At 69.3% G+C, this 57,671-nt stretch carries 46 protein-coding genes and 1 pseudogene (1 of these 47 running past the window's edge); 30 read left to right on the forward strand and 17 right to left on the reverse strand.

All coding sequences use genetic code 11. The features are described 5' to 3' along the window. From ispG to IEJ02_RS40435, 4 genes are all read left to right on the forward strand, one after another. Nucleotides 1-1,005: flavodoxin-dependent (E)-4-hydroxy-3-methylbut-2-enyl-diphosphate synthase (gene ispG / locus IEJ02_RS40420; RefSeq protein ID WP_191069343.1), on the forward strand; the 1,005-nt coding region annotated here is incomplete at its 5' end. A 126-nt stretch (nucleotides 1,006-1,131) separates the two neighbouring features. Then, nucleotides 1,132-1,977, forward strand: coding sequence for a GNAT family N-acetyltransferase (locus IEJ02_RS40425; protein ID WP_191069344.1), 846 nt, complete (start codon nucleotides 1,132-1,134; stop codon nucleotides 1,975-1,977). A gap of 25 nt (nucleotides 1,978-2,002) precedes the next feature. Next, nucleotides 2,003-2,569 (forward strand): GNAT family N-acetyltransferase, encoded by a 567-nt coding sequence (locus tag IEJ02_RS40430; protein ID WP_191069345.1) that lies wholly within the window; start codon nucleotides 2,003-2,005, stop codon nucleotides 2,567-2,569. 189 nt (nucleotides 2,570-2,758) lie between these two features. Beyond that, nucleotides 2,759-4,477 (forward strand): proline--tRNA ligase, encoded by a 1,719-nt coding sequence (locus IEJ02_RS40435; RefSeq protein ID WP_191069346.1) that lies wholly within the window; start codon nucleotides 2,759-2,761, stop codon nucleotides 4,475-4,477. 240 nt (nucleotides 4,478-4,717) lie between these two features. Here IEJ02_RS40435 and IEJ02_RS40440 read toward each other — a convergent pair whose 3' ends face one another. From IEJ02_RS40440 to IEJ02_RS40450, 3 genes are read right to left on the reverse strand one after another with little or no spacing between them, the layout of a single operon-like run. After that, on the reverse strand, nucleotides 4,718-5,662 hold the full coding sequence (locus IEJ02_RS40440) for an aminoglycoside phosphotransferase family protein (protein ID WP_191069347.1): 945 nt from the start codon (nucleotides 5,660-5,662) through the stop codon (nucleotides 4,718-4,720). 31 nt (nucleotides 5,663-5,693) lie between these two features. Then, on the reverse strand, nucleotides 5,694-6,197 hold the full coding sequence (locus IEJ02_RS40445; RefSeq protein WP_191069348.1) for a ferritin-like domain-containing protein: 504 nt from the start codon (nucleotides 6,195-6,197) through the stop codon (nucleotides 5,694-5,696). Between the two features lie 33 nt (nucleotides 6,198-6,230). Continuing rightward, complete coding sequence (locus tag IEJ02_RS40450; RefSeq protein ID WP_191069349.1) at nucleotides 6,231-6,791, reverse strand: hypothetical protein; 561 nt, start codon at nucleotides 6,789-6,791, stop codon at nucleotides 6,231-6,233. A gap of 323 nt (nucleotides 6,792-7,114) precedes the next feature. Between IEJ02_RS40450 and rimP the strand changes: the two genes are divergently transcribed. The 8 genes from rimP to IEJ02_RS40490 all read left to right on the forward strand — a co-directional run bounded on the left by rimP (nucleotide 7,115) and on the right by IEJ02_RS40490 (nucleotide 15,467). Next, nucleotides 7,115-7,639 carry a ribosome maturation factor RimP gene (gene rimP / locus IEJ02_RS40455; RefSeq protein WP_191069350.1) on the forward strand — a complete coding sequence of 175 codons (525 nt, stop codon included), beginning with the start codon at nucleotides 7,115-7,117 and terminating at the stop codon, nucleotides 7,637-7,639. Between the two features lie 2 nt (nucleotides 7,640-7,641). After that, on the forward strand, nucleotides 7,642-8,634 hold the full coding sequence (nusA, locus tag IEJ02_RS40460) for a transcription termination factor NusA (RefSeq protein WP_137979803.1): 993 nt from the start codon (nucleotides 7,642-7,644) through the stop codon (nucleotides 8,632-8,634). A gap of 97 nt (nucleotides 8,635-8,731) precedes the next feature. After that, nucleotides 8,732-9,019, forward strand: coding sequence for a YlxR family protein (locus tag IEJ02_RS40465; protein WP_191069351.1), 288 nt, complete (start codon nucleotides 8,732-8,734; stop codon nucleotides 9,017-9,019). 152 nt (nucleotides 9,020-9,171) lie between these two features. Then, on the forward strand, nucleotides 9,172-12,285 hold the full coding sequence (gene infB / locus IEJ02_RS40470) for a translation initiation factor IF-2 (protein WP_191069352.1): 3,114 nt from the start codon (nucleotides 9,172-9,174) through the stop codon (nucleotides 12,283-12,285). Between the two features lie 122 nt (nucleotides 12,286-12,407). Further along, on the forward strand, nucleotides 12,408-12,704 hold the full coding sequence (locus IEJ02_RS40475) for a DUF503 domain-containing protein (protein WP_137979804.1): 297 nt from the start codon (nucleotides 12,408-12,410) through the stop codon (nucleotides 12,702-12,704). A 97-nt stretch (nucleotides 12,705-12,801) separates the two neighbouring features. Continuing rightward, nucleotides 12,802-13,272 (forward strand): 30S ribosome-binding factor RbfA, encoded by a 471-nt coding sequence (rbfA, locus tag IEJ02_RS40480; RefSeq protein ID WP_137979805.1) that lies wholly within the window; start codon nucleotides 12,802-12,804, stop codon nucleotides 13,270-13,272. Beyond that, nucleotides 13,269-14,204, forward strand: coding sequence for a tRNA pseudouridine(55) synthase TruB (truB, locus tag IEJ02_RS40485; RefSeq protein WP_191069353.1), 936 nt, complete (start codon nucleotides 13,269-13,271; stop codon nucleotides 14,202-14,204). Before rbfA ends, truB begins: the two co-directional genes overlap by 4 nt. 309 nt (nucleotides 14,205-14,513) lie before the next feature. Next, nucleotides 14,514-15,467, forward strand: a complete 954-nt coding sequence (locus IEJ02_RS40490) for a bifunctional riboflavin kinase/FAD synthetase (protein WP_137979807.1) — start codon at nucleotides 14,514-14,516, stop codon at nucleotides 15,465-15,467. 222 nt (nucleotides 15,468-15,689) lie between these two features. Here IEJ02_RS40490 and IEJ02_RS40495 read toward each other — a convergent pair whose 3' ends face one another. Together IEJ02_RS40495 and IEJ02_RS51475 are read right to left on the reverse strand one after the other, a co-directional pair. Then, nucleotides 15,690-18,101, reverse strand: a complete 2,412-nt coding sequence (locus IEJ02_RS40495; protein WP_317986045.1) for a nucleotide-binding protein — start codon at nucleotides 18,099-18,101, stop codon at nucleotides 15,690-15,692. Between the two features lie 855 nt (nucleotides 18,102-18,956). Further along, nucleotides 18,957-19,082: pseudogene (locus IEJ02_RS51475) on the reverse strand (SCO5717 family growth-regulating ATPase); the annotation flags it as partial. Between the two features lie 401 nt (nucleotides 19,083-19,483). Here IEJ02_RS51475 and IEJ02_RS40500 point away from each other — a divergent pair. After that, nucleotides 19,484-21,328 (forward strand): outer membrane protein assembly factor BamB family protein, encoded by a 1,845-nt coding sequence (locus tag IEJ02_RS40500; RefSeq protein WP_191069355.1) that lies wholly within the window; start codon nucleotides 19,484-19,486, stop codon nucleotides 21,326-21,328. Between the two features lie 72 nt (nucleotides 21,329-21,400). On the opposite strand, the gene IEJ02_RS40505 is transcribed toward IEJ02_RS40500, so the two are convergent. From IEJ02_RS40505 to eccE, 3 genes are all read right to left on the reverse strand, one after another. Next, nucleotides 21,401-21,631 (reverse strand): DUF397 domain-containing protein, encoded by a 231-nt coding sequence (locus tag IEJ02_RS40505; protein WP_037960661.1) that lies wholly within the window; start codon nucleotides 21,629-21,631, stop codon nucleotides 21,401-21,403. Between the two features lie 95 nt (nucleotides 21,632-21,726). Continuing rightward, entirely contained in the window at nucleotides 21,727-22,533 is an 807-nt protein-coding gene (locus IEJ02_RS40510) for a hypothetical protein (RefSeq protein ID WP_191069356.1), read from the reverse strand. Further along, complete coding sequence (eccE, locus tag IEJ02_RS40515) at nucleotides 22,533-23,876, reverse strand: type VII secretion protein EccE (protein ID WP_223865256.1); 1,344 nt, start codon at nucleotides 23,874-23,876, stop codon at nucleotides 22,533-22,535. The genes IEJ02_RS40510 and eccE overlap by 1 nt, the downstream gene beginning before the upstream one ends. Nucleotides 23,877-24,057: 181 nt before the next feature. On the opposite strand from eccE, the gene eccB reads away from it, so the two are divergent. From eccB to IEJ02_RS40560, 9 genes are all read left to right on the forward strand, one after another. Continuing rightward, entirely contained in the window at nucleotides 24,058-25,620 is a 1,563-nt protein-coding gene (gene eccB / locus IEJ02_RS40520) for a type VII secretion protein EccB (RefSeq protein ID WP_191069358.1), read from the forward strand. 3 nt (nucleotides 25,621-25,623) lie between these two features. Beyond that, nucleotides 25,624-26,901 (forward strand): type VII secretion-associated serine protease mycosin, encoded by a 1,278-nt coding sequence (gene mycP / locus IEJ02_RS40525; protein ID WP_223865257.1) that lies wholly within the window; start codon nucleotides 25,624-25,626, stop codon nucleotides 26,899-26,901. Between the two features lie 89 nt (nucleotides 26,902-26,990). Continuing rightward, complete coding sequence (locus tag IEJ02_RS40530) at nucleotides 26,991-27,455, forward strand: hypothetical protein (RefSeq protein WP_191069359.1); 465 nt, start codon at nucleotides 26,991-26,993, stop codon at nucleotides 27,453-27,455. Nucleotides 27,456-27,542: 87 nt separating this feature from the next. Further along, complete coding sequence (locus tag IEJ02_RS40535) at nucleotides 27,543-29,327, forward strand: alpha/beta hydrolase (protein ID WP_223865258.1); 1,785 nt, start codon at nucleotides 27,543-27,545, stop codon at nucleotides 29,325-29,327. Between the two features lie 91 nt (nucleotides 29,328-29,418). Further along, nucleotides 29,419-29,880, forward strand: coding sequence for a hypothetical protein (locus IEJ02_RS40540; RefSeq protein WP_191069361.1), 462 nt, complete (start codon nucleotides 29,419-29,421; stop codon nucleotides 29,878-29,880). A 450-nt stretch (nucleotides 29,881-30,330) separates the two neighbouring features. Continuing rightward, the gene (locus tag IEJ02_RS40545; protein ID WP_191069362.1) at nucleotides 30,331-30,792 is read left to right on the forward strand and encodes a DUF2563 family protein; all 462 of its coding nucleotides are present in this window, start codon (nucleotides 30,331-30,333) and stop codon (nucleotides 30,790-30,792) included. Nucleotides 30,793-32,419: 1,627 nt separating this feature from the next. Beyond that, nucleotides 32,420-33,670: a S8 family serine peptidase gene (locus tag IEJ02_RS40550; protein WP_191069363.1), complete on the forward strand. Its 1,251-nt coding sequence runs from the start codon at nucleotides 32,420-32,422 to the stop codon at nucleotides 33,668-33,670. A gap of 132 nt (nucleotides 33,671-33,802) precedes the next feature. Beyond that, on the forward strand, nucleotides 33,803-34,177 hold the full coding sequence (locus tag IEJ02_RS40555) for a WXG100 family type VII secretion target (RefSeq protein ID WP_137979817.1): 375 nt from the start codon (nucleotides 33,803-33,805) through the stop codon (nucleotides 34,175-34,177). Between the two features lie 82 nt (nucleotides 34,178-34,259). Beyond that, nucleotides 34,260-34,571 (forward strand): WXG100 family type VII secretion target, encoded by a 312-nt coding sequence (locus IEJ02_RS40560; RefSeq protein WP_037960684.1) that lies wholly within the window; start codon nucleotides 34,260-34,262, stop codon nucleotides 34,569-34,571. Nucleotides 34,572-34,638: 67 nt separating this feature from the next. Here the strand turns inward: IEJ02_RS40560 and IEJ02_RS40565 are convergent, their stop codons facing one another. The 4 genes from IEJ02_RS40565 to eccCa form a co-directional block, all read right to left on the reverse strand. Further along, entirely contained in the window at nucleotides 34,639-35,331 is a 693-nt protein-coding gene (locus tag IEJ02_RS40565) for a hypothetical protein (RefSeq protein WP_191069364.1), read from the reverse strand. Further along, nucleotides 35,331-37,640, reverse strand: a complete 2,310-nt coding sequence (locus IEJ02_RS40570; RefSeq protein ID WP_191069365.1) for a hypothetical protein — start codon at nucleotides 37,638-37,640, stop codon at nucleotides 35,331-35,333. Before IEJ02_RS40570 ends, IEJ02_RS40565 begins: the two co-directional genes overlap by 1 nt. Before the next feature lie 49 nt (nucleotides 37,641-37,689). Continuing rightward, nucleotides 37,690-38,139, reverse strand: coding sequence for a type VII secretion target (locus tag IEJ02_RS40575; RefSeq protein WP_191069366.1), 450 nt, complete (start codon nucleotides 38,137-38,139; stop codon nucleotides 37,690-37,692). Nucleotides 38,140-38,242: 103 nt separating this feature from the next. Further along, the gene (eccCa, locus tag IEJ02_RS40580) at nucleotides 38,243-42,193 is read right to left on the reverse strand and encodes a type VII secretion protein EccCa (protein WP_191069367.1); all 3,951 of its coding nucleotides are present in this window, start codon (nucleotides 42,191-42,193) and stop codon (nucleotides 38,243-38,245) included. A 174-nt stretch (nucleotides 42,194-42,367) separates the two neighbouring features. Here eccCa and eccD point away from each other — a divergent pair, with 174 nt between their 5' ends. After that, nucleotides 42,368-43,825, forward strand: coding sequence for a type VII secretion integral membrane protein EccD (eccD, locus tag IEJ02_RS40585; protein WP_191069368.1), 1,458 nt, complete (start codon nucleotides 42,368-42,370; stop codon nucleotides 43,823-43,825). 111 nt (nucleotides 43,826-43,936) lie between these two features. Here the strand turns inward: eccD and IEJ02_RS40590 are convergent, their stop codons facing one another. From IEJ02_RS40590 to IEJ02_RS40600, 3 genes are all read right to left on the reverse strand, one after another. Next, entirely contained in the window at nucleotides 43,937-44,440 is a 504-nt protein-coding gene (locus tag IEJ02_RS40590; RefSeq protein ID WP_191069369.1) for a hypothetical protein, read from the reverse strand. 155 nt (nucleotides 44,441-44,595) lie between these two features. Then, complete coding sequence (locus tag IEJ02_RS40595; RefSeq protein WP_317986044.1) at nucleotides 44,596-45,966, reverse strand: hypothetical protein; 1,371 nt, start codon at nucleotides 45,964-45,966, stop codon at nucleotides 44,596-44,598. 12 nt (nucleotides 45,967-45,978) lie between these two features. Further along, entirely contained in the window at nucleotides 45,979-46,398 is a 420-nt protein-coding gene (locus IEJ02_RS40600) for a hypothetical protein (protein ID WP_191069370.1), read from the reverse strand. Between the two features lie 636 nt (nucleotides 46,399-47,034). On the opposite strand from IEJ02_RS40600, the gene IEJ02_RS40605 reads away from it, so the two are divergent. From IEJ02_RS40605 to IEJ02_RS40635, 7 genes are all read left to right on the forward strand, one after another. Next, a complete protein-coding gene (locus IEJ02_RS40605) occupies nucleotides 47,035-48,921 on the forward strand; it encodes a protein kinase domain-containing protein (protein WP_223865260.1) in 1,887 nt (628 codons plus the stop codon). Between the two features lie 37 nt (nucleotides 48,922-48,958). Beyond that, the gene (locus IEJ02_RS40610) at nucleotides 48,959-51,016 is read left to right on the forward strand and encodes a serine/threonine-protein kinase (RefSeq protein WP_191069371.1); all 2,058 of its coding nucleotides are present in this window, start codon (nucleotides 48,959-48,961) and stop codon (nucleotides 51,014-51,016) included. Between the two features lie 244 nt (nucleotides 51,017-51,260). Continuing rightward, nucleotides 51,261-51,548, forward strand: coding sequence for a 30S ribosomal protein S15 (gene rpsO / locus IEJ02_RS40615; RefSeq protein WP_020868053.1), 288 nt, complete (start codon nucleotides 51,261-51,263; stop codon nucleotides 51,546-51,548). 414 nt (nucleotides 51,549-51,962) lie between these two features. Further along, nucleotides 51,963-54,206, forward strand: a complete 2,244-nt coding sequence (locus tag IEJ02_RS40620; RefSeq protein ID WP_191069372.1) for a polyribonucleotide nucleotidyltransferase — start codon at nucleotides 51,963-51,965, stop codon at nucleotides 54,204-54,206. After that, on the forward strand, nucleotides 54,203-55,582 hold the full coding sequence (locus tag IEJ02_RS40625; protein WP_191069373.1) for a M16 family metallopeptidase: 1,380 nt from the start codon (nucleotides 54,203-54,205) through the stop codon (nucleotides 55,580-55,582). The genes IEJ02_RS40620 and IEJ02_RS40625 overlap by 4 nt, the downstream gene beginning before the upstream one ends. A 49-nt stretch (nucleotides 55,583-55,631) precedes the next feature. After that, on the forward strand, nucleotides 55,632-56,384 hold the full coding sequence (gene dapB / locus IEJ02_RS40630; RefSeq protein WP_137979826.1) for a 4-hydroxy-tetrahydrodipicolinate reductase: 753 nt from the start codon (nucleotides 55,632-55,634) through the stop codon (nucleotides 56,382-56,384). Nucleotides 56,385-56,394: 10 nt separating this feature from the next. After that, a complete protein-coding gene (locus IEJ02_RS40635; protein ID WP_020868049.1) occupies nucleotides 56,395-56,856 on the forward strand; it encodes a tetratricopeptide repeat protein in 462 nt (153 codons plus the stop codon). An 82-nt stretch (nucleotides 56,857-56,938) separates the two neighbouring features. Here IEJ02_RS40635 and IEJ02_RS40640 read toward each other — a convergent pair whose 3' ends face one another. Both IEJ02_RS40640 and IEJ02_RS40645 read right to left on the reverse strand, forming a co-directional pair. Further along, the gene (locus tag IEJ02_RS40640) at nucleotides 56,939-57,490 is read right to left on the reverse strand and encodes an SCO5741 family PH domain-containing membrane protein (RefSeq protein ID WP_191069374.1); all 552 of its coding nucleotides are present in this window, start codon (nucleotides 57,488-57,490) and stop codon (nucleotides 56,939-56,941) included. A 65-nt stretch (nucleotides 57,491-57,555) separates the two neighbouring features. Continuing rightward, nucleotides 57,556-57,671: the end of a hypothetical protein gene (locus IEJ02_RS40645; RefSeq protein ID WP_137979829.1), read on the reverse strand. Its footprint extends 127 nt past the window's final position; only the last 116 of its 243 coding nucleotides appear in the window; the start codon falls outside the window, past its right edge; its stop codon occupies nucleotides 57,556-57,558.

Consider the following 57,671-nt stretch of genomic DNA (forward strand, 5'->3'; position numbering starts at 1 on the left):
GCGACGTTGCAGCAGATCGCGGAGTTGACGGCGTCGGGGTGCCAGATCGTGCGGGTGGCGTGTCCGTCGCAGGATGACGCGGACGCGTTGCCGGTGATCGCGAAGAAGTCGCAGATTCCGGTGATCGCGGACATTCATTTCCAGCCGAAGTACGTGTTCGCGGCGATCGATGCCGGGTGTGCGGCGGTGCGGGTGAATCCGGGGAACATCCGGCAGTTCGACGACAAGGTCAAGGAGATCGCGAAGGCGGCGTCGGACGCGGGTGTGCCGATCCGTATCGGGGTGAACGCGGGGTCGCTGGACAGGCGGTTGCTGGAGAAGTACGGCAAGGCCACGCCGGAGGCGCTGGTGGAGTCGGCGTTGTGGGAGTGCTCGCTGTTCGAGGAGCACGGTTTCCGGGACATCAAGATCTCGGTGAAGCACAACGATCCGGTGGTGATGGTCAACGCCTATCGTCAGCTGGCGGCGCGGTGTGACTATCCGCTGCATCTGGGGGTGACGGAGGCGGGTCCGGCGTTCCAGGGGACGATCAAGTCGGCGGTGGCGTTCGGTGCGCTGCTGAGCGAGGGGATCGGGGACACGATCCGGGTGTCGTTGTCGGCGCCTCCGGCGGAGGAGGTCAAGGTCGGGATCCAGATCCTGGAGTCGCTGAATCTGCGGCAGCGGCGGCTGGAGATCGTCTCGTGTCCGTCGTGCGGTCGGGCGCAGGTGGATGTGTACAAGCTCGCGGACCAGGTCACGGCCGGTCTGGAGGGCATGGAGGTTCCGCTGCGGGTGGCGGTCATGGGGTGTGTCGTCAACGGCCCCGGCGAGGCGCGCGAGGCGGACCTGGGGGTCGCCTCCGGCAATGGCAAGGGGCAGATCTTCGTCAAGGGCGAGGTCATCAAGACCGTGCCGGAGTCGAAGATCGTGGAGACCCTGATCGACGAGGCCATGAAGATCGCCGAGCAGATGGAGAAGGACGGCACCGCCTCCGGCGAGCCCCAGGTCTCGGTCAGCGGCTGAAGCGCCCCCGGGAGGCGCACAGGGCCCCTGGAAAAGGCGATGAGGGGCCCTCTTGGCCTGCGCGGTAGAGTCTGAGGATCGACGTCCCCGGCCCGCGGGCCCGCACCACGTGAGGCAGACCGACACGTGCTGACCACGTCCACCACCAGGGTCCTCGAGCCCCATGAGCTCGACGCGGCCCTTGCGGTGCTCGACCGCGACCCCGTCTCGAACGCCTTCGTGGCCGCCCGCGTCCAGGTCGCCGGCCTGGACCCGTGGCGGCTCGGCGGCGAGATGTGGGGCTGGTACTACGGCGGACGGCTGGAGTCGCTCTGCTACGCCGGGGCGAACCTGGTGCCCATCTGCGCCACCCCCGAGGCCGTGCGCGGCTTCGCCGAGCGCGCCCGCCGGGCGGGCCGCCGCTGCTCCTCGATCGTCGGCCCCGCCGAGACCACCGCCGGGCTGTGGTCCCTGCTGGAGCCCAGCTGGGGCCCGGCCCGCGAGGTCCGCGCCCGTCAGCCGCTGATGGTCACCAGCTCGATGCCCGCCGACGTCCCGCCCGATCCGCTGGTGCGCCGCGTCCGCAAGGACGAGATGGACGTGATCATGCCGGCGTGCGTGGCGATGTTCACCGAGGAGGTCGGGGTCTCCCCGCTCGCGGGCGACGGCGGACTGCTCTACCAGGCGCGGGTCGCCGAGCTCGTCACCGCCGGGCGCTCCTTCGCCCGGGTCGAGAACGGCCGGGTGGTGTTCAAGGCCGAGATCGGCGCGGCCACCCCGCACGCCTGCCAGATCCAGGGCGTATGGGTGGCCCCCGAGTACCGCGGCCGCGGTCTGTCCGAGACCGGAATGGCGGCCGTGCTGCGCTATGCGCTGAGCGAGGTCGCCCCGGTGGTGAGCCTGTACGTCAACGACTACAACACCGCGGCCCGCGCCGCGTACCGCCGGGTCGGCTTCCGGGAAGTCGGCGCGTTCATGAGTGTGCTGTTCTGATCGACGGGCCAGTAGGGTGCCGCCCATGCTGCATCTTCCCGGGGGGCGGACCCCGGAACCCGAAGACGTCGTCGTCGGGTCGCTCGACCTCGCCGCACGCGTGGACGAAGCGCTCGCCGTCCAGGCCGTCGCCTTCGGGCTGACGGACGAGGAGGTCGGCGTACGACGCCACATCGTGCTGCGCCACCTCAAGAGCCCGGGCGCCCGCGCGCTCGGCGCGACCACGCCCTCCGGACGGCTCGTCGGCTTCGTCTACGGCATGCCGAACAACCGCACCCACTGGTGGTCCACGGTCGTCCAGCCGTATCTGCGCGCGGCCGGGCACGAGGACTGGCTGGACGACTCGTTCGTCATCACCGAGCTGCACGTCCACCCCGAGTACCAGAACCGCGGCATCGGCCGGCAGCTGATCACGACCATCACGGACGGCGCCGCCGAGCCGCGCTCGATCCTGTCCGCGATCGACATCGAGAGCCCGGCCCGCGCGCTCTACCGCTCGCTGGGCTACCGCGACCTCGCCCGCCCCGTGCTCTTCCCGAGCGCCCCGAGCCCGTACGCCGTGATGGGAGCCCCCCTGCCGCTGCGCCGCTGACGCGTTCGCGGATCGGATCTTCACGGGCCCGCGCCGCGCTGCGGGGCAGGCCCGCACCCGCGGGCCCATCCGCCAGGAGATACCGGGGACGGGGCTTCGACGGGGCGTCCTCGACGCCTTACGCATTTCCGGGAAACCAGCCCGGGCGGCTAACCTCCTGAACATCCCATCGCACGCAGGAGAGACCCCATGGCCCACGCCGTCAACGTCCAGCGCATGTCCACGATGATGCTGAAGACGCTGCGCGAAGACCCGGCGGACGCCGAGACCGCCAGCCACAAGCTGCTCGTCCGCGCCGGGTACGTCCGCCGCGCCGCCGCGGGCATCTGGACGTGGCTGCCGATCGGCAAGAAGGTCCTGGAGAACGTCTCGCGGATCGTCCGCGAGGAGATGGACGCCATCGGCGCCCAGGAGGTCCTCCTGCCCGCGCTGCTGCCCCGCGAGCCGTACGAGACGAGCGGCCGCTGGGACGAGTACGGCGATCTGCTCTTCCGGATCAAGGACCGTAAGGGCGCCGACTACCTCCTGGGCCCGACCCACGAGGAGATCTTCACCCTGACGGTCAAGGACCAGTGCACGTCCTACAAGGACCTGCCGGTCATGCTCTACCAGATCCAGACCAAGTACCGGGACGAGGCCCGCCCCCGCTCGGGTGTGCTGCGCGGGCGCGAGTTCCTGATGAAGGACTCGTACTCCTTCGACACCACCGACGAGGGCCTTGCCGAGTCCTACCGGCTGCACCGCGAGGCCTACCAGCGGATCTTCCAGCGCCTCGGCCTGGACTACCGCATCGTCTCCGCGGTCTCCGGCGCGATGGGCGGCTCGGCATCCGAGGAGTTCCTGGCCCCGGCGGCGGCCGGCGAGGACACCTTCGTCGACTGCCCGAACTGCGACTACGCCGCGAACACCGAGGCGGTTACGGTGACCGTGCCGCCGGTCGAGGGCGCCGGGCACGGCCCCCTCGAGGAGCTGGACACCCCCGACACCCCCACCATCGAAAGCCTTGCCGAATACCTCGGCGTCCCGGCCTCCGCCACCCTGAAGAACCTCCTGGTCAAGGTCGACGGCGAGATCACCGCGGTGGGCGTCCCCGGCGACCGCGAGGTGGACCTGGGCAAGCTGGGCGAGCACCTGGCCCCCGCCGTCGTCGAGCTCGTCACGGCCGAGGACTTCGAGGGCCGCCCCGAGCTGGTGCGCGGCTATGTCGGCCCGCAGGGCCTGGCGGGCAAGTCCTTCCGCTACATCGCCGACCCGCGCGTCGCCCCCGGCACCGCCTGGGTGACCGGCGCCAACAAGCCCGACACCCACGCGCGCAACGTGGTCTGCGGCCGTGACTTCGAGGTCGACGAGTACCTGGACGTCGTCGTGGTCGAGCCGGGCGACCCCTGCCCCCGCTGCGGTGCGGGCATCGAGCTGGACCGGGCGATCGAGATCGGCCACATCTTCCAGCTCGGCCGCAAGTACGCCGACGCCTTCCAGCTCGATGTGCTCGGCCAGAACGGCAAGCCGGCGCGGGTCACGATGGGCTCGTACGGCATCGGCGTCTCCCGCGCCGTCGCGGCCCTCGCCGAGCAGACCCACGACGAGTCCGGCCTCTGCTGGCCCCGCGAGGTCGCCCCGGCCGACGTCCACATCGTCGCGGCGGGCAAGGCCCTCCAGACCGAGATGGCCCTCGACCTCGCCGAGAAGCTGGGCACGGCGGGCCTGCGCGTGATGGTCGACGACCGTGCCGGCGTCTCCCCGGGCGTGAAGTTCACCGACTCCGAGCTGATCGGCGTCCCGACCATCCTGGTCGTGGGGCGCGGCGCGAAGGACGGCGTCGTCGAGCTGAAGGACCGCCGCACGGGCGAGCGCGAGGACCTTCCCGTCGACGAGGCCGTCGCCCGCCTCACCGCCACCACCGACTGACGGCCGTCACCGCACCCGCCGCTCCCTGAACGCCGGCTCCCGTGCTTCTGGGAGCCGGGGGCGCCGGTGCTTGATGGGCCCGCGGGGAGTGGCCGGGCGCGAGTTCCGTCGCGCGCCTTAGGCGCATGCGGGGCGCGGGCGCGCCGGGGCGCGCCCCCCGCCCCCCGCCTCCTGTCCCGCCGCCCGATCGCGCCGAAGGCGCGGGACGAAGGCCGCGCCCGGCCGCGCCGAGTGGCCCCGTCAGAGCCAGCCCGCGAACTCCAGCAGCAGCTCCGCGCGGCGGCGGTCGCCCGCGGCGGCGTGGCGCAGGCCCATGTCGACGGCGCGGTAGAGGGACCAGCCGCGCAGCCGGTCGCGGTCGACGTCCAGGGAATCCGCCAGCTTGGCGACCCGGCGGCGCGCGGCCGCCGCGGGGCCGGGTCCGGCGGCCAGGTCCTCGCAGCGGTCGAGCACCAGCCGCGCCAGGTCGTACGCGCGCTCGCCCACGACCGGCGCCGGACCCACCGCCAGCCAGGGCGCGCGCTCCCCGGCCAGCACCTTCCCCTGCCGGAAGCCGCCGTGCAGCAGCACCTCCTCGGGCGGCTCGGCGGGCAGCGCCGCCCGCAGCTCCAGCGCCTCGTCGGTCAGCGGACGGGCGTCCGCCGCCCAGTCCCCGGCACCGAGCGCCCGCAGGATCTCGCGCTCCTCCTCCGTACGCCCGGTGACCGACGCGAACGGATGCCCCTCGGGCGGCGGCACCCACAGCCGCCGCACCGTGCCCGCCGCCTCCAGCAGCGCCTTCGGCTCGGGCAGCGAGCGCAGCGACACCGCGCCGTGCAGCCGCTCGAGCAGCAGCGCACCGGTGTCCGGGGCGGCGCGCAGCAGCCGGGCCGCGCCCCAGCCGTTCCAGTGCGCCAGAGCGGCCCGCTCACGGTCCGCGTCCGGGCCGGGGACCGGGAACTTCAGCGCCGCCGGGGTGCCGTCCGCCTGCCGTACGAGCGCGACGAGCCCGCGACGCCCCCCGGGTGCCGCGACCCGTTCCAGGGTCAGCTCCCAGGCCGCCAGCTGCCGCTCGGCCGTCTCGGGGAGGGCGTCCAGCCAGCCCCGCACGGCGCTCGACGGGTCGTCGCCCAGCGCGTCCAGAAGCCGCTTCGGCACGGGGACGCGGTCCGTATCGCGGCCGCCGGGCCGTGGTGCCGATGCCATTCCTGAGCTGTCCCCTCCACCATCAATGACGTCACACCCCGTCCGACCCACCGCTCGGCGACGCCGACGCGGTGGCCGGTGTGGCGTGTTCGGTGAGCCCAGGGAAGGCTACGCCGCCGCCCCGCCAGCGCACCGCCCGGACCGCCGCCTCCCGCAGCGCGCCCGCCGCCTGGCGGCGCAGGGATCCGGTCGAGGCCCGTACGAGGTCGGCATAGACGGCGGCGACCCGGTTCTCCAGCTCGGCCGCGAGCCGCACCGCGGCGGGCGCGTCCGGCACCGCGAAGGGCAGGGCGTAGGCGGGCGCCGCGCTCGTGGGGCGGCCGCCGAGGTCGCGCACGGTGCGGGTGAGGTCGTCCCGGCGCGCGCGGTGCGCGGCGTAGCCCTCGCGCGCCTCCGCGAGCCGGTCGTCGCCGATCCGCCCGCCGACGACGCCGTAGCCGTACACCGCGGCGTGCTCGGCGGCGAGCGCCGCCTGCGCGGCCCTGAGCGCCGCGGCGCGTTCGCCGACGGCCGGACGGTCTGCTCGAGCGGACATGTCAGTACCCCTTCCCGGTGGTCCCGAGCGTGATCACGAGTCGGTGTCGCGCTGCGTGAGGAGATACACGTGGGCGGCGCCGCAGGCCGCGACGGAGGCCAGCAGCCGGGCCAGTTCGGGCGGCGCGGTGGCGAGCGCGGCGGTGCGGGTGTCGGCGGTCCGCCGCTCGGCCTGGGCGAGGGCGGTCAGGGCCTGCTTCGCGTCCTTCGGGACCTGCGGCACCCGCCGCCCGCCCGCCGAGGGCGAGCGCGACACGGTCGCGGAGGGGGAGGGGGACCGGCCCTCGGCGGTGAAGACCGCGACATGCCGGGCCGTCTCCTCCCGCAGCGGCGCCAGCCGTTTCGCAAGGGCGGGGTGCGCGTCCACGGTCGCGTCGTAGCGTGCGAGGAGCGCGGTGGAGTCCCGCGCGCCCCGCGCCCGCAGCAGCGCGACATGCGCCCCGCCGTCCGCCTCGCGCTTGGCCTCGGAGCCGTCGGAGCAGCCGCTCAGCAGCGCGACGGCCCCCAGCGCTCCGCCGCCCAGCAGCAGACTCCGCCGCCGGGTCACCGGCGCGGCCCAGGCCGAAGCCGAAGAGGCGGCGGACGCTGAAGGCACAGCGGACGCGGTGGAGACAGCGGAGGCGGTGGACGCGATGGAGATAGCGGACGCGGTGGAGACGGTGGAGACAGCGGACGGCGCGTCAGGCGCGTCAGGCGCGGATGTGGCACGGGGCGGGGGAGTGGTGATCGACACGTTCCTCTTTCCGGGCTGCGGCCGCTCCCGGCCGCCGGTAGTGATCACAGCAGGCGAGCGTACCCGCGCCGAGGCCGTCTGCCCGGCAGCGGCCACCGAATCGTCAGCCCGCCGCCGGAACAGATAGGCTTTGACCTGACACGCGACCTTCCCACAACAGCACACGCGGCCGAGGAGTCACCCGGATGAGCACCACCCAGAGCGAGAGGCTGCGCGGACTGCTGGAACCGCTCGTCAGCGCGCGAGAGCTGGATCTGGAAGAGGTCGAGGTGACACCGGCCGGGCGGCGGCGCGTGCTGAGAGTGGTCGTGGACTCCGACGACGGCGTCCAGCTGGACACGTGTGCGGAGCTGAGCCGGGACATCTCCAAGACCCTCGACGACACGGACGCCATGGGCCAGACCCCGTACGTCCTCGAGGTCACCTCTCCCGGCGCCGAGCGCCCCCTGACCGAGCCGCGCCACTACCGCCGCGCCACCGGCCGCCTCATGAGAGCGCGCCTCGCCGACGGCGGCGAGCTGGTGGCCCGGATCGTCTCGGTGGACGACGAGGGCCTCGATCTGGAGGTCCCCGGTGTGAAGGGTCGCAAGCCCACCGCCAGGCGGCTGGCCTTCGAGGAGATCTCCAAGGCCCGGGTGGAGATCGAGTTCAACCGCAAGCCCGCGGACAAGGCCGCGGGCGAGGACGACGAGAGCAAGGAGGAGGCGTAGCCGTGGACATCGACATGAGTGCCCTGCGGGGTCTGGTGCGAGAGAAGGAGATCTCCTTCGACCTGCTGGTCGAGGCGATCGAATCGGCCCTCCTCATCGCCTACCACCGCACCGAGGGAAGCCGCCGCCGGGCCCGCGTGGAGCTCAACCGCGACACCGGCCATGTGACCGTATGGGCCCGCGAGGACGCCGAGGACCTGGAGGAGGGGCAGGAGCCCCAGGAGTTCGACGACACCCCCTCCGGCTTCGGCCGGATCGCCGCGATGACCGCGAAGCAGGTCATCCTCCAGCGGCTGCGGGACGCCGAGGAGGAGATCACCTTCGGCGAGTACGCGGGGCGGGAGGGGGACGTCGTCGCCGGCGTCGTCCAGCAGGGCAAGGACCCCAAGAACGTGCTGGTGGACATCGGCCGTCTCGAGGCGATCCTGCCGGTGCAGGAGCAGGTCCCGGGCGAGGACTACGCCCATGGCACCCGGCTGCGTACGTACGTCGTACGAGTCGTCAAGGGTGTGCGCGGACCGTCGGTGACCCTTTCGCGTACGCATCCCAATCTGGTCAAGAAGCTCTTCGCGCTCGAGGTGCCGGAGATCGCGGACGGCTCGGTGGAGATCGCGGCGATCGCCCGTGAGGCGGGCCACCGCACCAAGATCGCGGTCCGGTCCACCCGTGCGGGGCTGAACGCCAAGGGCGCGTGCATCGGCCCGATGGGCGGGCGGGTGCGCAGCGTGATGGCCGAGTTGCACGGCGAGAAGATCGACATCGTCGACTGGTCGGACGACCCCGCTGAGCTCGTGGCGAACGCGCTGTCACCCGCGCGGGTGAGCAAGGTCGAGGTGGTCGATCTGGCGGCCCGCTCGGCCCGGGTCACCGTGCCGGACTACCAGCTCTCCCTCGCCATCGGCAAGGAGGGGCAGAACGCCCGGCTGGCGGCGCGGCTGACCGGCTGGCGGATCGACATCCGGCCGGACACCGAGCAGTCGGGTGATCAAGGCTGATTCAGGCCGGATCCTCCGGGATCCGGGCCACAATCGAGTGACGATTCGATCACTCCCCCCAAGGGGTGAGGTCGGTACGGGGAGGTAGACTTAACCAGTGTCTGGCCGCACGCGAGCTGGTGCCTGCCCTGAGAGAACCTGTGTGGGATGCCGGGATCGGGCGGCCAAGGACGATCTGCTGCGCATCGTGCTGGTCGAGGGTGTTTGTGTCCCCGATCGGCGCGGTACGCTCCCCGGTCGGGGTGCTTATGTTCACCCCACACGGGTCTGCCTTGACCTGGCGGTTCGCCGCCGGGCCTTTTCCCGGGCCTTCAGGGGGCCGGGAGCGCTCGACACCACGGCGCTCCGCCGGTTTGTCGAGCAGGGTGAACAGGCGACACCCTGAGTAGTTGGAAGAACGGCACGGGACACCGTGCGGTCAGGTACCTCGCGAGTCGGAAGTAGGTCGAGATTGCGATGAGCACTCGATGAGTACGCGATGAGTACGCCCATGAAGTAGCGACGGTCCGGCGACAACCCGGACCTAAAAGGAGCGAAGTGGCTAAGGTCCGGGTATACGAACTCGCCAAGGAGTTCGGAGTTGAGAGCAAGGTCGTCATGGCCAAGCTCCAGGAACTCGGTGAATTTGTACGTTCGGCGTCCTCGACGATCGAGGCGCCGGTTGTGCGCAAGTTGACTGACGCTTTCCAGGGTGGCAACGGCTCAGGCCGCGCCGCCGGTAAGCCCTCGGCGCCGCGCAAGGCGACGCCCAAGCCGCCGACCCCGGGTCCGGCGGCGGCGGCCCGTCCGGCCGCCCCCAAGCCCCCGGCGCCCGGCCCCAAGCCGGGTGGTGCCCCCGAGGGCCAGCGCGGCACCCCCTCCGCGGCGCCCACTCCGGGCCCGCGTCCCACGCCGGGTGCCCGTCCGACCCCCGGCCCCAAGCCGGGTCCCGCGCCGGCGGCTCCGGCGCAGCCCGAGTTCACCGCGCCGCCGACCCCCGCGCCCAAGCCCGCGGCGGCCAAGCCGGGCGCGCCCGCCAAGCCGGGTGCCACTCCCGGTCCGCGCCCCGGCGGCCGTCCGGGCGGCCAGGGCCAGGGCCAGGGCGGCCAGGGTCAGGGTGGTCAGGGTGGTCAGGGCCAGGGTGGCCGTGGCGCCCCGCGTCCGGGTCAGGAGCGTCCGCGTCCGGGCGGTCCCCGTCCGGCCGGTCCCCGTCCCGGTAACAACCCCTTCACCTCCGGTGGTTCCACCGGTATGGCGCGTCCGCAGGCGCCCCGTCCCGGCGGCGCCCCGCGTCCCGGCGGCCAGCCCGGCGGCGGTCCGCGTCCGCAGGGCGGCGGCCAGGGCGGTCCGGGCCGTGGCCAGGGCGGCCCCGGCGGTCCCCGTCCCACTCCGGGCCAGATGCCCCGTCCGCAGGGCGCCCAGGGTGGCGGCGCGCGTCCGGGTCCCGGCGGCCCGCGCCCGAACCCGGGCATGATGCCGCAGCGTCCGGCCGCGGGCCCGCGTCCGGGCCCCGGCGGCGGTGGCGGTCGCGGTCCCGGTGGCGGCGGTCGTCCCGGTGGCGGCGGTCGTCCCGGTGGCGGTGGCGGCTTCGCCGGCCGTCCCGGCGGTGGCGGTGGCGGTCGTCCCGGTGGTGGCGGTGGCTTCGCCGGCCGTCCGGGGGGTCCCGGCGGCGGTGGCGGCTTCGGTGGCGGCGGTGGCCGTCCCGGCTTCGGCGGCCGTCCCGGCGGTCCCGGTGGCCGCGGTGGCACCCAGGGCGCCTTCGGCCGTCCCGGCGGTCCGGCGCGTCGTGGCCGTAAGTCGAAGCGGCAGAGGCGCCAGGAGTACGAGGCCATGCAGGCCCCGTCCATCGGCGGTGTGATGCTGCCGCGCGGCAACGGCCAGACGGTCCGGCTGTCGCGGGGTGCCTCGCTGACCGACTTCGCGGAGAAGATCAACGCCAACCCGGCGTCCCTGGTCCAGGTGATGTTCAACCTGGGCGAGATGGTCACCGCGACGCAGTCCGTCTCCGACGAGACGCTTCAGCTTCTCGCCGACGAGATGAACTACAACGTCGAGATCGTCAGCCCGGAGGAGGAGGACCGCGAGCTTCTCGAGTCCTTCGACATCGAGTTCGGCGAGGACGAGGGCGGCGAGGAGATGCTCTCCGCGCGTCCGCCGGTGGTGACCGTCATGGGTCACGTCGACCACGGTAAGACCCGACTGCTGGACGCGATCCGCAAGACCAACGTGGTCGCGGGCGAGGCCGGCGGCATCACCCAGCACATCGGTGCCTACCAGGTCTCGACCGAGGTCAACGACGAAGAGCGCAGGATCACCTTCATCGACACCCCGGGTCACGAGGCGTTCACCGCCATGCGTGCCCGTGGTGCCAAGTCGACCGACATCGCGATCCTCGTGGTGGCGGCCAACGACGGTGTGATGCCCCAGACGATCGAGGCGCTGAACCACGCCAAGGCGGCCGATGTGCCGATCGTGGTCGCGGTCAACAAGATCGACGTCGAGGGCGCGGACCCGACCAAGGTGCGCGGTCAGCTGACCGAGTACGGCCTGGTGGCCGAGGAGTACGGCGGCGACACCATGTTCGTCGACATCTCCGCCAAGCAGGGTCTGCACATCGACAGCCTGCTGGAGGCCGTCGTCCTCACCGCCGACGCCTCGCTCGACCTGCGGGCCAACCCGGAGCAGGACGCACAGGGCATCGCGATCGAGGCCCACCTCGACCGCGGCCGCGGCGCCGTGGCCACCGTGCTGGTCCAGCGCGGCACCCTGCGGGTCGGCGACACGATGGTCGTCGGCGACGCGTACGGCCGCGTCCGGGCGATGCTCGACGACAACGGGAACAACGTGGCGGAGGCCGGCCCGGCGACCCCGGTCCTGGTGCTCGGTCTGACCAACGTGCCCGGTGCGGGTGACAACTTCCTCGTCGTGGACGAGGACCGCACCGCCCGCCAGATCGCCGAGAAGCGCGCCGCCCGCGAGCGGAACGCCGCCTTCGCCAAGCGCACCCGCCGGGTCTCCCTGGAGGACCTGGACAAGGTGCTCAAGGCCGGTCAGGTCCAGCAGCTCAACCTCATCATCAAGGGCGACGCGTCCGGTTCGGTGGAGGCCCTCGAGTCCTCGCTGCTCCAGCTCGACGTCGGCGAAGAGGTGGACCTGCGGGTGCTGCACCGCGGTGTGGGTGCGGTCACCGAGACCGACATCGACCTGGCGACGGGCTCGGACGCCATCGTCATCGGCTTCAACGTGCGCGCCGACGGGCGTGCCACGCAGATGGCCGAGCGCGAGGGCGTGGACGTCCGCTACTACTCGGTCATCTACCAGGTGATCGAGGAGATCGAGGCGGCCCTGAAGGGCATGCTCAAGCCGGAGTACGAAGAGGTCGAGCTCGGTACGGCGGAGATCCGCGAGATCTTCCGCTCGTCCAAGCTGGGCAACATCGCGGGTGTGCTCATCCGCTCCGGCGAGGTCCGGCGGAACACCAAGGCCCGCCTCATCCGCGACGGCAAGGTCGTCGCGGAGAACCTCAACATCGAGGGTCTGCGTCGCTTCAAGGACGACGTCACCGAGATTCGCGAGGGCTTCGAGGGCGGTATCAACCTCGGCAGCTACAACGACATCAAGGTCGACGACGTCATCGCGACGTACGAGATGCGCGAGAAGCCGCGCGGCTGACGAGCGGCGGCGGCCGGGGCCGGTCGGCGGAGGAATTTCCGTCGAGCGGCCCCGGCCCTTGCGTGTACGGTGCGAGAAGCCCGCAATCACAAAGGCCCCACGGGTGGCTTGACCCGGACCGCATGTATGTAGGGACGTTGTCCTTTGACCTGCTTCTCGGCGACGTACGGTCGCTGAAGGAGAAGCGCTCCGTCGTCCGCCCGATCGTCGCCGAGCTGCACCGCAAATACGCGGTGAGCGTGGCGGAGGTCGGCGACCAGGACCTCTACCGCAGGGCCCAGATCGCCCTGGCGATGGTCTCCGGGGACGCGGGCCACCTCACGGAGGTGCTCGACCGCTGCGAGCGGCTGGTGGCGGCGCGGCCGGAGGTGGAGCTGCTGTCGGTGCGACGGCGGTTCCACGGTGGCGAAGATGAATGAGGGGCCGGACCGGCGATCGCAAGCCGCCGGTGGCCATCGATGACCGACGCGAAGAACTGACGCGAAGAACGTACGCGGAGAAGAGAGAAGAAGACGCATGAGCGACACCGCGCGGGCACGCAAGCTGGCGGACCGCATCCGGGTCGTGGTCGCGGAGACCCTGCAGCGGCGGATCAAGGACCCGCGGCTGGGCTATGTGACCATCACCGACACCCGGATCACCGGTGATCTGCGGGAGGCGACCGTCTTCTACACGGTCTTCGGCGACGACGAGGAGCGGGCGGCCTCCGCCGCGGCCCTGGAGAGCGCCAAGGGCGTGCTGCGGTCGGAGGTCGGGCGCCAGACGGGGGTGCGCTTCACTCCGACGCTGACGTTCGTCCCGGACGCGCTGCCGGAGAACGCCCGCACCATCGACGATCTGCTCGCCAAGGCCAGGGAGGCGGACGCACAGGTGCGCGAGGCGTCCTCGGGCGCCGCTTACGCGGGCGACGCCGACCCGTACCGCAAGCCCGGCCAGGAGGACGACGAGGAGCCCGGCACGGACGGCAAGGGTTCAGCGGACGCATGACGCGCAAGGGCAGGGCCGGTTCCGGGGCACCGGACGGCCTGGTGATCGTCGACAAACCGGCCGGTTTCACCTCGCACGACGTCGTCGCCAAGATGCGCCGCCTCGCCGGTACCCGGCGGGTCGGCCACGCGGGGACGCTGGACCCGATGGCCACGGGCGTGCTCGTGGTCGGCGTGGAGAAGGCCACCCGGCTGCTGGGCCATCTGGCGCTGACCGAGAAGGAGTACCGGGCCACCATCCGGCTCGGGCAGACCACGGTCACCGATGACGCGGAGGGCGAGATCACCGCCTCCGACGGGGCCGCCGGGGTCGACCCGGGCGCCGTCCAGGCCGGGATCGAGGAGCTGACCGGGGACATCCAGCAGGTCCCCTCGAAGGTCAGCGCCATCAAGATCGACGGCAAGCGCTCCTACGCTCGGGCGCGGGAGGGCGAGGAGTTCGCGATTCCGGCACGGCCGGTGACGGTGTCCTCCTTCGTCCTCCACGACCGCCGCGAGGCCAAGGCGGAAGACGGCACCACCGTCCTCGACCTGGACGTCACGGTGGTGTGCTCCTCCGGCACCTACATCCGTGCCCTGGCGCGCGACCTGGGCGCCGGACTCGGCGTGGGCGGCCATCTCACGGCCCTGCGCCGGACCCGGGTCGGCCCGTACGGGCTGGAGGCGGCCAGGACGCTGGAGCGGCTGGAGGAGTCGCTGGAGATCCTGCCCATCGCGGAGGCGGCGGCCGCCGCGTTCCCGCGCTGGGACGTGGACGAGCGCCAGGCCCGGCTGCTGGGCAATGGGGTGCGGATCGACATGCCGTCGGGGGAGAAAGGGCCGGGTTCGGGACCGGGATCGGGGCCGGTCGCGGTCTTCGGGCCGGAGGGGCGCTTTCTGGCCCTGGTGGAGGAGTCGAAGGGCAAGGCGAAGAGCCTGGCCGTCTTCGTATGAGGCCGTTGACGCCGTTGACGCCGTCGGGGCCCGGCGGGGTCAACGGACGGAGCCCCTTGTGTCGGGAAGGGGCGGGGTGGGGGACTTCGCCCGCCGCGGGCGCACCCCCGGCCTGGGTGGGCGACGCGGCGCCGGTGTGCCGTGGCCGACTCCGGGCCGCGTTGCACGCGCCGGGACCGGCCGCCTACGGTGGCTTTCCGGCCGGTCCGGGCGCTCGAGGCGGCCACCGATGCGAGGCGGGTGCCCGGGGCATGGCAGTCTTAGACCTGCGAAGTCGACAGACAAAGGTTCGGGCGAGGAGCGGGCAAAGTGCAGCGCTGGCGTGGCTTGGAGGACATCCCCGAGGACTGGGGGCGCAGCGTCGTCACCATCGGTTCCTACGACGGGGTGCACCGAGGACACCAGCTGATCATCGGCCGTGCCGTGGCACGGGCGCGTGAGCTGGGCGTACCGGCGGTCGTGGTCACCTTCGACCCGCATCCGAGCGAGGTCGTGCGGCCCGGCAGCCATCCACCGCTGCTCGCCACGCACCAGCGGCGCGCGGAGCTGATGGCCGGGCTGGGCGTGGACGCGGTGCTGATCCTGCCGTTCACGGCGGAGTTCTCGCGGCTCACCCCCGCCGACTTCGTGGTGAAGGTGCTGGTGGACAAGTTGCACGCCCGGGTCGTGGTGGAGGGCCCCAACTTCCGCTTCGGCCACAAGGCCGCGGGGAACGTGGCCTTCCTGCGCGAGCTCGGCACCACCTACGACTACGAGGTCGAGGTCATCGACCTGTACGAGCGCGGTGAGGCGGGCGGCGGCGAGCCGTTCTCCTCCACGCTGGTGCGCCGCCTGGTCGCGGAGGGCGATGTCACGGGCGCGATGGAGGTCCTGGGCCGGCCGCACCGGGTCGAGGGCGTGGTGGTGCGCGGTGCGCAGCGCGGCCGAGAGCTGGGCTTCCCGACGGCCAATCTGGAGACCCCGCCGCACACCGCGATCCCGGCCGACGGCGTCTACGCCGGCTGGCTGACGGCGCAGGGCGAGGCGATGCCCGCGGCGATCTCGGTCGGCACCAATCCGCAGTTCGACGGGACCGAGCGGACGGTCGAGGCGTACGCGATCGATCGGGTCGGCCTGGATCTGTACGGACTCCATGTCGAGGTCGACTTCCTCGCCTATCTCCGGGGCCAGGAGAAGTTCGACTCGATCGAGGCGCTGTTGGAGCGCATGGCGGCCGATGTGAAGCGGGCGCGGGAGCTCGTGGAGGAGCACGGGAGCCGTTGAGGGCGTACGGCGGCTGCTGACCGACGCGTACGGGAGCCGTTGAGGGCGTACGGCGGCGACTGCTGACCCGTACGGGAGCCGCTGAGGGCGCATGGCGGACGCCACGCGCCGTGCCGTGCGGCTGCGCGCCACGCGCCGTGCGCCACGTGGTGAACGGGTAACGCGCATGCGCCCCGTGGACCGGATCACCGGCCCACGGGGCGCTTCGTGCTTCTTCGCTCGCTACTGCTGCGGGGGCTGCTGCTGCCAGGGCTGCCCCGGTTGCCCGGGCTGGCCGGGTTGCCCGGGCTGACCCGGCTGGGCCTGTTGCCACGGCTGGCCGGGCTGCGGCTGCTGCCCCTGCCCCTGCTCGTAGGGCTGCTGCCAGCCCTGCTGGCCGCCTTGCTGCGGGTACCCGGGGTACTGCGGCTGCTGGCCCTGCTGAGGCGCGTAGGCGCCCGGGTAGGGCTGCTGCTGGGCCTGTCCGGGCATCGGCGGGGCCACCTGCGGCGGCTGGGCCCCTCCGTCGCCCGTCCACAGGCCCTGCTCCTGCTGGGCGCGGGTGAAGTCCTCCGCGACCATGGCCGAGAGGTTGAAGTACGCCTCACGGGTCTTGGGCCGCAGCATGTCCAGGTCCACCTCGGCGCCCGCCGACAGATGTTCGTCGAACGGCACGACGATCACCCCGCGGCAGCGGGTCTCGAAGTGGGACACGATGTCCTCGACCTTGATCATCTTGCCGGTCTCCCGGACCCCGGAGATCACCGTGATGCTCCGCGAGACCAGATCCGCGTAGCCGTGCGCGGACAGCCAGTCCAGGGTGGTGCTGGCGCTGCTCGCGCCGTCCACCGAGGGCGTGGAGATGATGATCAGCTGGTCGGCGAGGTCGAGGACGCCGCGCATGGCGCTGTAGAGCAGGCCCGTGCCCGAGTCGGTGAGGATGATCGGGTACTGCTTGCCCAGGACGTCGATGACGCGGCGGTAGTCGTCGTCGTTGAACGTCGTCGAGACCGCCGGGTCCACGTCGTTGGCCAGGATCTCCAGCCCCGACGGCGCCTGTGAGGTGAACCGCCGGATGTCCATGTAGCTGTTGAGGTACGGGATCGCCGTGACCAGGTCGCGAATGGTCGCCCCGGTCTCCCGCCGTACCCGTCGGCCGAGGGTGCCCGCGTCCGGGTTGGCGTCGATCGCGATGACCTTGTCCTGGCGCTCGATGGCCAGGGTCGCGCCGAGGGCGGTGGTCGTCGTGGTCTTGCCGACACCGCCCTTGAGGCTGATCACCGCGATGCGGTAGCAGGAGAGCACCGGCGTGCGGATCAGCTCGAGCTTGCGCTGCCGCTCCGCCTCCTCCTTCTTGCCGCCGATCTTGAAGCGGGAGGGGCCGGGGGTGTTCTTCTTCGGCTTCTGCTTGCCCTTGATCAGCCGGTCCGAGGAGAGCTCGACCGCGGCGGTGTACCCGAGCGGCGCCCCCGCGCTTCCGGCCTGGCGCCGCTGGTCGGGCGTTACGGTCGGCCAGCCGCCGGTACGGGGGTCGGCCGGGGCCGCCGGGGCGGCGTGGGCGTCCGGGCGCGGGTAGCCGTAGCCGTCATGCGGCTGTGGCTGCCCTTGCGCCTGCGGTCCGGGCCCGGGCCCGGGAACGCCGTCGCCGGGCCGCGGGAAGCCGTAGCCACCCTGCGCGCCCGGACCCTGCTGCCCGGGGAACTGCTGACCCTGGGGGGCCTGCGGCTGCTGGCCCTGGACGGGGCCGTTCGGTGCGTACGGTCCGGGCTGACCGGGCTGGGCAGGCTGTCCGGGCTGGCCCGGGTACATCGGCTGTCCGGGGTGTCCGGGCTGTCCGGGCTGGCCCGGGTGTTCGGCCTGCCCCGGCTGGGGTGTGGGGTAGGGCTGTGCGTGGGGCTGCTGGTACTGCCCCTGGCCCTGCTGGTCCGGGGCGGGCGGCTGCGGGAAGCCGTAGCCGCCTGGGACGGGCGTCGGCCCCGGCCCCGGGCCAGGACCGCCCGGGCCGGGCGCGGGCTGGGCCCCCGGTTGCGGGTAGCCGTAGTGGGGCCCCTGCGGAGCCGGGGCACCCTGCGGCCCGGGACCCGGTACGCCCGGGCCGGGCTGCTGGTAACCGCCCTGCGGGCCAGGCATGTTGGCCGCCGGGGGCTGCGCCCCCTGGGCCTGATCCGGCAGCGGGGCCGGACCGGGCTGGCCGGGGATCGCGCCGGGACCGCCCTCACCGGGCCGCGGATAGCCGTATCCGCCCTGCGGCCCCGGCCCGGCGGTGGGCTGTCCGGGCTGACCCTGCGTCTGGGGCGGGGGAGGTGCCCAGGAGGTGTCCTGCGGCGGGAGCGGCACTCCGGCACCAGGCGTGGCGGGCCCGTCCGTCCGCTGTTCCGGAACCGGAGCGGGAGCGGGACCCGGAGGAGGCGGGGTGTCCTCGGGCGCCGCGGGCTGGAAGTCCGGCGGCAGGGGCGGCAGCCCCGACTGCGGAACGGGCGGCGGGGCCCAGGTGGTGGCGGGCTGCTCGGGGGCCGGCCCGCTCGGCGGCACGGCGTCCTCGGGGGCCGCGTCCTCGGGAACCGCGTCCTGAGGCTCGGCGCTCGCCTGCCTCAGCTCCTCCATCTCCCGCCGCAGCGCGGCCGTGGAGAAGCGCAGCGTGCCCTCGCTGCGCACGTCGTCGTCGGCACGGTCGTCCGCATCCGAGGACCCGGAGTCGGGAGCTCCGGATGCGAACCCAGACCCGGAATCGGACCCGGAGTCGGAGCCGGAAGGAGAAGCGGAATCGGATCCGGAAGGCGAACTGGTACCGGAGCCGGAAGGCGAACCGGAACCAGCGACCCCGGCGCCGGAGTCCTCACTCCGCCTCTCGGCGATCTCGCGTCGCAGCGCGGCGGTGGAGAACCGCACGGTGGAGGGGCTGACCACATCGCCGTTCTCGCCCTCGTCGGAGCCGGCCTCGGAGGCGTGGTCCGAGTCCGGCCGGAGGGCGTCGTCGTCCCCCCGGGCGGCGGCGGGCGCTAGCGTGAAGTCGTCATCGACGGGAGCGGAAGCGGAAGAAGGGGAGGAAACCGCCGCCGAATCCTCGGCTTCGACCTCGGAAGCCGGGACGGAAGCCTCGCGGGAGGGCTCGGACTCGGCGCGGTCCGAAACGCCGCCACCCGTAACGCTGTCATCCGCGGGCGCACCACTAATCGAATCCGCCCCAGAGTCAGACAAAGGCGGCATACGAATGCCCGAGTCGGACTCTCTGAGGTCCGATTCCGACCGTGCTTCGTCCTCCCTCTGCGCGGGGACCTCCTCCACCTCGGAGGCGTCCGATGCGAGATCGGAGGAGGGGGCCGGGGCCGGCGGCGGCCAGGCACCCGGAAAACCGCTCGGCTCCGGCGCCCCCGGCACGGGCACCGGATTGCCGGTGGGCGGCGGAGGCGGCGGACCCGGCATCCCCACACCGGCGCCCGTCCCGGGTCCTCCGGAACCGCCGGTCGACGTGGGGGCGGTGGAGGACGGCGAGGACGACGACGAAGCGTTCTGCGTATACCAGGCGGGTGGGGTGTAGTCGATGGTGAACTCGCCCGTGTGCTCGGTCTCCGCGTCGGACCGATCATCGCCGGGTGTGTTTCCGCCCGTGCGGATCTCGTCCCGATCGCTGCTCACAATGCCTCCTGGTGTGGTCGAACACCCTTGAAATTCTTGGCGAGGCCGATCTGTTGCCGATCGCTACTGTCGTCCGACCGTTCGGCTTTCCCCTTTTGTGACGCCGGGGACCCCTGAACGGGCGCTCCACCGGGTACCCCAAGACTAATCACCATGAGCGCCGCGGGGGCAGGCCCATCCGCGCACTCGAGGCTGTCCGAGACCTCACCGTGCCTTACGGCGGTACGTACCCGGCAACCGCGGGGAGAAGTCCAAGCGTCCGGTGGTACAAAGAATCCCCGCTCGAATGCCGTTGCACAGTGGGACCTGCGACCATGTCGCCCCTATCCGGCCGGCGCCGCCGACCGGATCGCGGGGAGGAGGCCGACCGGTCGGTGGACTCGTGTGAGAGGTAGGCGCAGATGCCGCAGCCGCCCCAGCCACCCAACCAGCCGCCCTCCGGTGGCTTCGGCCCGCCGCCCCCAGAGCCTCAGGAGCCCCAGCAGCCCCAAGAACCCCAGGAGCCCGGCCGGGGCGGCTTCGGCTCGCCACGGAGACCTCCGACGCCACCCGTGCCGCCCACCGCGCCCCCCACCGCGCCCCAGAGGCACCCGTCAACTCCGTCGACGGGCCACACCCCGCCCCAGATATGGGACACCGGAGCCCTCCCGCCGAGCCCGCCCCCACCACAGCCCGGCGCGCCCGCTTCCCCCGGCCCGGACCGGTCGAACCCGTACGCCCAGAACCGGTACGCCCAGAACCCGTACGCACACCAGCCGGAGTACGGCGGCCCGTACACCTCACCGCCCGGCGGGCCGTACGGCACGCCTCCACCCACCGCCGGCGACCCGGCCCCGAAGCGCAAAGCCCTCATCATCGGCGCGGCGGTGGCGGTACTGCTCGCGGCCGGTGGCGGGGTGTACGCGGCGGTGGGCGGCGACGACGGCGGTAAGAACCCCACCGCGAGCCCCGAAACGACCACCCCGAGCCACCCCAAGACACAGGACCGGACGCCGGAGCCGACGACCGGTGACGGTGACAACACCGGCGGTCGCGGCAGCGGCGAAAGCGATCCCAACGACCAGCGCCGGGCGGGCGAGGCCAAGGTCCTCTACCAGAAGCCCGCGCCCGAGGTCAGCAAGAGCAACCTCGAAGTGCCCGGCTTCTGGGCGATGAAGGGCTATGTCGTCAAGGCGGTCGAGAACAAGATCATCGCCTACAGGGACGAAGGGGGCAGCAAATGGACCCTCTCGCTCCCCAAAGCGGTCTGCGCCGCTCCCACGTCCACCACCGACGGCAAGGTCGTCGTCGCCTACGAGGGCCATGGAAGGGACTCCTGCAGCCAACTCGCCCTGATCGACCTCAACAAGGGTGCCAAGCTCTGGGACCACCCCGCCCCCGAGACTGACCCCATGGGCGGTGGCTACACGAACGTGGGCATGGCACAGAGCGGCAACCTCGTCGGCATGGCCTGGTTCGGCGGCTCCGCCGTCATCAAGGTCAACGACGGCAAGGAAGTCTCACCCGAAAAGCCGAGCGCGGGCTGCTCCATTGACGGCTACGCGGGCGGCAAGGTCCTGCTGCGCGCCTACTCCTGCACCAATGGGACCGCCAAGCTCCAGCAGCTCACCCCCAGCGGCTCGATCAAGTGGACCTACACCATCCGTAAGGGCTTCAAGGTCAGCAACATCTTCTCCAGCAGCCCCGCCGTGGTGGCCCTCATCGACCAGGACCGACGCTCCGGCGGCATCCTGGCCCTCTCCGGCCAGGGCAAGGAACGCTCGACCCTCGCGCTGGGCAAGCAGTCCTACCAGCCGGAGTGCGGCACGGACATCTTCGGCACCAACATGGGCAACTGCGAAGGCGTCGCCGTCTCCGCGGACACCTTCTACCTGCCGACCGAGATGACCCAGGACCACGGCCTGGGCTCGACAAGTGAGATCCACGCCTTCGACCTCACCACCGGCAAGCGGAAATGGGCGGTCAAGGTGGCCGAACGGCTCCTGCTCCCGCTGAACATGGACGGCAAGAACCTCATCGCCTACGAAAAGCCCTCATACACCGCCCCCGGCCAAATCGTCCGCATCGGCCCCGACGGCGGCAAGCCCAAACCCCTCCTACGCCTGCCCCAGGCCACCCAAAAAGCCGAGCGCGACTTCTACTCGGCCACCCACACCTACCGCAACGGCAACTTCTACATCGCCACCAACCGCATCACCGGCACCGACACCACCCCCGAAAACCTCCTGATGGCCTTCGGCCGCTGAGCGTCGGCTGAGAGATGGGATACGACCGCGGGGGCGGACACCGACCGGCGTCCGCCCCCGCGCTCGCGCTCCTCAGCTCAGATCGAATTCGCCGTCCCTCGCGCCCAGGACGAAGGCACGCCATTCGGCCTCCGTGTAGCGCAGCACTGTCTCGGGGTCGGTGGAATTCCGCATGGCCACCGCCCCGTTCGGCAGGTAGGCGATCTCCACCCGGTCCTCGGAGCTGCTGCCAGGTGCGCTGAGCCACTCAACACCGGAGATGTCGAGGGCGTACAGCTCTTCCTTCTCTTTGGCGTCGGCCATCGGTGGAGAATCCCTTCGGGTACCGCGGAAACAAGCCCGCCTGGTGCTTGGCTGACAGTCTCATCCACCGTGTGCGCGGCGGCAATCGAACACCGTCAGTCCATGCGGCGAGCTCCGCCCAGCAGGCCGGATTCGATATCCGTCGGATGCGTTGCCACATAGAGCCGCGACTGACGATCACACCAAAGAGTGACCCCGTCCGGAAGCGTGGACAGTGACTCGACATCCGTGGACGGCAGCCCCATGATCCGCCCGACCTGGGTGGCCTCCTCCGGGGACACCCGCTGGACGCCCACCAGGTCCGCGTTCTCCATGAGCCGGGGGGCGACCGGGCTCAGGTAGGGCAGAAGCGTCAGCACGGACTGCCACGGCGCCGACGTCACCCGCCCGCGCGGCGGTCGCATGCCCGCGTCACGGATCACCAGGACGGGACTGCCGATCGACGGCCCCTGCGGCGGCACACGGCCCACGTCGTGGAGCGTCATGCTCTGGTACCCGCCGTTCGCGGCCTGCGCCAGTGACGCCCACATCTGCTGACGGCCGGTCTCCACGGTGACCCGGGCGCCCGTGGCCACCGCTCGCAACCCGATCACCTGCGCCGTCCACAGCCCGCCGACCAGGACCACGTTGAAGGGCGTGGGACGGTGCAGGCCCAGCACGGCGGGTTGGTCCCGCGCGCCGACACCGATCACCACCCCGTCGTCGCCGATCGGCAGCGCCAGGGCGTCGAACTGCTCCGGGGGGAGCTCATGCCGCTGACGCCGCGGTCCGATCAGCCCGAATCCCCGTCGCATCCTGCGCGGGGCGGGAGCCACCGGCTCGTCCGGCTGACCGGGCATCTGGCCGGGTGCGGAGGTCGGGGCGTAAGAAGGGCCGCCTGAGACGGTCGTCGGCATGGCCATCAGCGGGTGCCTCCCAGGGGCAGAGTGGCGAGTACGCCGGGTACCTGCTCGCGGTCCAGCCGGGCGAGCCCCACCCGCACCCCACGGGCGGTGCGCTGGAGCTCTCGCCTCATCGCGACCAGGTCGTCCGCGCTATGACCCGTGATCCGCACATGTCCGCTCACCGTGGGCGCGGGCCGGCCGCTCTGCGTCCCGCCCCGCCGCAGGGTGAGGCTGAGCGTGGTCGCGAGCGCGGGCAGTGAGGTCAGCAGCGCGGCCAGTTGGGGAAGGGGCGTGGCTCCCGGCCCCAGCTGCGGCCACCTGCTGACCCAGTACGTGGTGTGCCATCGATCGTCGCAGCGCCAGGCCCGTGTGCTCTCGACCGTGCGTCGGCTGAGCGTGTTGGTCTGCCGGGCCTGCGCCGTCGCCCTCGGGTTGACGCTCGCGGCGGTGGCGATCGCCGCCGTCACGCCCTCCTCCGGCAGGAGCGTCACGCCGAAACCTGCCCCCTGCAGCCTGCTCGACAGCTGATCCGCCGCCCGCAGCACACACCGCTGCGCGCCTTCGAGACCCCCGCCCCGGGCCGCGACGGCCTCCGGGCAGAGCTCCGGGTCGAACTTCAGGGCCACCCATGTCAGACGGACCGCGGGCGCTCCCGTCTGCTCCTGAAGCGGCCCGTAGTTGCGCACGGGCACTGTCTGCGCCGACAGATGCGGTGCGGGCGCCGGCAACGCATGCTGCACCACCTGCACGGACTCCAGCAGGATTCCGTCGACGTCCATGGCGTCGCGCAGCAGCGAAAGCGGGAGCGGACGCTGCGTACGGTGCGGGCGCAGCGGCGAGTCCGTGGCGTCCAGCTGCAGGATCGCGGTCAGAAAGGTGCCGTCGCCCACCAGGCCGACCATGCGCCGCTCGCGATCGGTGAACGTATAGGTGCGCAGGGCCGGTTCGCACTCCAGGGCGGGCGTGAAACCGGGGTCCGCGCCCGCGTCGAGCGGCTTCGCCGCCTGCCGCTGGCGCCTGCGCAGCGCGAGCGCGGTGCTCAGCCATTCCGGTATCGGCTGCTGATGACGCGTGACCACGGCCAGCAGAACCAGGACGACACCCACGACTCCCGCGGGCACCAGCAGGAGCTTGTCGACCACCCCTGCGGCCAGCACGATCGCCGCGGCCACCTCGATCAGCACGAATTGCTGTAGCCGCAGGGGGCCGATGCTGCCGGGCCGGGACGTCGTGCGCGGGGTGGCGGAGGTGATGGGGGCCGCTGTCGGGGGAGCGTCAGCGGGTGCGGGCGGACGGGGTCCGCTCGGTGCTCCTCGGCCGGACGCGCTCCTCGCGGTACGTGCGCGCGTTGCGGCAGCCATCCCCGTCAGCCCCCTCATGTCCGAAACCGGCCCGAACGGCCCGGTCGTCGTCGCCCCCGGTGAGTGTCCCCAGGCGGCATGAGCCAGTTCACTACCGGCATAGTAGAGGGTCGGTACGACACCAGGACCGAGGCAGGCCACCTGACTACCGAGGCCGAAAAGCGGGGAGAAGCGGCTAAAAATGGCATCACGGCGGGACGAACTCAACGCCTATATCTATGCGAAGAAGCGGACAGTCGCCGCCTTTTTGCAACCCACGCCGAGCGGTACCGAGGAGGGTGCGCCGCGTCCGCTGCGCGCGGTCCTTCCCGGAGTCGTCGTCGGGGCCCTGATCCTCGCCGGTTTCGGCGCCTGGGGCATGTTCAAGCCCGTCGCGCCCAAGGGGTGGGACACACCGGAATCGCATGTGATCGTCGGCAGTGACTCCACCACTCGGTACGTCATCCTGAAGACCGGCGGCAAGCCCCAACTCCACCCGGTGCTGAACCTCGCCTCCGCCAAGCTTCTCCTCGACCCCGAGAAGTCCAGCATCATCAAGGTGAAGGAGTCGGAGCTGGACGACGGCCACATCCCGCGTGGCCCCACGATCGGCATTCCCTACGCACCGGACCGCATCCCCAGTGCGGAGGAGGCGAAGAAGCGCATGACGTGGGCGGTCTGTGAACAGCCGGGTGGCAATGGGAACACCACCCAGAAGGCCGTCTTCCTTTTTTCCGACCGGGACCCGAAACTCAAGAAGCTGCGCGGATCCCAGGCGCTCCACGGTGGCCAGGCGCTCTATGTGCAGGGCCAGGACGGCGCCCGCTATCTCGTCGATCCGCGGGGCGTGAAGTATTTGATCGGCGGCCCGGACTGGAAGGCCAAGTCCGACGCGGACACCAATCTTCTGCTGCGCTCGATCTTTCACGACGGTGCGAAGCCGCAGCGGGTCACCAGGGACTGGCTGGCGACCTTCAGGGACGGGGCACCGATCGACTTTCCGCAGGTCCCGGGCCGGATCGGCGATGACGCCGGGATCTCGAGCCTCGGCGAGGCGAACCGGGTCGGCATGGTGCTCGAAGCGCCGACCGGAGCCGGCACCCAGAAGTATGTGGTGCTGCGGGGGAAGGTCCAGCGCGTCTCGGAGTTCGTGGCCAAGCTCCTGCTCAGGAGCAAGACCTCCATCAATGAGGCGAGTATGGCCAAGCGAGTGGCGGCCCCGTCGTTCAACCCGGACACGGAGAACGACTTCTACGGCCAGTACCACTGGCCCAGCGAAATCCCGAGCCAGGCAAACTCCGTCGATCCCGCGCTGGGCAGCGGAGCCCGGGACACCAGCTGCAGCATCCTGGACGGGGTGACCTCCAAGGGCGGTGCCAAGGTAGCCACTTGGGCGGGCAAGGAATTCCCGGCCACCATCCCGGACGGTGCCACCAGCGCCTATGTGACCCCGGGGTCAGGAGTGCTCTACCGCCAGGTGAGCGGCCACCAGATCAAGAACGGGCCGGTCTTCCTGGTGACCGACACCGGCCTTCGCTACTCGGTCCAGTCCAACAACGACAGCGATTCCGGCAAGTCGAAAATCGGTGATGAGGGCTCCGACAAGGACAAGGCCACGCAGACCCAGCAGGACGTCAACAAGGCCCAGCGCAGCCTCGGATACCAGGACGTCAACCCGACTCCGGTACCCGCGGACTGGTCCGAATTCCTGCCCACCGGTCCACGTCTCGACGCCAACAGCGCCAAGCAGCCCCAGGGTTCATAGGACATGAGGAAGCCCGAACATATGCGGCGCACCATCAAATCCCTCGCCCTGTCGGCGGCGACCGCCCTCACGGCACTGTCGGCGGCGGCCGGACCGACATCGGCTTCCGCGGCGCCGGAGCTGTCCCTCGCGGGCAGTGGCGAATGCACCTACCCCGCCAAACAGATAAAGGGCACCCCCTGGTCCCTCCAGCGGGTCATGCTCGATCAGCTGTGGCAGGACACCAAGGGGCTGGATCCGAAGGGCCGCCCGATCAAAGTCGCCGTCATCGACACCGGCGTCGACAACACCAATCCTCAGCTCAAGGACGCCGTCGACACCAGCAAGGGCAAGGAAGTCCGTAAGGGCGGCAAGAAGAGTCTGTCCAAGGGGAAGAAGGGCAACGGGACGGACGACTCGGTCGGCCACGGGACCAAGGTCGCCGGCATCATCGCCGCCCGCCCCCACTCGGGCACGGGATTCGTCGGCATCGCACCCAAAGCCAAGATCATCCCGATCCGGCAGAACGACGAAAAGGGCTCCGGTACCACCGACACCATGGCCACGGCCATCGACTGGGCGGTCGACGCGAGAGCCGACGTCATCAATATCTCCCAGGACACCGTCAAGCCGCTTCAGGCAAACAGCACGCTGCAGCAAGCCGTTGAGAACGCGCTGCGAGCGAATGTCGTCGTGGTCGCCTCCGCCGGCAACGACGGTCTCGACGGCAAGGTCAAGAAGACCTACCCGGCCGCTTACGACGGCGTCCTCGCCGTCGGCGCCTCGGACCGCAACAACGAACGGGCCCCCTTCTCTCAGTCCGGCGACTTCGTCGATGTCGCCGCTCCCGGCGTCGAAATGGTCTCCACCGTCCCCAAGGGCGGCCAGTGCGTGGACAACGGCACCAGCTTCTCCGCGCCCTACGTCGCCGGCGTCGCCGCCCTGATCCGCGCCAAGCACCCGGACTGGAAACAGAACGAGGTGGTCGCCCAGATCGAGCAGACCGCCGAGCGCGCCGTCAACCACCATGACCGCTTCATCGGCTGGGGCGTCGTCGACCCCGTCCGCGCCCTCACCGACGACGAAACCCGCATCGACCACGTCACCCTGGACAAGGGCGCCGCCCACGACGTCGCCGCGCCCGACCCCGCCCCCATGACCTTGGGCGAGACCCCTCAGGAGCGCAAGGAACGCCTCGCGACGTACTCCGTGGGCGCCGCCGCCATCGCGGTCGCTGGCATCGCGGGCCTGGCGGCAGTTCTCAACGAACGGAGGCGCCGACGCTCCGGCATGGCTGAGTAGGAGTACTCATGGAGGTGTGTGAAGTTTCTTCTACACTGAGCCATTTGACGTAACTGTGAGTCGTGCGAGGCCGGGGGATCGGGGAGCGTATGTCGACATTCGAGGCGGAATGGGCGCAGATGAAGCGCGAGGCGTCCGGTGACACCGGGATGGATCTCGCGAGCGCCGACGACAAACCTGGCTGGGAACAGGGTGGATCGGGCAACTTGAAGTCCAACAAGAATGCCTGGACCACGGCGGGTCGGAGCGTCGGCAAGCTCCGGGGGGACATCAAGACCGCGCTGACGAAGCTGGAGGAGGAGCAGACCGGCTTAGGCGCGGGCAGCAAGAGCGGCGGCGGCATCGAGAGCGCGGCGGCTCAGCGGGAGCTCTACCACTCCTGGAAGCGCTATCTGAAGGGCGTGAGCGGGAAGTGCGGGGCGATTCAGGACCGGCTTGAGAGGGCCGGGGATCACCACTACAAGAACGACGAGGCCACCAAGTGCGCGTTCGACGGCTTGGACGTCCTGTACAAGGACACGAAGCCCGTCGGCGGCGAGAGCCGGGGTCGGTGACTCGGACCAGTGGATTACGCGACTCTCACATCTCTGCAGCCGTCGGAGTTCGAGGATGCTGCGGGTGGCTATCGGACCGTTAGTGACATGGCCAGTCAGGCGCAAAAAGACCTTGAGCACCAGATAGCCGCTAAATTCCAGGACACACTCGAAGGTGAGGCGGCAACCGCGGCCGTCAGGCAGCTCGATAAATTGGCAAAGAATTTCCATTACGCCCAGGTCGAGTGCGCTCTCATCATCACCGCTCTCAATGCTCTGGCCTATGAACTCCGAGCAGCGAAGCACAAGCTCGACGCCGCTGTGGAGGACGCCGAGGCAGAGAAGTTCACGGTGGGCTCCGATGGCTCGGTGAGCTACCCGGCGGCCGGTGACAAGGTCGATGGCAAAGTACCCGAGGGTGGCACGGTCAAGGGCAGCGCGAAGGGCAAGCCCACGAACCAGCCCATCGACCCGACCGCCGATGCGAACGATACAGCCGATGCCCTGGAGCGCCAGGCGGCGAATATCCACCCCAATCCGAACTACGGCCGAGCCGTTGCCATCGCCAACCGCATTGCCCAAGCCATTTACGACGCCACGCAGGCCGACGAGAAGTGGGCCCCCAAGCTACGCAAGCTGAAGGCTGATGATGATCTGACCGTATCCGACCAGGACTGGGCCGATGCCCAGAACGACACGGGTGGCGTCCGTGCAGGCGCGAAGGAATACCTCAACGAGATCAAACCACCACCGGAGAATGGCGACCCCAAGGCGAATGCCAAGTGGTGGAACGGATTGTCTCAGGAAGAGCGGGACGCCTACTTGTCGATGCACCCTGCCAGCCTCGGTTCGTTGGATGGTCTTCCCTCTGAGGTCCGGGACGAGGCCAATCGGACATTGCTGGCCGAGACCAAGGCAAAGTACGCATTGGAGCTTTCCGGTATCCCGAAAGAGCCAACGAAATACGGACCGAATCCAAATGGCTCTTATCCGGCTTTTGTGGAGACCGAAGCTTGGAAGAGATGGGACGAGAAATACGGGGATCAGCGGGCAAAATTGGACAAGGGCCTGCAGGCGATGAAGGATATTCAAAAGAGGTTCGACGAGACAGGGAAAGATGGCCTGCCTCCGGCGTATCTTCTCGCCTTTGATTCTGAAGGGGGTGGGCGGGCGGTCGTGGCGAACGGAAACCCGGACACCGCTGACCATACCGCAGTCTTCGTCCCGGGTACCCATTCCAATCTCGGAAAGTCCGGATCGTATATCGGACACATGGCCAACCTATGGCAGGAAAGTCATGTGCTTGCACCGAACCAGAACGTATCCACAATTACGTGGATTGGGTATGATGCGCCACAGAGCGTTGCGCCAGAGGCAATGTCCCCTTCATACGCTGAGCGCGCCGCCCCTGAGCTGAATAGGTTTCTCGACGGCTTGCAGACCGCGCAGGGGGGCCCGGACGCAAGCCATACAACAGTCATCGGGCACAGTTACGGAAGCACAGTGGTGGGACAATCCTCCATCGACGGCAAGCTTCCTGCCGACGATATCGTGGCCGCAGGGAGTCCCGGTATGAGGGTAGGACACGCCGATGATCTCGATGTCGGCAAGGGCCATGTGTGGTCCGAAGCTGCGGCTTCCTGGAAGGACCCAGTCCCGGCAGGCGGCAAGCTAGCGGGACTCGGTGGAGATAGCGATATATCGTGGTGGGCAGATATGCTTCCCTTTGGCTATGCATGGGGGCAGAATGTTCCATCCGACGAGGATTTTGGCGCCCACATTATGGGAACAGATGCCAAGGATCACGGGGACTATTGGAGGCCAAATTCAGAGAGCCTTGCGAACCAGGCAGCCGTGGTAACGGAGAACTATGACCAGGTCAAGGGCGGGTAGTGGAAAATTGACTGGCCAGCGTTTGCGGCGAGGAGTTGTCGCCGCACTTGTCGCCACGTCTATCGGATCGATCTCCGTGGGGTGCTCAAACGTGAACAACCTTGATTATGAGCCGACCAAGCTGGATGTCGACGAGGCTCGGCAAAAAACGAGGGAAGTCTCAAGTCGCCTCTTGGAGATGATCGAGGTCAAGGGAAAAGTAACTGAGCCCGGTCCTCGCATCGCTCCGTGTGATGACGAGCCTGATGCCAAGGATTTGTATGTGACGCGCCATCCGTGGTCGATTTATGACCTCTCGGAAGAAGAGGTCGCTCAGGGAATGGAGAACCTCAGGAAGGGACTGCCGGAACACGGGTGGAAAATCTTGAGGGACGGGAAATCTCATAGTAAGGCGCAAGACCCGGAGATTTTGGCAGAGAACAAGAAAGAGAAGTTCGCTGCAAACTTCACAGCCCTTAGGAAGACTGCGAGCGGGGATACCATGATCAAGGTAACGGTAGTCTCGGCTTGCTACCGAGCACCTGCGGGAACGGACCTCGATAGCGAGTACTGAGGGCTATCTACCTCGTCGCCACAGCAGGGTTTCAGCGGTGGCAAGAGACGACGATGGCTGGTCTACGTCCGCGGAGGATTGAAGCAGGCCGTGGGCAGGCACAAGGCAGCGATGACCGCGCGGTGTGGCGCGACTCGCTGGGCTCCAGAGCCCGACGCTCGAGCGGTGGGGGTCGGCCTGGTCGGAACGTCACGTCCCTCGTTGTCAGTGGGGTGTCCCTCCGGCTCGCCGATGCCTGCCCGGTTCCGGGAAATAGGTATGCGTACTCATGTGCGCCTGTGGTGAAGTCGTTAGTGTCATCAGATGTGACGTGTGCCTCGTATGCATCGTTTGGGGGAGGGGACCGTTACTGAACCGTCGACGGCCCACAGCTACGGAGCAGTTGGGGTGTCCAACGCTGATGGATAGAGTGGCTTAGGACATCGTTGGTGTCATACGGGGAGGGACAGCGTGAGGCCCATAGAGCCGGGGTCTGAGCCACAGACGCCGTTCGGCAAGAGGCTGGTCAAGGAAGCCGAGACGCTTGCCAAGTTCAAGAAGCGACTGGACAAGGTCCTGACCGACCTTGACAAGTCCCCGGCATCGCACAAGACGATCTCGCAACAGTTCATCACCCGGGACGCGTACGGTTCGGGCACCGGGTTCACCTCCGCCGACGACCTGGCCAACCTCTACGAGAAGGTTCACGCGCGGCTGGAGACCCTGTCCAAGTCCTTTGGCGACCAGATCGAGGCCATGGGCCTCATGGCGATCGTCGCCGAGCGCGGCTACGACGGCATGGATGCCGAACAGGCCCGTCGAATGCGGGAGATCCAGGCACGTACGCGGAAGTACTACCGCGAGCCCACAGAGAAGCACGCGGGTCAGAGTGGGAATCACGGCGGCAAAGAGGTCGGGGGCGACGCGCTGTGAGGGGGAGAAGGTAGATGGCCGGAGGGAAGTTCGAGGATCGGTCGCACGACGAGCTCTACAACATGGTCGCGACCGCGAAGCCGGACGCGCTGACCGAGGTCGGGGCCGCCTTGACGGCTGCCTTCGACGACATCAGTGCCATCGCGGAGGAACTCAAGGCACACGCCGAGCGGGTGCACTGGGAGGGCGAGGGTGCCGACGCGTTCCGCGAGTGGGGTCGTGAGGTGGCCAAGCAGACCTACAAGATGGCCGACTACACCCTACTCGTCGGCGTACACATGACTGCCGCGGGTCAAGGCCTGACCGAAGTCAAGGCAGCGATGCCGGCCCCGACGGCGGCAGACGACAAGAAGCACAAGAGCGATGCGGAAAAGGCGGTCGCGGACAAGCACCACCTTGAGGCGCTCCAGCAGATGGACAAGCTGGACTCGTATTACGAGACGGCTTACACGGAGATCAAGGATCTCGAGGAGCCGAACTTTCCGCCTTTGCCGCCTGAGTTCGGGAACTACTTCAAAGGCGATCCCGGGCCCTCGGGTGCGTCGCCGTCTGGAAACGGAAACGCAGGTGGGCAAAGCACAGCTTCCGCTGCGCCGTTCGCAGCTCGTTCTGATTCCGCCGATGGGCCGGGCCTCGTCCAGCACCCAGGAGCGGCCTCCACGGGACACGGCGACTTGGGCGCGGAGAGGCTGCCGGATGTTGTGTCAGATGCCAGGACCAACATTGACTCCACGAACACGCTGCCCTCGCCTGACGTCATCGACCCAAGCAGGCTTCCTGCTTCGCCACCGCAGGATGCGCCCGAGCAGCGTGTGAACCCTGTGGTGCCAAACGGACCCAGGCCGCTCCTGCCAAGCGCCCCGCCGCCTATGCGCGGTGGGGGCAGCCCCGTACGAGAACCTCTCCCTCCTTACCAGGGTGCGGCAAAGCAGCCTCGGCCGACGAGCCTTCCTCGAACCGGGTTGCCTGACGGTATTCACGGTGGGCAACAGGCTCGCCCACCGGGGCAAACCAACACTCCGCGGATTCCCCGCGGCAGGGTTATCGGAGAAGAACAAGGCCTCATGAGGCGTGGGCCGATGGGACCCGCCACGCACGGCTTCAAAGGCGCGCCTTCGCCTGCGAACGGCGGGCCGGGCCGACGGCTCGCATCGGAGCCGGGTGGGACCGTGGACAGTCCACGAGGACCGAACAACGCGAATGGGCAGCGTTTGCCGAAGGGCACGGTCGTCGGAGACGAACACGGCATCCCTCCCAGGCGTGGTCCCCTGGGCACGGGCGGTGTGCCCGCCGAAGGGGGTGCGCACGCGCCCGGGAGCAATGGTGGCCAGGGCCGGCGGCTCGCATCGGAGTCGGGAGGCCCCGTCAGCAGTACGCGTTCTGGACGCGGAGCGCAGGCCGAGTTCACCCCAGGGGGATCCGGGCTTGTGCGGGGTAACCAGGAGGAGCCTGAGCCGATGCCGCGGTCTGGCAGGGCAGCCCCGAACGGCTCGGAGCCCTCCGGCTCCAGGCCCGATTACCTTCAGGAAGACGAAGAGAGCTGGTTGGGTGGACGGCGTGACACGGTCCCGCCGGTCATTGATTAGATCGACAGATCCCTGTGCAACGCCGAGGAGAGCACTCACCTATGCCATTTCAGAAGTTCGGAGCGCGGCGGCGCTCCCTGTCGGCTTTGGCGACACTCGGAGCCGGGTTCATGGCGGTGGGTGGTATCGCGCCCGCGGCAGTTGCACAGGACATCAGCTCTCAGCAGTGGTACCTGAAGGACATGCAGGCCGATGACATGTGGAAGGTGAGTAAGGGCAAGGGGATCACCGTCGCCGTTGTCGACACGGGCGTCAAGGCATCGTTGCCCGAGCTACAGGGGCAAGTACTCGAAGGCGCGGATATGTCGCACAACCCGACGGGTGCACATAAAGACACGAATGGTCACGGAACAAACATCGCTGCTCTGATCGCTGGCACAGGAGCTGGCGGTGGCATTCAAGGGCTGGCCCCTGAGGCCAAGATCCTTCCTGTAAAGGATGTGCTGGACGCTAGGGTCGACTCTGCGGACGGGAACGTGGGCAGGGCCATTCGGTACGCGGCGGACCATGGGGCACAAGTCATCAATGTCTCGCAAGGATCAGACGCCGTCAGCAGCCAGCTCCCTCGGACGCTCTCAGCTGTCAAATATGCCATCAAGAAGGGCAGCCTGATTTTTGCTTCCGTAGGGAATGTCGGCGACAAGGCCAACGATGTAACCTATCCTGCTGGATTTCCAGGTGTCGTGGGTGTGGGCGCGATCGACCGCGAAGGCAAGGCAACGAAGTGGTCGAACTCAGGCGATCAGGTAGGGCTGGTCGCAATCGGGGATGAGATCCCTATACGTTGCGGGAACAATGTCTGCACGTCTCGCGGCACCAGCCAAGCCACCGCCATCACCTCCGCCTCCGCCGCCCTGATCTGGTCCAAGCACCCCAAGTGGACCAACAACCAGGTCCTCCGCGTCATGATGCAGACCGCCGCGAAGCCCAAGACCGGGGACATCCCGAGCAGTTACCTCGGGTATGGCTCGGTTCGGCCTCGCAAGGTGCTCCTCGATGGCGAAGGAGACCCGGGGCCGGCGAACACCAATCCGTTGCTCGCTCGTGAGGGAGCGACGAAACCAAAGCCTTCCGAGTCGGCGTCTAAGCCGGCGGGGGACGACGCCTCACAGCCCCCGGTATCGGATGAGCAAGCCGCTAAGAAACCCGCAGCGGAGGCCAAAGCGAGCGACGACGACGGCGGTAATACGGCGCTCTGGGTGGCCTTGGGTGCGGGTGCCGTCGTGGTCGTCGGGGCCGGGGTCGCCTTCACCGTCGTGCGGCGCCGTGGTGGAACGATGGCCAGGCCGTAACCAGCACCAACACCAGCACCAACTACAGCTATACGCTTCCTGCCATGTCGGGTAGGAAACTCCACAGAGTGGTGAGCTGACGAAAGAATCCCCAGCTCGGCTCACCAACACATCATGGGGGAAGGTGGAAAGATGTCGGGCTCGCAGCGGATTAGCGACGCACATTTCAAGAAGTTCGAGGGCGACCTCGGCCGCGTCAGCGAGGACCTCTCGCAGAACCTGCGCACGCTGATCAACGCCATCGACACGGTGGAGGCGGCGTGGACCGGTCAGGGCGGAAGCGCGTTCCGGAGGGCGCAGATGAGCCTCAACGAGGATCATGAGGCACTGCGTCAGCTGATCGTCAATATCCACGAGGCGGTGCAGCTCACGCACCGTTCCGGTGGTGCCAACGACACTGAGATCGCATCCCAGCTCCGCAGCATTGACGTCAATGGCAGCGCGGCGGGCGGGCACCTCGGCGGTGGTGCGGATGGTCTGGCCCACAGCAAGGTCGACCAGTTCTAGTCGGCTGAGGGCACCATCACGGCAGGCCCTTGCGGCCGAAACGATCGACAACCATCAAGACACCACGAGGGGTGGAGTATAAGTGTCCGGTGACGGGATGGACATCAAGGTCACATACAACTCGCTCGAGGACACCGCCGGTGACCTCGAGCGTGGCGCCAGGGTGGTGAGCCAGCAGATCGAGACCATCATCGCCGCGGTCAAGGCCGTCACCGATGGGTGGGAGGGCGAGGCTCACCAGATGATGCTCGCCGCCGAGAGGCAGTTCAAGACGCGCGCCAACCACATCGAGACCACGCTCAAAGAGGTGGCTACCAAGGTCAGGACCGGCAGCATGGACTACCAGGCGACCGACAAGAAGTCGGCCCAGCTGTTCCAGGACATCACCTTCTGAGGGTGCGGTCGCAAGAACATGGGGGTGGGCAACCGCTTCGGCGGTTGCCCACCCCCATGTTCACGTTCTATCGCAGTCCCCGTTTCGGCGGCGGCGCCACAACCTTCGGATCCGGATATTCGGGATCTTCCCGGCAGCCCAACGTCGACGTTATCTGTTTCGCCGAGGCAATGAGCAGCTTGGCGTGCGAGTGGTCGCTGACGGTGAAGTAGTCGCGCAGGGCGAATTCCAGGGAACGACGATCCCCTCCCGATCCCTTCTCGCCGCCGCTGCCGATATCACACGCAACGAGAAGCCTGCCGGCGTCCTCCGGACCGACGGTGGTCGTGTAGTGCACCGACCGGCCGGACGGGGGCGAGTGGGGAGTCCACGCCACGGTGATGGCGAGCAGTTCCTTGCCGTCAGCCTTGTCCGTCACGGTACAGAGGTCCTCGGGCGTGCTCCTCCTGGCCGACTCCTCCTGCAGTGCCTTCGCGACTTGGTCGGTGCTCTTGGTCTTGACCGGATAGACCTTGCTGGGTCCGTTCGGCTCCCGAGCCTCCTTCGCGATGGCCTCGTCGAACAGGCCCCCGCAGGCTTGGGCCACAGGAATGAGCCCGGCGCCGGCGGTCGGCTTCGCCGCGGTCGGCTTCGGAGACCCTGATTCGTCGTCGCCACCGCCACAGCCCGTGACGGCGATGGCAGACGTACAGGCGAGGGCCGCCAGCCGCCCAAGAGTCAGACGAAAATTGCGTAGCACGATCTCTCCTGTCGGCTCCATTAGCTGCCGCTCCCGGTCAGCTTGGCGTCACCCACGCCACGGATGTAGCCAGCCTTTACGCGCTCGCTGGCCTGGTTGTACCAAGCGCTGTCATCGAGTTCGGGATGGGCGGCGATATAGGCATCGAGTGGGTTGACCGAACGACGCTGGCTCGCTTCGACGAACTTCTTCTGCATGTTGTGAGCGTCCGCGTCGACCTTCGCGTCGAACTCCTTCTGCTGCTTCTCGATCTCCCGGTCGATGTTGATGCCGGTCTGGGTGTCGATGGCACCGGTGGCGGCGTCGACGAAGGGCGTGACGAAAGGCGTGGCCCGCGCCGCCTCGAACGGGACGGTGACGAGGCTGGTGACGGTACTGATCCCGGTACTGGTTCGGTACTTCTGCCACTCTCCCGCCTCCGACAGCTTCCTCGCCTTCTCCTCTTTGCTGTCGTTCGCGTCGCTCATGATGGCGTCCGAGCGGGCCTCGTCCAGGATGCCCTGCGTCTCCGCGCCGGTGCCCAGAGCCAGAGTGAGAGCGTCGTCCGCCTTCGGGTGGGCCTTGAGAACGTCGGTCGTGAAGTCGTGCTGGGCCGCGGAGAGAATCTGGTAGCCGCTGTCATCTCTGCCGACCGCCGACAGAAAGTTCTTGGCTGTCTCATTGGCGACGGAGATGTCGGACGGGCCAAGTGCACCGAAAGCCGCGTCGCGGGTCTTCGCCCCCGATTCGGCATCGCCGTGGTTGGCCGTGGCCCAGTCCAGATTGTCGATGTAGCCGGCGCCCACGCGGGCCAAGCTGTCACTGAGACCTTGCTTGTCCGCGAGGATGCCGGAGTTGTCGCCGACCACGCTGATGAGCTGTGTCGCGACATTGACACTGGCGGGGTTGCGGTGAAGGCCCAACTCGGGCTGGTCGTACGGATGCCCCAGCGCGGCTGCCTCGAAGGCGTGCCCCAGTTCGTCGTAGCCGTATCCCTTGCCGTCGTCGGCGTAGAAGTTCCCGTTCAGCCACTTGCGCTCTTTGAGTAGATACATGAGATCGTCGTTCGGCGGGACGCTCGCATCCTGTTCGAAGCGGTCGCGGTGGAAAATCGTCTGGGCCGCTTCGGGATTGTGCCCCAGCGACTCCATGTAGCCCGCCATGGGGTCGACCCCGTGGTCGTTGTCCTCGCCGAAGTTGACGTATGTCTCGTATCCGTCGGGCCAGTAGAGGTCCTTCAGATCGTCCTTGTGCTTGCGGTCGAACTCGAACAGGCCGCCGGTGCGGCCGTCCTTGCTGTGCGGATCGGGATAGCCCTTGCCGTAGTCGACGAGGAAGTCCTTGTCGTACTCGCCATACCGCAGCAGGCTGCTCATCACCTGGAAGCCATATGACCCCGGATCACTCGTCCCGGCCTCCCAGTCGGTGTCCATGACGCGCCGGGGCCCCAGCTTGATGATCTCCTTCTTCCACTGCTTCATCTCATCGCTGTTGGAGTGAGAGGCGGTGGCGAGGGTGTAGCCCAGCGATTTCTGGAGTTTCTCCAGGTTCTTGGTGCGCTCGTCGCCGAATTGCTGGCCAGCCGTGACGTGCTGCCAGAATTCCAGGGTCTCCTTCGCCCCGAGGTCGGTGGCGAACTTCTCGGAGAAGTAGGGGTCGCCCTCGTGCCGGGAGAGGAGCATGTTCGCCCGGGCGATCTCGGTGGGACTGAGGTTCTTCTTGGACCTCGCCAGCTTCTCGACCTCTTTGAGGTCCTTGCGTGCCTGCTCGCGTCCCGCCTTGGCGTCCTTGGTGCTGTTGTACCCGTCGGCGGAGAAACCCTCTTTCCGGCCGTTGCCGTCCTGCGTCAGCGCCCAGGCCAGAATCTCGTCGGTCGTGGTGGCGTTGGCGACGACGTCGCTGATGTAACAGTTATAGTTCGCCACCACCTCACTGAAGTTCTTCGCCTGCAGCCCCTGTTGTATCGGCGTGAGGTCATCGAGGTTCGTCGGTTTGTAGGAGACGTGCCCGGTGTCGTCGATGGCGAGGTGCTTCGCCTCCTCGATGTCCTTCTTGTACTCCTGGAGCTTCTTCTTGGCGCTCTTGAACGCCGTGTACGCGTCGTGCAGCAGGCCATACACGTCCTCGGCTTCACAGGCGGCCAATTCGATCTCTTTCGCCGCCTTCTGCATCCTCTTGAAGGCCGAGTCCGCCGCCTCGCCCTCCCAGTCCGAATTGGTCAGGGGGGTCTGCACCTCAGTGCGGAGATTCGTGCCGACCTGCCGGAACTTCCCCGGCAGAGTGCGCCATTTGTCGACCGCTTCGGAGAGTGGGGTGAGGTCGACGGTGATGAGGGAGTGATACGTAACCATGATGCTTCCGCCTTGAGCTGGGACCGTCGTTCCGGGGGAGGTGCAGGCGCTACCTGGCGACCTTGTCCTGACCGCCGTCCTGCTTCTTCTTCCCCCGGTCGATCTGCTCGCCGACGCCCTTGTCGGTCACCTCGAAGTGGGTGGCCGCGTCCCGCAGCGGACCTGCCAGGCCTTGTGACAGGAGGCCCTGGGCGTAGCGCATCTGGTCCCGCCACCGCTCCTGGAATGTGGCGAAAGCCGCCGCGGAGTCGAAGCCCTTGAGGCTCGCCTTCACCTGACCGGTCTCGGTCATGGTCTCATTGTCCGCTTTCGCGAAGCCGGTGCTCACGTGGTCGACTTTGCCCGCCTTGCTTCGCAGCACCGAGGCGGTGACCTTCAGCTTCTTCTGCGGAATTCCCCGGCCGCCATTGCCGTCGTCGAGCTGATTGAGCCGCATATGGGATTCCTGCTGCTTTGCTGCTTCGGCCCTGATCTCAGCCCATTCATCCTCGAACGACATGATTCCCCCTGTGGCTCAGGTCGCAAAGCGAGCCTGCTAGCTTGACGTAAGACGTCAAGCTAGCAGGGGGTTGCACAGACCGCAGCCCCCTGCCCATGTGGCTCTACTGCTCCGGCAGCCACCCCACCTGGGTCAGCGGCACCCCGCGCTTGCGGGAGACGAAGAAGCCACGGCCGGGCGGCATGGGCCGGGGGCGGACTCCGCCGAAGACGTCGCCTTCGCCGGGGTCGCCGGAGAGCACCATGCCCTGGGCGCCGAGTTCCTTCACGCGCTGCATGAAGGTTTCGAACATCGAACGGGATGCCCCCGCGGAATTGCGGGCGATGATGAAACGCATGCCGACGTCGCGAGCGAAGGGCAGGTTCTCGGTGAGGACTGCCAGCGGGTTGCCGCTGCTGGTGGAAACCAGTTCGTAGTCGTCGATGATGACGAAGAACTGGGGGCCGGTCCACCAGCTGCGGTCGCGGAGCTGCTGCGGGGTGATGTCCGGCTTGGGGGCGCGCCGTTCCATCAGCCCGTTCAGCGCATTGGCGTGGAGTTCCAGGGCGGACGCGATCGGGGCGTACTCGAGGAGATGGCTGTCCGGAATGACACCGAGCAGGGAGCGACGGTAGTCGCCGACCACGATCTTCGCTTCGTCCGGACCGTACCGCTCGATGATCTGCTTGACGATCAGGCGGATGAGCGATGTCTTGCCCGATTCACTTTCACCGAAGATGACGAAGAACGGGTCGGTCTCGAAATCGACGAATACCGGTTCCAGGTTGGTCTCGTCGATGCCGATCGCAATGCCGTGCTGCGGGTATTCGAAGCCCTTGGGGAGCTCGTCCGCGCGGAGCTTGCGCGGAAGCAGCCGCACGCGCGGTGCGGGCGGGCCGGACCAGGCCGCGCTGACCGCGCGGACCAGTTCGGCCGTCGCGTCCGTCATGGTGTCGGGGTCGTGGCCCTTGTCGATACGCGGCTGAGCGCCCATGAAGTGGAGCTTTTCCGGGAGTTGACCGCGGCCGGGGACCCCGACCGGGACGTTCGCGGCGACCTTGCGGTCGAACTCCGAGTCCATCGTGTCACCGAGACGCAGTTCCAGCCGGTTGAGCAGCTGGTCCTTGAGCGACGCACGGACCTCCATGTTGCGGGAGGCGGTGATGACGACGTGGACGCCGTAGCCGAGCCCTCGGCCGGCGATATCGGTGACGACCCCTTCCAGCATGTCGTACTCGGCCTTGAAGTTGCCCCAGCCGTCGATGATGAGAAAGACATCGCCCCAGCCTTGGTCGGCGTGTTGCCCGGCGGCTCGCTGGCGTCGGTAGGTGCCGATGGAGTCGATGTTCTTGGCGCGGAAGTACTCCTCGCGCCGGGCCAGGACCCCGGAGACCTCGGCGATGGTCCGCCGCACCTTCTCGGGGTCCAGACGGGAGGCCACCCCGCCCACATGCGGAAGGTCCGCGATGGCGCTCATACCGCCGCCACCGAAGTCGAGCCCGTAGAACTGCACCTCGGCGGGGGTGTGGGTGAGGGCGAAGCCCGTGACCAGCGTGCGCATCAAGGTGGACTTGCCGGACTGCGGGCCGCCCACGACCAGCATGTGCCCCGCGGCGCCGGAGAAGTCGCGGTAGAGGATGTCGCGCCGCTGCTCGAACGGCTTGTCGATGAGGCCCAGGGGAACGACGAGACCGCCCGGCCTGGCGTAGTCCGCCGACTGCAGGCCCCGCTCCCGCGTGGGCGCGAGCGGCGGCAGCAGCTCGTCCATCGAAGGTGCCTCGTCCAGGGGAGGCAGCCAGACCTGGTGGGCGGGCTGGCCCTGGCCCTCCAGACGGCTCACGATGACGTCCAGGACCGTCTCCGCCAGCGCGTCGTCCTCGGGCTGAGCCGGGGCGGTCAGCCTCTCCGGGTCCGGGGCGGCGTACGTCACCGGGACCGGGGCGGCCGTGAACAGCACCGGCCGGCGCTCGACGGGCAGGGACGCGCTGTCGAATTGCGCGGGGCCCGTGCGGTACGTGCCGGAGACGTACGCCGCCTTGAAGCGGGTCATCTCGTCCGTACCGAACTTCAGATAGCCGGAGCCGGGCACCGGGGGGAGGTGGTAGGCGTCCGGCACGCCCAGGGCCGTACGGGACTCGGCGGCGGAGAAGGTGCGCAGACCGATGCGGTAGGAGAGGTACGTCTCCAGGCCGCGCAGGCGGCCCTCCTCCAGCCGCTGCGAGGCGAGCAGCAGATGCACCCCCAGCGATCGGCCGATACGGCCGATCTGGATGAACATCTCGATGAAGTCCGGCTTCGCCGTCAACAGCTCGCTGAACTCGTCGATCACCAGAACGAGTGACGCCAGGGGCTCCAGCGGGGCCCCGGCCGCCCGCGCCTTCTCGTAGTCGTGGATGTTCGCGTAGTTGCCCGCCGAACGCAGCAGCTCCTGACGGCGCTGCAGCTCACCGGTGATCGAGTCGCGCATGCGGTCGACCAGCGTGAGGTCGTCGGCGAGGTTGGTGATGACCGCCGCCACATGAGGCAGCTCCGACATGCCCGCGAAGGTGGCGCCGCCCTTGAAGTCCGCGAGGACGAAGTTGAGGGTCTCGGACGAATGCGTGACCGCCAGCCCCAGCACCAGGGTCCGCAGCAGCTCCGACTTGCCCGAGCCCGTCGCGCCGACGCACAGACCGTGCGGACCCATACCGTCCTGGGCCGCCTCCTTGAGGTCCAGCATGACCGGGGAGCCGTCCTCCGAGACGCCGATCGGCACCCGCAGCCGCTCGGCCAGCGAGCGGGGCCGCCAGGTGCGGGAGACATCCACCGAACCGGCGTCGCCCAGCCCCAGCAGCTCGGTGAAGTCGAGGTTGGCGAGCAGCGGCTCATCGTCGTCGTCCCCGCCCATGCGCAGCGGCGCGAGCTGACGCGCGAGCGCCTCCGCCGCTTCGATGGACAGCGTGTCGGGGGTGCCGTCGTAACCGGCGACCTGCGACTCCAGCTGCAGCTTGCCCGGCCGTACGACGATCGACAGACCGCCGCGCGGCTCGTCGAGTTCGCCCGACACGATCTCGATGACGGTGACGCCCTGCAGACCCTCGGGCGCCGCGAACGCCGAGTCCGGTGGCACCATCGCTCCGTCGAGGACGAGCACCAGATGCGGCTGGTCGAGGAGCGGCTGCCCCTCCCTGCTGAAGCGGGTACGGCCTTCCAGCCGGCCCCTCAGCAGCTCCTCCACCTCGGCGAGGGAGTCGCCGAACAGCCGCCGCGTGCCGGCGCCGTCGAAGGACCCCGGCACCTGGGCGTGGGGGAGCCACTTCGTCCACTCCCACTGCTCCGCCGCGCCGCGCGAGGCGACCGTCGCGATGACGAGGTCCTCCGGCGAATGCAGGGTGGCCAGTTGGGCGATCAGCGCCCTGGCGATCCCGTGCACCTGCTCCGGAACTCCGGAGACGGTCATGTGGTAGAACGCGCGCAGCGACACCGCCATGGGCAGGTTGTCCAGCGACCCCTGGGTCGCGAGGAAGCGCTGCATCGCGCCTGCCGTCAGCGGCTCCAGTTCGTCCACGGTGGCGGTCTCGGGGGCGATGAGGGGCGTGGAGAGCTGCTGCGTTCCGAGCCCGAGCCGCACCTGTACGAAGTCGTCGTCGGTCAGCCGCCGTTCCCACACCCGGCTGCCTTCGGCGACGATCGCCCACAGCTGCTCCGGGGCGGGGTGCAGATAGAACTGGGCGTCGCGCTGCCGCCGGGCCGTGCGCCGTACGGTCCGGCGCGTCTGCGCGAGGTACTTGAGGTAGTCGCGGCGCATGTCCGCCCGCTGGCCCTGAGAGCCCTGCCGATGCCGCGTGATCATGGCGATGGTCATGGCGAGCGTGGAGAGCATCATCATCACGCCCATGATCTTCATCATCGGGGCGGCGCCCGGCATGAAGAAGTAGACCATCGACGAGCCCATGCCAAGCGTCGGCAGCAGCTGCATCAGCATGCCTTCTTGCTGCCCGCGCGGCAGTTCCGGGGGTGGCTCGAGGCGGAGTTCCTCCGTCGGCACCTCTGGCGGTAGAGCCCGTGGCTGGCGCTTGACGACGACCTGGCTCACCGGATCCCTCATCCCTCCGTACGGAGGGACAGTTCTCGTCCGGCACCCCCGTGGCGACGGCCTCCCTCCGCGAGTCAGCGATCCTATCGACGTATCAGCTCCTGAGCCCCGGTAGGGTGGCCGCCGCGCGCATGACACCGGCGATGTCGCAGACCGAACCAGGGGGCCTTACACGTGAGTACGTCCGCAACAACCGGTTTCTGCAGGGTGACCGTCGTCGCGCCCGACAGCCGGATCGATGTCGCCCTCCCGGAGGACATCCCTGTCGCCGACGTTTACCCGGAAATCCTGCGGCTGACGGGGCAGACGCAGCCGGCCGGCGCTCCCACCGGCTACCACCTGGTGCGACGCGACGGCACCGTCCTCGACAGCGGCCGCTCCCTGCTGGCCCAGCAGGTCCTGGACGGGGAACTGCTGGCCCTGCGGCCCTTCGCCGAGTCGCTGCCCCCCGCCGTCTATGACGATGTGTCCGACGCGATCGCCTCCGCGGTCACGCGCGACCGCACGCTCTGGAACGATCGGTTCCTGCGTGCCGCGGGGCTGCTCGGCGGGGCGCTGCTGCTCATCCTCATGGGCTTCGTGCTCTGGTTCGCCGATCCGGTCAAGCACGATATGCACGGCCTGCCGGGTGTCATCGCCGCCGCCGTCGGCGTGTTGCTGACCGCCCTCGCCGGGGTGCGGGCGCGGGTGTACGAGGACCGCGCCTCCGCCATCGCCCTCGGCCTGTCCGCCCTTCCCCACCTCATGATCGCCGGATCGGGGATCCTGGCCCTGGACGCGGGGGAGGGCGTCGGACGGCTCCAGTTCCTGCTCGGCTGCGTCACCGTGCTCGTCGGCTCGGCCGTCCTGGTCGTCGTCATGCCCAGCGGGGACGCTCCCTTCGTCGCCGCCGTGTTCGCGGCGAGCGTCGGGACCCTCGCCACCTTCTGCGAGATCGTCACCGATGTCGGGGCCACCGAGACGGCCGCGGTGTGCGCCGTCGTCGCGATCGGAGTGATCGCCTTCCTTCCGGGTCTGTCGGCTCGAGTCGCCCGGCTGCCCATCGGATACGCCGCGCCCCGTTCCTCGGCCGATGAGCTCGACGCCGGTCCGGACGCCGAGCCCCTCGACATCCACCGCATCGCCGCCCAGACCCGTCGCGGCCACGAGATGCTGCTGGGCATGGTCGGGGGCTGCTCGGCCGTCGTCGTCGGCGCCGCCGCGGTCCTGGGCTTCTCCGACGGCGCGTGGGCGCAGCTCCTCGCGCTCGCGGCCGGTCTTGCGATGCTGCTGCGCGCGCGCCTCTTCCGCTACACCGCCCAGGTCGCCGCCGTCCTCGGCGCGGGTCTGCTCGCCCTCGCCCTGCTCGTCCTGGGGCTGTCGCTGAACCCGCCGGCCGACGCGGTCCTCAAGCTCCTGACCGAGAACGACCGCGGACCGCTGGACATCCGTACGATCTGGCTCGCCGCGGCCGTGATCGCGGGCGCGGGCCTGATCATCGCCGTCGCGCTGATCATTCCGAAGAACGGCCTGTCGCCCTTCTGGGGACGGCTGTCCGACCTGGCCGAGAGCGCCTTCCTGCTCGCCCTGGTGCCCCTGTGCCTCGCCGTGCTGGACGTCTACAGCTCGGCACGGAGCCTGACCAGTGGCTGAGGGCATGCCAGGGGGCCACCTCCGGTCCGAACGAGTGGGCCCTCAGCTGGGGGGGTATCCCCCGCAGAGAGGGACCACCCCCAGCCGTGCGCGGGGATACCGGCAGCGTCCTCAGCGTTTCGTCCAGTGGGCTGACGGGCTCGGCACTTCCTCCGGTAGTCGCGCCTCCTCCGAGCAGCCCAGCGTCTTCGCGAGATTCCGCGACACGGAATTCAAGATTGCTATTTTTGCGATGTCCGTGTCGTTCTTGGGGAGTGACGACTTCGAGGTGAACAGGTTTCCGTAGACAAGGTCCGGGAGGTCCTTGCTCTTGGCGGGGCAGGAGAAGTAGATGTCCGCCCCGCTGCCCGATGCACGGGTATGCCGCCCGATGGCGAAGGTGTCCGCGCCGGTGAGCTTGCGCAGATCCTGCGCTGCTTGCCCGGAGATCGACGCGTCGCACACTTTCGTGGCCGACAGCCCCTTCGGTTTTTCCTTGTTCGCCTTTCCCTGGTCGCTGTCCGAGTTTGAGCACGCACTGGTGAGTACGAGGAGGGAGACCGAAGCGATGAGAAGCGTCCCGTGTGCCAGTGGCTTGAGCCGAGGTGCTTGTGAGGACTTCAGAGAAGCGTGCACTGGTGGTCAGTCCTTCTTGTAGGGAGGTCGCCCGCGGTATTTGTCCTCGTTCGGTCCGGTCCCGTAGTACATGTTCTTGAGGTCGCGGTCCAAGTCGTACTTATCGGCTTCAACCGCGAATCGAGAGCCTTTGAGGTACCCGTCGTATGCCTTGCCTATGTCGTCGGCGCCTGCCGCGAAAAACTTCCTTCTCGCGTCCTGGGTCTGTTCTGGGGGTCGCTGTTCGCACCGTCCACCGCTTCGTCGACCTTTTGGCCGAGGAACGTGTTCAGCATCTCACCAGCAGCCTCGGTGGCCACGGGGGCGAGGGCGATGGCCGCACCGGTGGAGCCGGGGACGGGGACCATCGCGACGCCCGCGGCGACACCGGTCCCGATGAGGTACTTCCCCCACTCTCCGGACTTGGCGATGGACTTGTTGGCCTCCTCCGAATTCGCACCGTACGTGGTCTCGGCCTGTTGCACACGTGAGTGGTCCAGGATCCCTCGGACTTCGGCATCCGTCAGCAGGGCGTCCTTACCGCGCTGGTAGTGCGCATCGCTGTTGGCGGGACTGTCGTCGAGGACGCTGAGAGAGTAGACGTGCTCGGCAGCGGTGACGATGCCGTGGGACTTCTCGTCCTGACCCAGGACGCTGAGGAAGTCGATGGCCCCCTGATTGCCGAACTCGGCCCGGCCTTGATACTTCGCGGGGAACTCACTCGGGTCGTGGCCGGCGTTGTCGCTGATGCCGGAGACGGAGTTGTTGATGTCGTCGATGTAGGCGGCGCCCATCCTGCCGAGACTGTCGGAGATGCCCTCCTGCTCGTGGATGAGCTTGGGCCCGTCCTTACCGCCGTAAATGTAGGCGACCTGTTCCATGACGTCGGCGGTCTCGGCCGTCCTCCGATCAGCGGAACCGGGCACCATCGGGTGTTTTCCGTTGAGTTCCGGCGCGTCGTACGCGTAGCCGGTGGTGGCTGATTCGAGCGCGTGACCGAGCTTGTCGTAGCCCACGATCTTGTCAGGATCGCCCATGGGAGCGTCGGAGCGCCAGACCCGCTCCTTGGTGAGGTACCTCAGGTTCTTGACGATCCGCTTGATGTCGCCGGACAGGTCCTCCATGTCGGCCTGGCTGTGTTCGGGCAGATCAATCCCTTTTCCGGCTCGATCGGGATGGATGTTCATTTGGATCGTCCAGCCGTTCCCGCTGGGCACCACCGTGAGGTTCTTCTCCTTTTGAGCGGTGCTGATCGTCCTCTTGAGTTCGTCCCGGTAGCTGATGAGTTCGTTTCGGGTGTCCTGAAGGATGTTGCGTATGGTGACCGCCTGATTGTATGCGTCGCCGAACTCTTTGGCGGTTTTGGTGACGAACTCGCGTGTCACGGTGGCATTCTCGCCCGCCCAGTCGGCCTTCTTCGCGCGTCCTTGCAGTACCTCTTCGGCATCCCACTTGAGCGACTCGAGCTTGTCGATCATTTCGGTCCAGTCGGTGACCGCTTTGCCGAGGGACGAAAAATTTCCGTGGAGAAGGGCTTCAAACTTCACGGCTCTGTGCTCCTAGCGGAAGTTTTCGTCGAGGGTTTCGTAGCTGAACGAGGCGGCGATGTAGTGTTCGTCGCCTGCATGTGCCTTCTTCGTGTAATCCAGGTGATTGGAGATGTGAGCACAGGCGGCAAGTACGTTGACCTGAGTACGCCAGGTTTCGACGACGTCGCTCAGCGCTCCGCCGATGTCGAAGTCGTCCTTGAGGTCTTTTGCCGCTGTGGCGCTGGTAGTTTGGGCGTGATCGCCGTCCTTGTCGAGCCGCTGGTAGAGCTTGAATGCCGCGTCACCGATCGCGGCCAAGTCCTTCGCCTTGACGCTCAGGTCTCCCTTCTGGGCCGCAGGACTCGGGGCGGTACCACCTGGACCGTCGACCTGATTGAGGCGCATGTGTGTTTCCTGTCGCTGTGCGGCCTCGGACTTGATCTGGGTCATTCATCATCGAATGACACATTTCCCCCGTGGCTGAACACCACCAGCGAGTCCGGTGATTGATGTAAAGCGTTAAGCCAGCAAGGGGTCGTGTCTGTTTACAGCCCCTCCGTGCGCCGTGCTCGTGGCCTGAACTGCAAGGTATGCATAACCATTTGGGGGTGGGCCTTTCCGGGCCCTGAGGTTCGCGCGAGTACAACCGCCTGCAGGCCTCGCTGCGGTGGCGGTCGGCATTCGCCGGGAAGGGCCAACAAGCCGCCGTTCCGGGCCAGGTCGTGGGCGTCGCCCCAGGAATCGTCGTCGTCCTGAACGGCACCATCCTCTACGCCCTGCCAGTGGACTGATACGGATACCGATGGTCTCTCCCCTCACCCACGACGATCCGCGAACCCTCGGTTCGTACACCCTTCTCGCCCGGCTCGGCGGCGGCGGAATGGGCACGGTCTATCTGGGCCGCTCGCCCAAGGGGCGGATGGTCGCCCTCAAAACCGTGCACACGCACTATGCCGAGCAGGCCGAATTCCGCACCCGGTTCCAGCTGGAGACCGACGCGGCACGCGTCATCGGCGGACAGTACGGCGCACAGGTCATCGACGCCGACCCGCTGGCCCAACGCCCTGGCTGGCCCCAACGCCCTGGTTGGCCACCGAATACGTCCTCGGCCCGCCGCTCGACGACGCGGTCGCCCTCGCCGGGCCGCTGCCCGAGCAGGCGGTACGGGCGCTGGGAGCCGGCCTGTGCGACGCGCTCGCGCAGCTGCACCGGTCCGATGTCGTCCACCGCGACCTCAAGCCCTCCAACATCCTGCTGACCGCGCTCGGCCCCAAGGTCATCGACTTCGGCATCGCCCGCGCGGTGGGCGACGACCGGCTCACCCGTACGGGCGCGGCGGCCGGAACGCCCGCCTATATGTCGCCCGAACAGGTCTCCGGTGGTGAACACACCGCCGCGGGCGATGTGTTCGCCCTCGCCGGAGTGCTCGTCTTCGCGGCCACCGGCCGCCCGCCCTTCGGCGGCGGACAGCCCGCCGATCTGCTCTACCGGGTGCGGTACACCGACCCCGACCTGTCCGGGCTGCCGGGGGAGTTGCGCACCGTACTGGGGCCGTGCTTCGCCAAGGACCCCCGGCAGCGGCCCGGCACCGTGGAGCTGGGAGAGCGGCTTCGCGCGGGCGCCGACCACGCGGGTGACCTCCGGCGGTTCGCGGACCAGCTGCCGGACCTGGTCCTCGCCGAGATCGCCCGGCGCTGCACGGCCGTATGGGAGGCCGAGCCCAGCAGGCTCCCGGCTCCCCGGGAGGCGGATCCCCGCACCGAAACCGCCGGGCCGCGGCGGGTGGGAGCCGCGCTCTCCCGGCGGAGGCTGATCGCGGCGGTGGGCGGCGGCGCGCTCGTCGCCGGTGGGGCGGCCGGGGGGTGGGCCTGGCTCGGGCCGGAGGAATCCAACGGCGGTACGGCCGCGACGCCCCGCTCCACCTCGCGCCCCGCCGGTGCGGGTCCGCGCCTGGTGTGGAAGGTGTCCGTGCCCGAGGCGATCACGGACCTCAAGGCCCTGATCGTCGGGGACCATGTCGTCATCGTCCACGACAACGGGCTGCTGTGCGTGGACGCGAAGACCGGCGAGAAGCGCGGGGAGAGCGACCGGACCCTTCCCGTCGTCGTCGACGGGGACCGGCTCCTCGCCTGTGAGGCGGATGACGAGAGCGGTGCCACCGCGATCGCTCCCGTCGACCTGGAGACGGGCAATCTCAAGACCCCGATCGCTCGCACCGGCTCCTTGGGCCTCGAACCGAAACTCCTCGCCGTGATGGACCGCACCTTGTTCGCCGAGGGATTCGCGAAGGGCGGTGCGAAGCGTCTGGCCATCAACCTGCGTACGGGGAAGCGGCTGTGGGCCCGTGCCATCGCCCCGACCACCAGCGACCCCATCGCCGCGGTATCCGCCGGTGCCACACTCCTGCGCTTCTCGGGGGAGGTGGCCACCGCCATCGACCCTCACGGCGGGGCCCAGCGCTGGTCGAAGCGGATCCCGCTCGGATCGGATGCGGTGATCTCCCTGGACAGATTCTTCGCCGCCACCGACGATCACGTGTTCACCGGTGGCCGGGAGCTCCTGGCGCTGCGCACCACCGACGGCGCGACCGCATGGCGGTTCGGCGCGGAGCGCACTTCCGGGAAGAGCTACGACCCGCGGATGGAGCACTACGGCCCGCCGGTCGTCGAGGACGGTGTGGTCTACAGCGTCGAGCGGAGGAACGGCCTCGTCGCGCTGGACGCGAAGAGTGGACGGCTGCTGTGGCAGGAGAAGGGGGCAGCCGACCAGGCAGCCTCCTCCGAAGCCTATGAATCCACTCCGGTGGTCGGCGAGAGGTACTTCTACGCCGCACCGGAGAAGGACCGCTGGGCCAGGGCCGTCGACGCACCGCCGCGCGGGCCTGGTCGTCATCACCAATGGCAAGACCGTCTGCGCCATCCCGCTGGAATGACCCGGCAGCTGGCCCGCCCGGCCGCCCCGCCGCCTCGTTGATCCGATCAACCCCTCGTCGACCAGGAGACCTCTCGCCATGAAACCCCTCGGCACCGGCGATCCGCTGCGCCTCGGCTCGTACCGCCTCACCGGCGTGCTCGGCGCGGGCGGCATGGGCCAGGTCTACCTGGGGCGGGATTCCGAGGGCCGGATCGCGGCGATCAAGGTGCTGCGGCCCGAAGTGGCCCACGACCCCCATATGGCCCAGCGTTTCGTGCGCGAGGCGCACGCGGCCCAGGCCGTGCGGGGCGACGGGGTGGCGCGGGTGCTCGCGGCGCAGACCGAGGGCGGGCGGCCGTGGATCGCCACGGAGTTCCTCGCCGGGCCCACGCTCGACCAGGCCGTGGAGCGGTACGGAGCCCTGGAGGAGCCCGCCGTCAGGGCGTTGGGAGCCGCGCTCGTCCGTACGCTCCACGACATCCACGGTGCCGGGCTGGTCCACCGTGACCTCAAACCGTCCAACATCGTGCTGACCTCCCGCGGCCCCAGGATCATCGACTTCGGGATCGCCCGGCCCGAGCACGGGCTGACGCTGACCACCACGGGGCAGACCGTCGCCACCCCCGGGTACGCCCCGCCCGAGCAGGTCCTGGGGCAGCGGACCGGCCCCGCGGGCGATGTGTTCTCCCTGGGAGTGGTCCTCGCCTACGCGGCGGGTGGGCGGCCGGTGTACGAGGGCGGCCATGTGGCCGCCGTGCAGTACCAGGTGGTGCACGGCGAGCCGGAGTTGGGCGCGGTGCCCGAGGCGCTGCGGGCCCTGGTCGAGCCCTGTCTGGCCAAGGACGCCGGGACCCGGCCCGGTCTCGACTGGATCGGCCGGGCGCTGGCGCCGCCCCGGGGCGCGGACCAGGTCTGGAGGAGCGGACCGCTCGCGCAGGACATCACGCGGCGCGAGGCGGACGCCCGGCGCATGGCCGCCCTGCCCGGCGACCGGCCGTCCCCCTCCCGGCGGCGGCTCATCGGCACGCTCGCCGCGGGCGGCGCCGTGCTCGCGGCGGGTGGCGGAGGCGTCGCGTGGTGGCTGCTGCGCGGCGACGAGGCGGAGGCCGACGGGCGGCCCTGGGAGGCCGAGCCGCTGTCGCGCTACGACGAAGGAACAGCGCCGCGGCCGCTGTGGGGTCCGGTCCGCGTCGCCGAGAGCTCCGGCACCGATCTGCCCGCTCCGCTGCCCGTCCACGACATCGTGGTCGTCGCGACCCCCAGCGGTGCGCTGCGCGCGTACGACGTGCGGAACGGGAGGCGGCGGTGGACCTCCGAGCGCACGGCCGCCACCACCGCCCGGATGCTCGCCGCGTCCGACGACGCCATCCTTACCGCCGACGCAAAGGGGGCGCTGCTCGGGCTGGACACCAAGGACGGCAGGAAGCGGTGGTCGGCGCCGGGCGCCGACGCGGCGGTGCTGCTCGGCGCCGACGAGGGCGCGGCCTACCTCGCCACCAGGGAGGGACGGATACGCGCCGTGGACCTCACCTCGCACCGCACGCTGTGGACCGTCCCGGTGCCCGTGGCCGCGTCCGCCAAGGCGCCGGCCCAGGCGGCGGTCGCCGAGGGCCGTCTGGTGATCCACGGATCGGACGGTGCCGTGGCCGCCCTCGACACCCGTACGGGCAGGACCGCCTGGGGCCCGCGCGAACAGGGGTCCCCCACCGCCCTCGCCCCCGCCGTCGCGGACGGCGTCGTCTACCTCGGAGGGAAGAGCCTGAGGGCGCTCGCCCTGGCGAGCGGCGAGGAGAAGTGGGCCCATACCGGTCAGGGCGGGACCGGCTGGACCGCGCCGACCGTGCGGAAGGGCGTGGTGTACGCCGTGGACGGCACCGACCTCTCGGCGCGGCGGGCGGGGGACGGGGCGGAGATGTGGACGCTGCCGTTCGCGTCCGACGACCACCCCCTTGACGCCCCGGTCGCCGTGGGTGGCAGTGTGTGGGCGGCTCTCGACGAGCGCGGGGACCAGGGCGTGGTCGCGGTCGACGTCCGCAGTGGAAGCGTCGCTTGGCCGTATGCCCCGGGGGCCGGGGGAGGCTGGCGGCTCGCGGCGGCCGGGAACCGCGTGTTCGCTCTGCAGTCCGGCACGCTCACCGCCATGCCGGTCTTCTAGCCCCGCCCGCCCCCACCCCACCCGCACCTCCACCATTGCGCCCCCGCCCCCGCCGCAGCCCCACCTCGTCAGCCCCCCACCCGACGCTGGTACTCTGTGTGCTGGCCGTTTGCGTACGCGTCCCCGGAGGCTTCGAGTCTCGGGAGACAGCGCCCAGCGGACCCCGCCTCCCGAGTCACGGAAGATCCCCTGAGACAACGACCAGGGGCACTCGGCGGCTGATGACGAAAGCAAGGAGTACCGAGTGTCGCTCGACGCCGCTACCAAGAAGCAGATCATGACCGAGTTCGCCACCAAGGAGGGCGACACCGGCTCCCCCGAGGTCCAGGTCGCGCTGCTCACGCGCCGCATCTCCGACCTCACCGAGCACCTCAAGACCCACAAGCACGACCACCACTCCCGCCGGGGTCTGCTGCTCCTGGTCGGCCAGCGCCGCCGCCTGCTGCAGTACCTGGCGAAGAAGGACATCACGCGCTTCCGTGCGCTGGTCGAGCGCCTGGGCATCCGCCGCGGTGCGGCGGGCGCCAAGTAAGACGCCAAGGAGGGAGCGGTTCCCGCTACGGGGGCCGCTCCCTTTGCCATACGCGGCGCCGTACGGTTTCAGCCAAAGGTGAGCCAAGGTGAGCCACAGGCGGCCCGTACGGGCTTCGCGCCGGTGCGTAAGCCCATCGCTACGTACCGTAGGGGCCGGACAGTACAGCCGTCGTGATGACGGCCGAAGCTTTGTAGTCTGGTCCCAACAACGCCATAACGAAGAAGGAGGAGCGCCTCATTCCCGCCGCACCGGCGCCACAGGAGCCGGTCCTCGGTAGTGGCTCCCGGAACTGGCAATTCCGGTGGCTTCGATCGAAGACCGGCCCGGCCGCCGGCCAGTAAGGCCCGGGGCGCTGCTCCACCACCGTCCACCGTCACACGGACGAGGGACGCAGAAGAGGAGATTTCCCTGGTGGAGAACGAGACCCACTACGCCGAAGCGGTCATCGACAACGGCACCTTCGGCACCCGCACCATCCGTTTCGAGACGGGCCGCCTGGCCCGTCAGGCCGCCGGTTCGGCCGTGGCCTACCTGGACGACGACACCATGGTGCTGTCGGCCACCACCGTTTCCAAGAACCCCAAGGACCAGCTCGACTTCTTCCCGCTCACGGTCGATGTCGAGGAGCGGATGTACGCGGCGGGGCGCATCCCCGGCTCGTTCTTCCGCCGTGAGGGCCGCCCCTCCGAGGACGCGATCCTCACCTGCCGTCTGATCGACCGTCCGCTGCGCCCGTCCTTCAAGAAGGGCCTGCGCAACGAGATCCAGATCGTCGAGACGGTCATGGCGCTCAACCCCGACCACCTCTACGACGTGGTCGCGATCAACGCCGCCTCCTGCTCCACCCAGCTCGCCGGGCTGCCCTTCTCCGGCCCCGTCGGCGGCACCCGCGTCGCCCTGATCAAGGGCCAGTGGGTGGCCTTCCCGACCCACTCCGAGCTGGAGGAGGCCGTCTTCGACATGGTCGTCGCCGGCCGGGTGCTCGAGGACGGCGATGTCGCGATCATGATGGTCGAGGCCGAGGCCACCGAGAAGACCATCCAGCTGGTCAAGGACGGCGCCGAGGCTCCCACCGAGGAGATCGTCGCCGCCGGCCTGGAGGCGTCGAAGCCCTTCATCAAGGTCCTGTGCAAGGCGCAGGCCGACCTCGCCGCCAAGGCCGCCAAGCCGACCGCCGAGTTCCCGATCTTCCTCGACTACCAGGACGACGTCCTGGAGGCGCTCACCGCCGCCGTCCGTGACGAGCTGGCCCAGGCGCTGACCATCGCGGGCAAGCAGGAGCGCGAGGCCGAGCTGGACCGGGTCAAGGGCGTGGCCGCCGAGAAGCTGCTGCCGCAGTTCGAGGGGCGCGAGAAGGAGATCTCCGCGGCGTACCGCGCGCTGACCAAGACCGTGGTGCGCGAGCGCGTCATCAAGGAGAAGAAGCGCATCGACGGTCGCGGTGTCACGGACATCCGTACGCTCGCCGCCGAGGTCGAGGCGATTCCGCGGGTCCACGGCTCGGCGCTGTTCGAGCGCGGCGAGACCCAGATCCTGGGCGTCACCACGCTGAACATGCTCCGCATGGAGCAGCAGCTGGACACGCTCGCGCCCGAGACCCGCAAGCGATACATGCACAACTACAACTTCCCGCCGTACTCCACCGGTGAGACCGGCCGCGTCGGCTCCCCCAAGCGCCGCGAGATCGGCCACGGCGCCCTGGCCGAGCGGGCGCTGCTGCCGGTGCTGCCGACGCGCGAGGAGTTCCCGTACGCCATCCGCCAGGTCTCCGAGGCGCTGGGCTCCAACGGCTCGACCTCCATGGGCTCGGTCTGCGCCTCCACGATGTCGCTGCTCAACGCCGGTGTGCCGCTGAAGGCCCCGGTCGCGGGCATCGCCATGGGCCTGATCTCCCAGGAGATCGACGGCGAGACCCACTACGTCACCCTCACCGACATCCTCGGTGCGGAGGACGCGTTCGGTGACATGGACTTCAAGGTCGCCGGCACCAAGCAGTTCGTCACCGCGCTGCAGCTGGACACCAAGCTGGACGGCATTCCGGCGTCCGTGCTGGCCGCGGCCCTCAAGCAGGCCCGCGACGCCCGGCTGCACATCCTCGACGTGATGAACGAGGCCATCGACGTCCCGGACGAGATGTCCCCCAACGCGCCGCGGATCATCACCGTGAAGATCCCGGTCGACAAGATCGGTGAGGTCATCGGCCCCAAGGGCAAGATGATCAACCAGATCCAGGAGGACACCGGCGCCGACATCACCATCGAGGACGACGGCACCATCTACATCGGTGCCGCCGACGGCCCGGCCGCCGAGGCCGCCCGCGCGACCATCAACGGCATCGCCAACCCGACCATGCCGGAGGTCGGCGAGCGCTACCTGGGCACGGTCGTGAAGACCACCACCTTCGGTGCGTTCGTCTCCCTGCTCCCGGGCAAGGACGGCCTGCTGCACATCTCGCAGATCCGCAAGCTCGCCGGCGGCAAGCGCGTGGAGAACGTCGAGGACGTTCTGAAGGTCGGCGCCAAGGTCCAGGTCGAGATCGCCGAGATCGACCAGCGTGGCAAGCTCTCCCTCATCCCGGTCCTCGAGGACGAGGAGGGCGCGGACGCGGACGAGGCCGAGGCCAGGCCCCAGACGAAGGACGAAGCGGCCAAGTGACGTCCCGCGACGACGGCACGACGGCCCGCACCTCTTCGGAGGCGCGGGCCGTCGCCCGTACCCAAACGCTTCTCGAGGGCCAGAACGGCATCGGCACGGTCCGCAGGACGACCCTCCCCGGGGGCCTGCGCGTCGTCACCGAGACCCTCCCCTCCGTGCGCTCGGCCACCTTCGGCATCTGGGCGCACGTCGGCTCGCGCGACGAGACCCGTACGCTCGGCGGAGCCACCCACTATCTGGAGCACCTGCTCTTCAAGGGCACCCGGCGGCGCACCGCGCTGGACATCTCCGCGGCCATCGACGCGGTCGGCGGCGAGATGAACGCCTTCACCGCCAAGGAGTACACCTGCTACTACGCGCGGGTGCTCGACACCGATCTGCCCCTGGCCATCGACGTCGTCTGCGACATGCTGACCGGTTCGGTGATCAACGCGGCGGACGTGGACGCGGAGCGCGGCGTCGTCCTCGAAGAGATCGCGATGACCGAGGACGACCCGGGCGACTGCGTGCACGACCTGTTCGCCCACACCATGCTCGGCGACACCCCGCTCGGCCGCCCGGTCCTGGGCACCGTCGACACCGTCAACGCCCTGGGCCGCGACCAGATCGCCCGCTTCTACCGGAAGCACTACGACCCCACGCACCTGGTCGTCGCCGCCGCGGGCAACGTGGACCACGACGACGTCGTACGCCAGGTGCACGCCGCGTTCGACCACGCGGGCGCCCTGTCCCACACCGACGCGGCCCCGGTCGCCCCGCGTGCCGGCACCCGCGCCATCCGTACGGCCGGCAAGGTCGGGCTGCTGAACCGCAAGACCGAGCAGGCCCATGTCGTCCTCGGCATGCCCGGCATCCCGCGCACCGACGACCGCCGCTGGGCGCTCGGGGTGCTCAACACGGCGCTCGGCGGCGGGATGAGCTCCCGGCTCTTCCAGGAGGTCAGGGAGAAGCGCGGCCTCGCCTACAGCGTCTACTCCTACACCTCCAGCTTCGCCGACTGCGGGCTCTTCGGCGTCTACGCAGGCTGCCGCCCGAACCAGGTGCACGACGTCCTCAAGATCTGCCGCGACGAGCTCGTCCAGGTCGCGGAGAACGGCCTGAGCGACGAGGAGCTGCGGCGCGCCGTCGGCCAGCTCTCCGGCTCCACCGTGCTGGGCCTGGAGGACACCGGCGCGCTGATGAACCGGATCGGCAAGAGCGAGCTGTGCTGGGGCGAGCAGATGTCGGTGGACGACATGCTCGAGCGGATCGCGGAGGTCACCCCGGACGAGGTGCGCGAGGTGGCACGCGATGTACTGGGACGGCGTCCTTCGCTGTCCGTCATCGGGCCGCTCAAGGACAAGCAGGCGGCGCGTCTCGACGAGGCCGTCGCCTGACCCGTCAGTGCGTCAGTCCCAGCCTCCCGGATCGAAGGAAACAGGATCGATGAGCAAGCTGCGTGTGGCCGTCCTCGGCGCCAAGGGCCGGATCGGCTCCGAGGCCGTACGAGCCGTGGAGGCCGCCGAGGACCTGGAACTGGTCGCCGCGCTGGGGCGGGGCGACCAGCTTCAGACCCTGGTCGAGGCGGGCGCCGAGGTGGCGGTCGAGCTGACCGAACCGGCCTCGGTGATGGACAACCTCGAGTTCTGCGTCCGCCACGGCATCCATGGCGTCGTCGGCACCACCGGCTGGACGGACGAGCGCCTGGCGCGGCTGCGCGGCTGGCTCGACGCCTCGCCGACCACCGGTGTGCTCATCGCGCCGAACTTCTCCATCGGTGCCGTGCTGACCATGCGGTTCGCCCGCCAGGCCGCCCGGTTCTTCGAGTCGGTCGAGGTCATCGAGCTGCACCACCCCAACAAGGTGGACGCCCCCTCCGGCACGGCCGCGCGCACCGCGCAGCTGATCGCCGAGGCCCGGCGGGAGGCCGGCTGCGCCCCGCAGCCGGACGCCACCGCCACGGGGCTCGACGGGGCGCGGGGCGCGGACGTGGACGGGGTGCCGGTGCACTCGGTGCGGCTGCGCGGGCTCCTGGCCCACCAGGAGGTCCTGCTGGGCGGCGAGGGCGAGACGCTCACCATCCGCCACGACTCCACCCACCACAGCAGCTTCATGCCCGGCATCCTGCTCGGCGTCCGCCGCGTGGTGGCCACCCCCGGCCTGACCTTCGGCCTGGAACACTTCCTCGATCTGGACTGAGGGCACAGCGGTGCGCGCAAAGATCACATATTTCGTTCTCGCGGCCGTTCTGGTCGTCTACTTCGTGCTGGTCGGCGACCGCGGGGTGCTGCTGATCCGGGAGGGCACCCCGGTCACGGTCGTCTTCGGAGTGGCGGTGCTGGTGATGCCTCTCATCGGCGCCTGGTTCCTGTGGCAGACCACGCAGTTCGCGCGGAGCGCGGACCGGCTGGCCCGGGAGCTGGAGGCGGAGGGCGGCCTCCCGGTCGACGAGTTGGTGCGGACGCCCGGCGGGCGGATCGACCGGGACTCGGCGGACGCCGTCTTCGCCAAGCGCCGGGCCGAGACCGAGCAGTCGCCGGACGACTGGCGGTCCTGGTTCCGGCTCGCCGTGGCGTACCACGACGCCCGGGACACCGCGCGCGCCCGTAAGGCGATGCAGCGCGCCATCGCCCTGCACGACGGCAAACCGGTGCGGGCGGCCGGGGGCTGACCCCGGGCCGCCCGCGGCGGCATGCTCATGCGGATTCGGCGGTGCCCCTCCGCGGGCGTACGGCTCAGGGGTGGGCGGCGTCTCAGCGGTGGGCGGCGGCCCAGCCCTCGATCGCGTCGGCGGCCCTGCTGAAGCTCTCCGCCTGGCCCAGGAAGTCGGCGTCATGGCTGGTGATCAGGGTGTCGGGTGCTCCGCCGCGCACCGGCTGGAGCAGCAGCGCCTGCCCCTGGACGGTGCGGGGCAGGCCCAGCCAGCGGACCGGCTGCTGAGCCGTGCGGATCGCGGCGATGTCCTGCCAGCGCACGGTGGTGCTGCGCAGGAAGCCGATCCGGCGCAGCCCCTGGGGGCTCACCACGACACCGCTGCGCACCAGCCTTACGGCTGTCACGATCATCAGCGCCGCGACGGCGACGCAGACGCCCGCCGCGGGCAGCGATCCCGCCATCGCGATGATCATGGCGGAGAACAGGACGTACGAGGCGAGCAGCAGCAGAAGAGCGGCGCCCCCGACCCTCCAGGGCCCCGGCCGGTAGGGCCGGCGCCAGCGGTCCGGGTCCTCGTAGCCGAGCGGGTCCGCTCCGGCCGCCGCGTCATCGTCACGGGCGCGGTCGGCGGTCAGGAAGGGCAGGGGCACGGGAGTTCCTCACTCACACACATGTCCGGATGGGCCTGTGCTGGGTGAGGCTATCCCAGCGCCGGTCAGCGTCCGTCGGACGCCTCCGACTGCTGGATCTGGTGGGTGGGGTGCGACTGGCTGTCGAGGGCGGGTATCCCGAACATCAGCGAGCCGATGAACCCCGCGACGATCGTGAGCC

This window comes from Streptomyces sp. 5-10 (assembly GCF_014712245.1).
Lineage (GTDB): Bacteria > Actinomycetota > Actinomycetes > Streptomycetales > Streptomycetaceae > Streptomyces > Streptomyces violaceusniger.

Excerpts from the sequence above, each read along its gene's own strand:
- IEJ02_RS40475 (WP_137979804.1), top strand. The coding sequence starts at position 12,408 with ATGTATGTAGGGACGTTGTCCTTTGACCTGCTTCTCGGCGACGTACGG.
- IEJ02_RS40550 (WP_191069363.1), top strand. The coding sequence starts at position 32,420 with ATGCCATTTCAGAAGTTCGGAGCGCGGCGGCGCTCCCTGTCGGCTTTG.
- IEJ02_RS40430 (WP_191069345.1), top strand. The coding sequence starts at position 2,003 with ATGCTGCATCTTCCCGGGGGGCGGACCCCGGAACCCGAAGACGTCGTC.
- mycP (WP_223865257.1), top strand. The coding sequence starts at position 25,624 with ATGAGGAAGCCCGAACATATGCGGCGCACCATCAAATCCCTCGCCCTG.
- IEJ02_RS40530 (WP_191069359.1), top strand. The coding sequence starts at position 26,991 with ATGTCGACATTCGAGGCGGAATGGGCGCAGATGAAGCGCGAGGCGTCC.
- truB (WP_191069353.1), top strand. The coding sequence starts at position 13,269 with ATGACGCGCAAGGGCAGGGCCGGTTCCGGGGCACCGGACGGCCTGGTG.
- IEJ02_RS40600 (WP_191069370.1), bottom strand. The coding sequence starts at position 46,398 with ATGACCCAGATCAAGTCCGAGGCCGCACAGCGACAGGAAACACACATG.
- IEJ02_RS40435 (WP_191069346.1), top strand. The coding sequence starts at position 2,759 with ATGGCCCACGCCGTCAACGTCCAGCGCATGTCCACGATGATGCTGAAG.
- IEJ02_RS40610 (WP_191069371.1), top strand. The coding sequence starts at position 48,959 with ATGAAACCCCTCGGCACCGGCGATCCGCTGCGCCTCGGCTCGTACCGC.
- IEJ02_RS40500 (WP_191069355.1), top strand. The coding sequence starts at position 19,484 with ATGCCGCAGCCGCCCCAGCCACCCAACCAGCCGCCCTCCGGTGGCTTC.
- rimP (WP_191069350.1), top strand. The coding sequence starts at position 7,115 with ATGAGCACCACCCAGAGCGAGAGGCTGCGCGGACTGCTGGAACCGCTC.
- IEJ02_RS40555 (WP_137979817.1), top strand. The coding sequence starts at position 33,803 with ATGTCGGGCTCGCAGCGGATTAGCGACGCACATTTCAAGAAGTTCGAG.
- dapB (WP_137979826.1), top strand. The coding sequence starts at position 55,632 with ATGAGCAAGCTGCGTGTGGCCGTCCTCGGCGCCAAGGGCCGGATCGGC.
- IEJ02_RS40535 (WP_223865258.1), top strand. The coding sequence starts at position 27,543 with ATGGCCAGTCAGGCGCAAAAAGACCTTGAGCACCAGATAGCCGCTAAA.
- IEJ02_RS40510 (WP_191069356.1), bottom strand. The coding sequence starts at position 22,533 with ATGGCCATGCCGACGACCGTCTCAGGCGGCCCTTCTTACGCCCCGACC.
- IEJ02_RS40575 (WP_191069366.1), bottom strand. The coding sequence starts at position 38,139 with ATGTCGTTCGAGGATGAATGGGCTGAGATCAGGGCCGAAGCAGCAAAG.
- IEJ02_RS40565 (WP_191069364.1), bottom strand. The coding sequence starts at position 35,331 with ATGGAGCCGACAGGAGAGATCGTGCTACGCAATTTTCGTCTGACTCTT.
- eccE (WP_223865256.1), bottom strand. The coding sequence starts at position 23,876 with ATGGCTGCCGCAACGCGCGCACGTACCGCGAGGAGCGCGTCCGGCCGA.
- IEJ02_RS40570 (WP_191069365.1), bottom strand. The coding sequence starts at position 37,640 with ATGGTTACGTATCACTCCCTCATCACCGTCGACCTCACCCCACTCTCC.
- rbfA (WP_137979805.1), top strand. The coding sequence starts at position 12,802 with ATGAGCGACACCGCGCGGGCACGCAAGCTGGCGGACCGCATCCGGGTC.
- IEJ02_RS40440 (WP_191069347.1), bottom strand. The coding sequence starts at position 5,662 with ATGGCATCGGCACCACGGCCCGGCGGCCGCGATACGGACCGCGTCCCC.
- eccB (WP_191069358.1), top strand. The coding sequence starts at position 24,058 with ATGGCATCACGGCGGGACGAACTCAACGCCTATATCTATGCGAAGAAG.
- IEJ02_RS40505 (WP_037960661.1), bottom strand. The coding sequence starts at position 21,631 with ATGGCCGACGCCAAAGAGAAGGAAGAGCTGTACGCCCTCGACATCTCC.
- IEJ02_RS40445 (WP_191069348.1), bottom strand. The coding sequence starts at position 6,197 with ATGTCCGCTCGAGCAGACCGTCCGGCCGTCGGCGAACGCGCCGCGGCG.